Origin of the sequence: Bacteroides sp. AF20-13LB (assembly GCF_003603065.1) — a bacterium.
GTDB classification, from domain to species: domain Bacteria; phylum Bacteroidota; class Bacteroidia; order Bacteroidales; family Bacteroidaceae; genus Bacteroides; species Bacteroides uniformis.
The window spans coordinates 1-57,671 of sequence record NZ_QTMH01000004.1 but is presented as its reverse complement, the minus strand read 5'-3'; the positions used below and the strand labels follow the sequence as shown (position 1 = coordinate 57,671).

Sequence of the window (57,671 nt, the reverse complement as noted above, 5' to 3'; positions counted from 1 at the left end):
CATCGGGCTTTCGTATGGCTCTCCCTCAAGAATATCAGTGACATTGCTGATGGCATTGCCGTCGAAATCGGCAACGAATGGATGGGGAGCAGTAGTCACCCATTCGTCCCAATGCTTGTACATCAGGTCGGTAACGATGATGCCGGTGGCTTTAGGAAGGTCCGGATGTTTGTCTGCCGTACTCTTCACGGTCTTTACCTGGGCAATGAAAAGGAGTTTCTTGCCGTCGGGCGAGAAAGAGAACCCTTCGATGTCTCCCTCGTATTGGGTCAGCTGCTTGCGTCCGCTGCCGTCGGGATTCATTTCCCATACCTGGCTGCTGCCGCTTTCGTTGCAAAGGAAGGCAAGCTTCTTGCCGTCCTTGAACCATGTGGGCTGTCCTTCTTGCCAGGCGTCATGCGTTATCTGGGTATTGTCACTACCGTCGGCATTCATGACGAAGACTTCGCTGTTACTCTTGTTCTGGGGCACGCTGTAATAGGATACCGTGTAGGCAATTTGCTTTTCGTCGGGGGATACGGCCACACTGCCGATGCGTCCCATCGCCCAGAGTGCCTCGGGTGTCATACGCTTTCCTTCAATCTTGATGTCCGACCGCTGGATGAGCGTTGCTGCGTCCTGCTGCTGTCCGGCATCTTTTGTGCCTCCGCAAGAGGCCAATGTCATGGCTGCTGACATAAGTAGTAGATTTACTTGTTTCATATATGCTTTTTGTTTCAGTTATTTTAATGCAAAGATACTAAATTTTCCTTCCTTGCCAATTTCCACGTTTGATATATAGCCAGCAGAAAATGAGAATAAAGCTGGAATAAACCATTTCCGAGGTCCAGCAGATGGCCACGTCGAGTTGCAGAATCAGAATAATGTAGGTGATATAGGCTGTGTAGATGACCAGCGTAGCCATCTCCAACCCCCATGCCGTACGCGTGTTGCCGGTTCCGGAAACTGCCTGGAAATAGACATTGGCAGGAACCAGGAACAGATAGGTGGAGCACATCACCCAGAGCGAATGTACGGCAGCGTCCTGCAGGTCGGGTATGTCGGTATAAATTCCCAGAATCAGCTTGGGGAACACCGCGAAAAGCAATGCCAGCGGAAGTACGAAGACGTAGGCTATGCGTACGTGCTGCCGGATGGTGCCTGCCACGCAATCGGAGTGGCCTGCACCGATGAGATTGCTGACCAGTGACCCGCAGGTAGAGGCAAACGCCATGAGTACCATGAACAGTATGCCGGACACGTTGCGGACAATGTTGGTCACTGCCAGCGAGCGCTCTCCCAAATGCTCCACATAAAGGAAGAAAAGGAACCAGGTGGAGAGGGAGAAGAAATTCTGTATCATGGTCCAGAAAGAGACGTTCAGCATCCGTTTCAATACGTCCAGCCGGAACTTAGGAATACGATCCAGCCCGTACTTGCGGCAGTCGATGCGGCTGCGGGTATAGAGGATGAAGAATAACAGCGAAACCAGCTCGGCCAGTGAGGAGCCGATGGCGGCTCCGGCAATGCCGAGCGCTGGGAAACCGAATTTACCGAAAATCAGGATATAGTTGAATACGACATTGCTCAACACCATGACGATGGAGTTCAGTGTCAGTGTCTTGGTCTGGGTGGTTCCCAAGAAAAAGGCACGGAACATGACTGCGCTGAACGAGAAGAAGGCACCGAATACACGCCAATGCAGGTAGCTGGTGGCTGCTTCGTAGATATGTTCCGAAGCGACGATGCGTTTCAGGATAATCGGTGAGAAGCAATAGGATAGCAGGAACATGACTGCCGCCATTCCGACTTGGAAATAGATGCCCTGATAGAACAAGTCACCGATTTCCTTATACTGCCGTTCGCCGTTGCGCCGGGCAATGAGTATCTGTGCCCCGATGCTGAAACCGAAGGCAACCATGAAGATGACCATGTAGAAGACACCGGCGATGGCAGATGCTCCCAGTTCGACTTCGCCCACACGCCCGAGGAAGGCAGTGTCCGTCATACCTATCAGTTGCTCCATAAGGAGGCTGATTAGGATGGGGTAGGCTATAAGCCAGATCTGTTTGTAGGTGTATTTAGTCTGCATAATTTAGAGTCTGTGAATTTTTTCGTTGGTGTAAGGATAAGAAAGCCGGGCAAATGTCATTGTCCGGCTTTCTGCAAAAGAATATCTTGAACGGTAGTCTTACTACTTTTTGTTCTGTCTCTCTTTCATCATCTGTTCCTGCTGTTTCTGCATGGCTTCCAGACGGGCGGCGAAACCGGTTTTCTTCATCTTCTTCGGGTCTTTCTTGTTGGCTTCCAACTGAGCAAGAAGGGCTTCCTCATTGGTTGTCTTGCGCATGATGAGCGTTGTTACCACACTGATTAACGTAGAGATGAAGTAGTAATAGTTCAATCCCGAAGGATAGTCGTTCAATATGAAGAGGAACATGATAGGCATCAGGTATGACATCCACTTCATGGCAGCCATCTGCGGATTGGCACCCGTATCCTGTTGCTGCATCATGTACTTCGTGTTCAATATGTTGGTAACCGTCATCAGCAGGCAGAACAAGCTGAGGTGGCTTCCCAGGAACGGGATATGGAACGGGAAGTTGATGAACGCATCGTAAGTGGAAAGGTCGTCTGCCCACAAGAAGCTCTGCTGGCGGAGTTCAATGGCACTCGGCACGAACATGAACAAGGCCATCAAGATAGGGAACTGTATCAGCATCGGCAGACATCCGCCCATCGGACTGACTCCGTACTGGCTGTAGAGGCCCATCACTTCCTGCTGCTTCTTCATGGCATCTTCCTGCTTGGGGTACTTCTTGTTTATCTCGTCGATTTTCGGTTTCAGTACGCGCATCTTGGCGGATGACATGTAGGTTTTCCACGTTGCGGGGAATACTACAGCTTTTACGATTAACGTCATAAACAACAGTACGATACCCATGCTCAACCCCCAACTGGACAACCAGTCGAAGATGTTGATGGTGAACCATTTGTTTATCCAGCGGATGAGCGGCCAGCCCAGATAGACCAGACGGTTCAGCTCCCACTTCTCGTCACGCCCCTTGTCGAGTGCGGTCAGAGTCTTGTAGTGATTGGGGCCGAAGTAGAAGAACAGCTGGGTAGGTTCCTTGCCGGCAGGGTCGAACTTCGTGCTCATCTCCGCAGAATAGTCCTTAATGTAGCCGCTGCCTTGAGTCTCCATCTTGGAACTCAGTTTGGTCTTTTCAAAGTCGGCATCTGCCAAAAATACTGAAGAGAAGAATTGGTTCTTGAAAGCAATCCAGTCCAGGCGTTCCGGAACTTCCTTTTCGTCGTTCTTGTTGGCGGACAGATAATCGGTACCCTCTCCGGTGATTTTGTAAGTCAGTTCAGCCAGACGGTTCTCGTAGGTGTAACCCTTCTCTATCTGACGGGCACGTTGTGACCACTCGATGTCCACATAATTGTTGGTAGCCGCCAGCTTACCTTCCATATTGACTGCCTGGATAGTAAAGTCTATCAGGTATGTGTCATTGTGCATGCGATATGTAAAGTCGATATAGCTGTTGCTGTCTGCCGACAAACGCATGGTGACGGTACTGTCCGTACGGTTTACTGCGGTGAAATAATAGTCTTCCGTCTGGATAGTCTCTTTCTTGTTGTAAAAGAGGAAATTCATGGAAGCGTCGTTGCCGCTGAACAGTGTGACGGGAGTCGTCTTGTCTTGTCCCATGTATTCCTTCAGCGTGGCCGAAGCTATGCGTCCGCCTTTTGTATCTACGGTTATTTCTGCCAGGTTGTTCTGGATGGTTACCTGCGAGTTGGTTCCTTGACGGGCGTCGAAGAAGAGGGCAGTGGAGTCAACGCTTGCTTCCGCTCCGCTTTCGTTGGCCAGGGCTGCTTCCGCCTTGGCTTTCAAGTCGGCTTCGCGCTGTTGCACCTGGGCTATGGAGTCGTAGTAACGTTGCTGTGCTTCCAACTGCTCCTGGCTGGGACGGCTCAGAAAGCTGAAACCTACTAACAATATCGCTATCAGAACAAGACCTGTGATGGTATTTTTATCCATTCTTTGTTGATTACAAATTACTTATTACAAATTATTTCTTTTCGTTTTCATTTTCGATGGCGGCCTTCACGAATGCTACGAACAGCGGGTGCGGATGCAATACCGTACTGCTGTATTCGGGATGGAACTGGGTACCGACAAACCACTTCAATGCGGGTATTTCGACAATTTCTACCAGATCCGATTCGGGGTTTATACCCACACACTTCATACCTGCTGCTTCGTAGGCCTCCTTGAAGCTGTTGTTGAATTCATAGCGGTGGCGATGACGTTCCTGGATATGCTCGGTACCATATGCCTCGTATGCCTTGCTGCCTTTCTGCAGAACACATTCGTAGGCACCCAGACGCATGGTTCCACCCATATTGGTGATGGACTTCTGCTCTTCCATGATGTCGATGACATTGTGTGGTGTCTTTTCGTCCATCTCGCGTGAGTTGGCATCGGCATAACCCAGTACGTTACGGGCAAATTCGATGGCGATACACTGCATACCCAGACAGATACCGAAGGTGGGGATGTCGTGCGTACGCGCATATTTGATGGCTACGAACTTGCCGGCAACACCGCGTTCGCCGAAGCCTGGACCGATAAGTACGCCTGCCATGCCTTTCAGGGCTTCTGCCACATTCTCGTCAGTCAGCTTTTCACTGTTCACGAAGTCTACCGATACCTTGCGGTCATTGTAGGTTCCTGCTTGTGAAAGGGCCTCGCGGATGGACTTGTAGGCATCCTGCAAGTCATATTTGCCCACCAATGCGATGTGCAGCGGGGCAGTCTCTTCGGCTTTGTGACGGCGTTCGAGGAAAGCGCGCCACGGTCCCAGTCCCGGAGTGTCGCCGACGGGAAGTCCCATTTTCTTCAAAATGGTAACGTCCAGTCCCTGGCTCTGCATCAAGATGGGCACCTCGTAGATGGTAGGCGCGTCGATGCTCTGCACCACGGCATTTTCGTCCACATTGCAGAACAGAGCCACTTTCTTGCGCAGGGTGGTACTCAACTCATGTTCCGTACGCAGTACGAGGACATCGGGTTGGATACCGGCACTTTGCAGTTCCTTTACGGAGTGCTGGGTGGGCTTGGTCTTCAGCTCACCGGCAGCTGCCAGGTAGGGGACATAAGTAAGGTGTACGCACAAGGCGTCTTTTCCCAGTTCCCACTTCAGCTGACGGATGCTTTCCAGATAGGGCAGAGACTCGATGTCACCCACTGTACCGCCAATCTCGGTAATAACAAAGTCGAATTTGTATTTGTTTCCCAGCAGTTTTACATTACGCTTGATTTCGTCTGTAATATGGGGAATAACCTGAATTGTCTTTCCCAGATAGTCACCCCGGCGCTCTTTGTCGATGACGCTTTTGTAGATGCGTCCGGTCGTGATATTGTTGGCCTTGGTGGTCTGGATGCCCAGGAAGCGTTCGTAATGGCCCAAATCGAGGTCGGCTTCGTGGCCATCCACGGTAACGTAGCATTCGCCGTGTTCATAAGGGTTCAGTGTACCCGGGTCGATGTTGATGTACGGGTCAAACTTCTGGATGGTTACCTTGTAACCTCTTGCTTGCAGCAATTTACCGATGGAGGATGAGATGATACCTTTACCTAATGAAGAGGCAACACCACCGGTGACGAAAATATACTTTGTTTCTCCCACAACTATATTATTTTATTAATTGTTTAATCTAATGCCAAGAGCCTATACGGCTTGTCGTTCAGGGTGCGCACTGCTCCCGTCAGTACACGTAGAACTTAAAAAGCGCAAAATTATAAAAAAAAGAGGAAGTAGAGAAAGTTTCGATGAAACAATTATTAAAAAATACGATTTCATCGAAGAAAGTCCTTCTTGCCTTTTTCTTATGGCTTTTCTATGTTTTCTAAACATTTTAAGCTAAATTTGCGCTCGAAACATAGACTTTAGGGCATTATGAAGAATAGACACATTGCATTTTGGTTAATTGCTACGATGATTTCTTCGTCGGTGATGGCACAGAATACGCTGGATACCGCCTCGAAGAACAGTGGACAGGAAACAACTGCCAAAGCCGACACCTTGCCGGATATAATGAAAGAATACATGATTCTGAAATTGAAACCGGAAGGTATGGGGTACAGGCTGGATACTGTTTCCATATTATATGAAAGGTATATCGGAGTGCTGGATTATTTGAATGACCCCACGACTCCGGAGCGTTATATACCTTCCAATCCGAACTACTATAGGTTGTTCCTTCCCCTTACCTATTATTATGCCCCCATGAGACGCCTTTCCAAGGTGGACTGGCATTTCCAGGTGCCTGATACGGTGCCTGCCCTGACGCGCGAGATGTTGCCGTTCGACACACTGAGTTTCACCTCAAAGGACCGAGCCAACAAACTGGTGGACCGTACGCTGCTGAACACGTATGTGAATTGTCCCAATCTGGTTGTAATGACCGAGAAGGAGGTGATGAAAGGGAAGATATTCAAGGATAATATAGAGAAGGAGGTTTCTTCCAAGCCGTCCGTCGTGAAACTGTTTGCACAAGAGAATATGGTGGGAGTGAAGGAGGAAGCCGACGTGATTATCCACAAGCCCAACTGGTGGGTGACGGGTGGAAACGGTTCATTGCAGATTACCCAGAACTATATCTCCGACAACTGGTACAAGGGAGGTGAGAGCACTAACGCCGTGCTTGCCAACCTGCAATTGTTTGCCAACTATAATGACCGTGAAAAGGTGCAGTGGGAAAATCTGCTCGATGCCAAGCTGGGCTTCAGCTCAGCACCTTCCGACGAGTTTCATAACTATCTGGTAAGTACCGACCAACTCCGGCTGTACAGTAAACTGGGTATTCAGGCTGCGTCCAAGTGGTATTATACCATCACGACTGAGTTTAAGACCCAGTTCTGCAATGGCTACAAGGCCAACAGTGAAGAGCTGGTTTCGGCTTTCTTTGCTCCGGCGGACTGGTCAAGCAGTATCGGTATGGACTACAAGTTGAAGAAGCAGAAATTCAGCTTGTCCGTTTTCATGGCTCCGCTGACGTACATGCTGCGCTATGTGGGGAATAAGGGTGTGAATGAAGTGAGTTTCGGTCTTGAGGAGGGCAAGTGCGTGAAGCATAACTTCGGTTCGCAGATACAGCCTACACTTTCGTGGACCATCATTCCTTCCATTACGCTGGATTCCCGCCTGGACTTCCAGACCAGTTATGAGTGGACGCGTATCGAATGGGAAAACACGGTGAACTTTGTGCTGAACCGCTATCTTTCCACCAAGCTCTATGTGCACGCCCGCTATGACGACAGTGCCAAGCCGACGGAAGGGGACAGCTATTTTCAGGTAAAAGAATTGCTCAGTTTCGGTATCAATTATAAATGGTAAATAAACAAATGGTCTGTTCGGAGTGAACAGATTATCTGTTTTGGTTAGTCAGACGGTCTGTTTTTCCTTGACAGACCGTCTGTTTTTTGTCTTTTTGTAGTCTGTGGCAGGTGAAAAAACATAAAAACATAGAAAAAGCACGTTTACGAACACAGAAAATGCATAGGAAAGGTTTGCAGTTCACAAATAATGCGTAAATTTGCCGCGATTTGTAATGCACACTTTGCAAAATGGCGAATACTATAAAACATCAAGGTATTGTGGAAAACATAAACGGTTCTCATCTCCAAGTGAGAATCATCCAGACTTCAGCGTGCGCTTCGTGTAGTGTCAAGGGGCATTGTACCTCTGCGGATACGAAAGAGAAACTTGTCGATGTGGCCGATGCCAATGCCGCATCCTACCAGCCCGGTGACCGTGTATGGGTGACGGGCGAACTTTCAATGGGAGTGATGGCAGTTCTGTTTGCCTTTATATTTCCTTTCCTTATTCTGATAATCTCACTGTTTGTCTTTATGGCTATCTGGAATGACGAGCTGCGTTCTGCACTTTGTTCGCTGGCACTTCTTATACCTTATTATTATATATTGTGGCTGAACAAGTCGCGGATGGGTAAGAAGTTCTCATTCTCCGTACGACCGATGAACTAACTAATAATAAAACAAATAATTAATAAACAACTAATTTATGAATGTAATTCTGATTGCAGTGATTTCATTGGGAGTTATAGCGCTGGTATCGGCCGCTATTCTTTACGTGGCTTCCAAGAAATTCGCCGTGTATGAAGATCCGCGGATTGCCCAGGTAGCAGAGGTGCTTCCCCAGGCAAATTGCGGTGGATGTGGTTACCCCGGTTGTAGCGGATTTGCAGATGCTTGCGTAAAGGCAGGTTCGCTGGATGGTAAACTTTGTCCGGTGGGTGGACAGCCCGTCATGACAAAGATTGCCGAGATTCTGGGCTTGGATGCCGCTGCTGCCGAACCTATGGTTGCGGTGGTGAGATGTAATGGAACTTGTGCCAACCGTCCTCGTGTGAACCAATACGATGGCGCCAAGAGTTGTGCCATTGCGGCTTCTCTCTATGGTGGTGAAACGGGTTGTAGTTATGGCTGTCTGGGATGCGGCGACTGTGTGGCTGCCTGCCAGTTCGATGCTATCCACATGAATCCGGAGACCGGACTTCCCGAAGTGGATGAGGAAAAGTGTACGGCTTGTGGAGCTTGTGCCAAGGCTTGTCCGAAATCTATTATTGAAATCCGTCCTCAAGGCAAGAAATCACGTCGTATTTACGTACAGTGTGTAAACAAGGACAAGGGGGCCGTAGCACGCAAGGCTTGTACCGTGGCATGTATCGGTTGCGGCAAGTGTGTGAAGGTTTGTCCGTTCGAGGCTATCACGCTGGAAAACAATCTGGCTTACATTGACCCCAATAAGTGTAAATCCTGTCGCAAGTGCGAGGAAGCTTGTCCGCAAAACACAATCATTGCCCTCAACTTCCCGCCGCGCAAACCGAAGGCTGACGATACAGCTCCCCAAGTAAAGGTTGCAGTTCCTAAAGCTGAGGTTGAGACTCCTAAAGCAGAGGTTTAGACTTCCCAAGTTGAGGTATGAATTAATAAAGTAAATAAACGACTAAAAATACAGAATTGTATGTTGAAGACATTTTCAATTGGTGGAGTCCATCCACACGAAAATAAACTTTCAGCACATCAGCCTATCATCAAGGCAGAGATTCCGGCCAAGGCCGCTATCTTGCTGGGACAGCACATCGGTGCTCCTGCCAAGCCTATCGTTGCCAAAGGTGATGTTGTGAAAGTGGGTACAAAGATTGCCGAGCCCGGCGGTTTTGTATCAGCAGCCATTCATTCGTCTGTCAGCGGGAAAGTCGCTAAGATTGACACGATTGTCGATGCCAGCGGTTACGCCAAGCCTGCTATATTCATTGACGTAGAAGGGGATGAATGGGAAGAATCCATTGACCGTTCCGAAACGTTGGTGAAGGAATGCAGTCTGACCTCCGAGGAAATCGTGAAGAAAATCGCTGATGCCGGTATCGTAGGTCTGGGCGGTGCATGCTTCCCTACGCAGGTCAAGTTGTGTCCTCCTCCTGCATTCAAGGCAGAGTGTGTCATCATCAACGCCGTAGAGTGCGAACCGTATCTGACTGCCGACCATCAGCTGATGCTGGAACATGCGGAAGAAATTATGGTAGGTGTATCCATTCTGATGAAGGCGGTAAAGGTGAACAAGGCATTCATCGGCATTGAGAACAATAAGCCCGATGCCATCCAGCTGATGACGAAGGTTGCTTCCAGCTATGCAGGTATCGAGGTGGTACCCTTGAAGGTACAATATCCGCAGGGTGGTGAAAAGCAGTTGATTGATGCTGTCATCAGTCGCCAGGTTGCAGCCGGTGCGTTGCCTATCTCCACGGGAGCTGTGGTGCAGAATGTGGGTACCGCATTTGCCGTTTACCAGGCCGTACAGAAGAACAAACCTCTGTTTGAGCGTGTCATTACCGTGACCGGTAAGTCGTTGGCAAAGCCGTCCAATTTCCTGGCACGTATCGGTACGCCGATGAAGCAGCTGATTGAAGCTTGCGGCGGTTTGCCCGAAGATACGGGTAAGATTATCGGCGGTGGCCCGATGATGGGTAAAGCTCTGGTAAATACGGATGTACCGACAGCCAAAGGAAGCTCCGGTATTCTGATTATGAACGAGAAGGAAGCCAAGCGCGGCGAAGTACAGCCTTGTATCCGTTGTGCCAAGTGCGTGGGAGCCTGCCCGATGGGGTTGGAGCCGTATCTGCTGGCTACCGTTTCGGCCCACGGAGATTTTGAAAGAGTAGAGAAAGAAGACATTATGTCGTGTATAGAATGCGGTTCATGCCAGTTCACTTGTCCTTCCAACCGTCCGATGCTGGATTATATCCGCTTGGGTAAGGGTAAGGTAGGAGCGATGATCCGTGCACGTCAAGCTAAAAAATAACGAAGTATGAATAAATTAATCGTATCCCTTTCGCCCCACGTTCACGGCGGTGACAGCGTGAAGAAGAATATGTACGGTGTGCTTATCGCATTGATTCCGGCATTCCTCGTTTCGCTTTACTTTTTCGGACTGGGTGCGCTGATTGTTACGGCAACTTCCGTAGCAGCCTGCTTGTTCTTTGAATGGGCCATCGGCAAATTCCTCATGAAAAAAGAGACCACAACCATCACCGACGGCTCTGCCATCATTACCGGTGTGTTGCTGGCCTTTAACCTGCCTTCCAACCTGCCCATCTGGATTATCATCCTTGGTGCCTTGTTTGCCATCGGGGTAGGCAAGATGTCCTTCGGAGGTTTGGGTTGCAATCCCTTTAACCCTGCACTGGCAGGACGTGTATTCCTGTTGCTTTCATTCCCCGTGCAGATGACGACATGGCCGGCTGTAGGCCAGTTGACAGCCTATACGGATGCCACGACGGCTGCTACGCCGCTGGCTATTATGAAAGGTGTCATCAATGGTGCTCCGGGCATGTCCCTGAGCGACCTTCCGGGAGCTTTCGACCTTCTGATAGGTAATAATGGAGGATGTCTCGGTGAGGTGAGTGCTTTGGCGCTGCTGCTTGGTTTGTTCTACATGTTGTGGAAGAAAATCATCACCTGGCACATTCCGGTATCTATTCTGGTGACGGTATTCGTGTTCTCCGGTATCATGTATCTGGTCAATCCGGAACTTTATGTATCCCCGGTCGTACAGTTGTTGTCCGGTGGTCTGATGCTGGGTGCTGTCTTTATGGCTACGGACTACGTGACTTCTCCGATGAGCCACAAAGGTATGCTGATTTATGGTGTTTGCATCGGCCTACTGACTGTCATCATCCGTCTGTTCGGTGCATATCCGGAGGGTATGTCGTTTGCCATTCTGATTATGAATGCGTTCACTCCGCTCATCAACACCTATGTTAAACCTAAACGCTTTGGGGAGGTAGCGAAGAAGAAATGAAAAAGTTAGAATCATCCTTGAAGAATATGTTGCTGGTACTTACGGGCGTTACCGCAATCTCCGTAGCGTTGCTGGCTTATGTAAACGAATTGACGAAGGAGCCCATTGCGCAGGCCAATGCAAAGACCTTGAGCGATGCCGTAAGTGCGGTGGTTCCGGGCTTCGACAATGACCCCATTGCCGAGAAGAAGATGCAGGAAGTAAACGGAGTACAGTATTCTGTATATCCTGCCACCAAAGGTGGAGAATATATCGGAGCTGCTGTGGAAGCTGTTGCCATGGGTTTTGGCGGTGAGCTGAAAGTGTTGGTCGGTTTCGATGCTGAAGGCAAAATCATCGACTACTCCTTGTTGTCGCATGTGGAAACTCCGGGGTTGGGTTCCAAGGCTGCCGACTGGTTCAAGAAAGGCAATAAAGGTGACATCACCGGCATGAATCCGGGTGAAGCTGCATTGACAGTGAGCAAGGACGGTGGTAAAGTAGATGCCATTACAGCGTCTACCATCACCTCACGTGCTTTTTTGAATGCAGTGAATGCGGCTTATGCTGCCTATGCCGGTCAGGAAACTGCCGACGGCACTACCGGCGCTACTCAAAAGAATGTTGAACAACCTGCTGATTCCGCAGCTCCCGAAGCTGTGGATACACTCAGCGCTAAATAAGAAAGGAGTAGAAGATATGAATAATTTTAAAGTTATGATGAACGGGATTATCAAAGAGAATCCTACGTTTGTACTCCTGCTGGGTATGTGTCCTACACTGGGTACCACTTCCTCTGCCATTAACGGTATGGGTATGGGACTGGCTACAATGTTCGTGCTGATATGTTCCAATGTGGTGATTTCTGCCATCAAGAATCTGATTCCCGATATGGTGCGTATCCCTTCATTCATTGTAGTCATAGCATCATTTGTGACACTGTTGCAGATGATAATGCAAGCTTACGTTCCTGCATTGTACGCCACACTGGGCCTGTTCATTCCGCTGATTGTTGTAAACTGTATCGTATTGGGACGTGCCGAGGCATTTGCTGCCAAAAACAATCCGGTGGCTTCCTTGTTCGACGGTCTGGGCATGGGCTTGGGCTTTACCATTGCACTGACATTACTGGGTGCCGTGCGTGAGTTCCTGGGAACCGGCAAGATATTCAACTTGAGTATCCTTCCTGAAGAATACGGCATGTTGGTATTTGTCCTTGCTCCGGGTGCATTCATCGCATTGGGCTATCTCATTGCTTTAATCAACAGTATGAAGAAGAATTAATAATGAAAAATTAAAAATGAAAAAATTGAGAACGTATCGGCGGTAGGCTGCCGGGCTTTTAATTTTTAGTTTTTAATTCTTAATTTAATGATTATGGAATATATATTGATATTTATCTCGGCAATCTTTGTAAACAACATCGTATTGTCGCAATTCTTGGGAATTTGCCCGTTCTTGGGGGTTTCCAAGAAAGTGGAGACTGCATTGGGCATGTCGGCAGCGGTGGCATTCGTGCTCACCATCGCCACTATCGTGACATTCCTTATTCAGAAGTATGTGCTCGACGCTTTTGATTTGGGCTATTTGCAGACTATTACCTTTATCTTGGTGATTGCCGCATTGGTGCAGATGGTAGAGATTATCCTGAAGAAAGTTTCTCCTTCTCTGTATCAGGCCTTGGGCGTGTTCCTGCCGTTGATTACTACCAACTGCTGTATTCTCGGTGTGGCTATCCTTGTTATCCAAAAAGATTATGATTTGCTGACGGGAGTGGTTTATGCATTCTCCACGGCACTTGGTTTCGGCTTGGCACTGACACTGTTTGCAGGCCTGCGCGAGCAAATGAGCCTGGTTAGTGTACCGAAAGGTATGCAGGGTACTCCGATAGCTTTGATTACTGCCGGACTGCTGGCAATGGCATTCATGGGCTTTTCGGGGGTTGTGAAGATTTAAAGAAGAAAAAACGGAAATAAAGTGGAAGGGGGATAAACTAAAATTTATCCCCCTTTTTCTGTTTTTATTAATTTATTTCCTTACATTTGTGGCGTATTGATAACCTAAAAGCTAAATTATCTATATTTAATATGAAAGGGAAAATCTTAGTTACGGGTGGAACCGGTTATATTGGTTCTCACACGGTGGTGGAACTTCAAAACGCAGGTTATGAAGTTGTTATTATTGATAATTTGTCAAACTCCAGCGCAGATGTTGTAGATAACATAGAGAAGGTATCGGGCATCCGCCCTGCATTCGAGGAATTGGATTGCTTGGATTATGCCGGTCTTGACGCTGTGTTTACCAAATATAAAGGCATTAAAGCCATCATTCACTTTGCGGCCAGCAAGGCTGTGGGTGAATCTGTCCAGAAACCGTTGCTTTACTATCGTAATAACCTGGTTTCACTGATAAACCTGCTGGAATTGATGCCGAAGCATGGAGTGGAAGGTATCGTATTCTCTTCTTCCTGCACAGTTTACGGCCAGCCGGACGAACTTCCGGTAACGGAAAAGGCACCTATTAAGAAAGCTGAGTCTCCGTATGGAAACACGAAGCAAATCAATGAAGAGATTGTACGTGATACGGTTGCTTCCGGTGCTCCGATAAACGCCATCTTGTTGCGTTACTTCAACCCGATAGGTGCACACCCCACAGCATTGCTGGGAGAGTTGCCTAACGGTGTACCGCAGAACTTGATTCCTTATCTTACCCAGACCGCTATCGGCATCCGTGAGAAACTGAGCGTGTTTGGTGACGATTATGATACTCCCGACGGTTCTTGTATCCGCGACTTCATCAATGTAGTCGATTTGGCCAAAGCACACGTAGTGGCTATCCGCCGTATCTTGGAGAACAAGCAGAAGGAAAAAGTGGAAGTATTCAATATCGGTACAGGTCGTGGACTTTCCGTATTGGAACTGATTAATGCTTTCGAAAAGGCTACCGGTGTAAAACTGAACTATCAGATAGTAGGGCGGCGTGCCGGTGATATTGAGAAGGTATGGGCAAACCCGGAATTGGCAAACAATGAACTGGGTTGGAAGGCAGAAACAAGTATTGAAGATACTTTACTTTCTGCATGGAAATGGCAGTTGAAGCTTCGTGAAAGAGGTATTCAATGACAAACTTTGAATTTGTGTTTTTTAACAAATAGGCAATAAACAAATGCCTCCCCGCATTTGTTTATAATGTGCAAATCAGCCTGAAGCTGTTTATGTATATGTGAATATCCGTAACTAGTACGTATGCCTCCCCGGCATAGACAGGTAAGATTGCATAGTAGTTTTGTCGTGTTTTATTTTGTGTTTGTGTTGTGAATAAGCCTTGTCGAGAGACAAGGCTTATTTTTTGTATATTATATACAGAATCTCTGTTGTCAATTCAGTGTTTTTTCATAAGATGGGTAGGCAATTCCTTTTTCTTACTAATTGTTAACTGACGTTATCATGTCTGTAACAATTTGTTCCAATTGTAGTATTAATCGTTCAAAATAGTCTTTTTTGTTCAAAAAATGCTATACACGGTAACAACTACATGCAAATTGTTTATACATTTGCGTTGTTGTTTATGTAACTATTGGGATGAACAAACCATAGCTGACAAACGTTAATAGGTACGAGTACATAGCTGATGAAAGATGCGACTTGGCTGACTTGTTAATGAGGATACACGCGACTTACAACTTAGTATTGGGAAAAATAATTAAGGAAATATAGAATAAAAAGATTGCTTATGTCACAGATTGTCGGACATATCTCACAGGTAATCGGGCCTGTAGTAGACGTCTATTTCGAAGGAACGGAGGCAGAAATGATGTTGCCGAGTATTCACGACGCACTGGAAATAAAAAGGTCGAACGGCAAAAGACTGATTGTAGAGGTACAGCAGCACATTGGTGAAAACACGGTGCGTACTGTTGCTATGGACAGTACGGACGGCCTGCAGAGAGGAATGACAGTGCATCCGCTGGGAGGCCCCATCACCATGCCGATAGGTACACAAATCAAAGGCCGCCTGATGAACGTAGTGGGCGACTCTATCGACGGCATGAAGGAGTTGGACCGTACCGGTGCTTATCCCATCCATCGCGACCCCCCTAAGTTTGAAGATTTGACTACCGTACAAGAGGTGCTTTATACAGGCATCAAAGTTATTGACTTGCTGGAACCATATAGCAAGGGCGGTAAAATCGGTCTGTTTGGTGGCGCCGGTGTAGGCAAGACGGTGCTTATCCAAGAGCTCATTAATAATATTGCGAAGAAGCAGCACGGCTTCTCTGTGTTTGCCGGTGTAGGAGAACGTACACGTGAAGGCAACGACCTGCTGAGAGAAATGATTGAATCCGGCGTTATCCGTTACGGAGAAGAATTCAAGAAAGGTATGGAGGAAGGCCATTGGGATTTGTCCAAAGTAGATTATGACGAAGTGGCCAAATCACAAGTGTCTTTGATATTCGGTCAGATGAACGAACCTCCCGGTGCGCGTCAGTCCGTGGCATTGTCTGGGTTGACGGTGGCCGAGTCCTTCCGTGACATGGGAGCGGAGACGGACGGTCCGCGTGACATTCTGTTCTTCATTGATAATATCTTCCGTTTCACCCAAGCCGGTTCCGAGGTTTCGGCCTTGCTGGGCCGTATGCCTTCTGCCGTAGGCTATCAGCCGACACTGGCAACGGAAATGGGTGCCATGCAGGAGCGTATTACCTCTACAAGAAACGGCTCCATCACTTCCGTGCAGGCTGTATATGTGCCTGCCGATGACTTGACGGACCCGGCACCTGCCACAACGTTTACCCACCTCGATGCCACCACGGTGTTGAGTCGTAAGATTACTGAACTTGGTATTTATCCTGCTGTGGACCCGTTGGAATCTACTTCACGCATTCTCGACCCACACATCGTGGGGGTAGAACACTACGAAGTGGCACAACGTGTAAAACAAATATTGCAGCGCAACAAGGAATTGCAAGACATTATCTCCATCCTTGGTATGGAGGAACTCTCTGATGCCGACCGTACGTTGGTGAACCGTGCACGTCGTGTGCAGCGTTTCCTTTCACAGCCGTTTGCCGTTGCCGAGCAGTTTACGGGTGTCCCAGGTACAATGGTTTCCATTGAGGACACTATCAAAGGCTTCAAGATGATTCTTGACGGAGAGGTGGACTACCTGCCCGAACCTGCTTTCTTGAATGTGGGAACCATTGAAGAAGCCATTGAGAAGGGTAAGAAACTACTGGAGCAGGCAGGGGGAAAAACGATTAAAAATTAAAAGTCTGGGAGCTTTGATGATGAAAAAGTTGCATTTGAATATTGTTTCACCGGAGAAGGAACTCTTCAACGGGGAAGTGGAAAGTGTTACATTGCCGGGCACTATGGGCTCTTTTTCTATCCTGCCGCAGCATGCACCGATTGTATCATCGTTGGGAACGGGGAAATTGATTTACGCAACGGACGGTGAGGAACATGAGTTGGATATTCAAAGCGGATTCGTGGAGATGAGTAACGGAAGGGTTGCCGTCTGTATAGAACAGCAATAGGCTATTAAAAAATTAAAAATTAAAAAATAGAGGTTGTTAGCGTGACTATTACTAAGAGAAACTACTTATTGCATACAGCGCTCTTGACGGTATTGATAGGAATTGTAGGCGGTTGGGCGTATTTTTCGATAAATCCGCATCACTATTTCGGCGGTTATCCGCTGATTCCGCTTTTCTTCTTTGTTTTCGGAGTATTCATGATTAATATGACCGAAAGCTGCCGTCACCGGATGCCGGGACGAATGTTGCAGATTTATCTGCTGATGCGTGTGATGAGAATGCTGGTCTCCATGATTGTGATGCTGGTTTATTGCGTTGCAGTACGTGAGGAAGCCAGGGCGTTTCTGTTGACGTTTATAGCCAACTATCTGATATATTTGATTTATGATTCCTGGTTCTTCTTCACTTTTGAGGCGAACCGGAAACTGAAAAAGAAAAGTAACAATGAAAAGATTGCGTAACATACTGACTGTAGTTCTGCTGGCACTGGGCATGTTGCTACCTGCCACGGTGCGGGCCGAGAATACGGTGGACGTGAAGGAGATTGTCTTCGGGCATATCGGCGATTCTTACGAATGGCACATCACGACGTGGGGCGAAACTCACGTTACGATTCCCTTGCCGGTAATTGTGCATAGCTCTACCACCGGATGGCATGCCTTTCTATCCTCACGTCTAGAGGAGAACGGTGGAAGTTATGAAGGCTTTTCCATCGCTCCCGCAGGAAGCAAGTACGAAGGCAAGCTGGTGGAGTATGATGCCACCGGAAACGAAATACGCCCGTTGGACATCTCCATCACGAAGGTGACACTGGCTTTGCTCATCAACAGCGCATTGCTGCTTCTCATCATTTTGAGTGTGGCGCACTGGTATCGCAAGCACCCGCAGGGAAGTGCCGCTCCCGGTGGTTTCATCGGGTTTATGGAGATGTTTATCATGATGGTGAACGATGATATTATAAAGAGCTGTGTCGGTCCGAAGTACCGTAAATTCGCACCTTACTTGCTGACGGCCTTCTTCTTTATTTTCATCAACAACATTATGGGGCTGATTCCTTTCTTTCCCGGAGGGGCCAACGTGACGGGAAATATAGCCATTACGATGGTATTGGCCATCTGTACTTTCTTGGCCGTGAATATCTTTGGAACCAAGACTTATTGGAAAGATATCTTTTGGCCGGATGTGCCCTGGTGGCTGAAGGTACCGGTCCCCATGATGCCGTTTATCGAGTTCTTCGGTATTTTCACCAAACCGTTTGCTTTGATGATACGTCTTTTTGCCAATATGCTGGCAGGGCACATGGCAATGCTGGTGCTTACCTGCCTGATATTCATCTCGGCCAGTATGGGACCTGCTTTGAACGGAACGCTGACCGTGGCATCGGTGTTGTTCAATATCTTTATGAATGCACTTGAGTTGTTGGTTGCCTTTATCCAGGCATATGTGTTCACCATGCTGTCAGCCGTGTTCATCGGTCTGGCGCAGGAAGAGCATAAGGAGAAGGCGGTGAAGTGATACGATTATTGGGAATATAAATATTAATAAAAATAACCATTTAAAAACTGAAAGTTATGTTACTATCTGTATTATTGCAAGCTGCTGCGGCAGGTGTGGGAGTTAGTAAACTGGGTGCAGCCATTGGTGCTGGTTTGGCTGTTATTGGTGCTGGTGTAGGTATTGGTAAAATCGGCGGTTCTGCTATGGAGGCCATTGCCCGCCAGCCGGAAGCATCCGGAGATATCCGTATGAACATGATTATTGCCGCTGCCTTGATTGAAGGTGTTGCTTTGTTGGCAGTAGTTGTGTGTTTATTGGTATTCTTTTTATAATGTACAATCTACCATTTACCATTTACAATTTGTCCGTGCAGCATCACCGCGCAGCCAAATTGTAAATCGTAAATTGTCAAATAGTAAATAAAATTATGTCATTGTTATTACCCGATAGTGGTCTGCTGTTCTGGATGCTCCTTTCATTCGGTGTGGTGTTTGTGGTGCTTGCCAAGTACGGTTTTCCCGTTATCACCAAGATGGTGGAAGGTCGCAAGACCTACATCGACCAGTCTTTGGAAGTGGCACGCGAAGCAAATGCCCAGCTCTCCAAACTGAAAGAGGAGAGTGAAGCGTTGATTGCTGCTGCCAACAAAGAACAAGGACGTATTCTGCGGGAGGCGATGCATGAGCGTGACAAGATTATCGTCGAAGCACGCAAGCAGGCGGAAGCCGCCGCGCAGAAGGAGCTGGACGAAGTTAAAAAGCAGATACAGCAAGAGAAGGAAGAGGCCATCCGCGATATTCGCCGCCAGGTGGCAGTCTTGTCCGTAGATATAGCCGAGAAAATTATCCGCAAGAATCTGGACGAGAAACATGAGCAGATGGAGATGATAGACCGGATGCTGGATGAAGTGCTGGCCGCAAGTAAAAACAATTAATTCTCAAAGAAATGGATATAGGAATCGTTTCGATGCGTTATGCGAAAGCATTGATGGAATATGCCAAGAGCATGGGGGCAGAAGATACTCTGTACAAGGAGTTTTGTATGCTCGACCGTAGCTTCAGGAAACATCCGGATTTGCGCATGGCATTGGAAAACCCCATCCTGACGATACGTGAGAAGTTAACACTTATCTGTACCGCTGCTGTGGGGGATGCTCCTGCGGGCCGTGAGTTTGCGCGTTTCATGACCCTGGTGTTGAAGAACCGGCGGGAAAACTTTCTCCAGTACATCTGCCTGAGTTTTCTGGATTTGTACCGGAAAGACAAGCATATCGGTGTAGGAAAGCTGATAACAGCCGTTCCCGTCAGCCAGGAAGTGCGGGAGCGCATCCATGACAGTGCTTCCTCCCTGCTGCATGCCAGCATGGAGCTGCAGACTGAAGTGGATCCCTCCATTGAAGGTGGTTTTATCTTCGACATCAACGACTTCCGTCTGGATGCCAGTATTGCTACGCAGCTTAAGAAAGTGAAACAGCAGTTCATTGATAAGAATAGAAGAATCGTGTGATTTACGATTTGACAATTTACAATTTACTTATTTAATAGTCTTGTGATGCGTAAGTTGTAGAGGTCAAACAGTATATGATTCGGGTTCTTTCAAATAGTAAATAGTAAATTGTAAAATAGTAAATACTAAGATGTTGTCTGAAAATATAAAAGTAAGCGAAGTCTCCGATATTCTCCGCAAGCAACTGGAAGGGATTGACACCCGCGTACAGTTGGACGAGATTGGCACGGTACTGCAAGTCAGTGACGGTGTAGCCCGTATCTATGGGTTGCGCAATGCCGAAGCCAACGAGTTGTTGGAGTTCGACAACGGCATCAAGGCCATTGTGATGAACCTCGAAGAGGATAATGTGGGTGCTGTGTTGCTTGGCCCTACGGATAAAATCAAGGAAGGCTTCATTGTAAAGCGTACCAAGCGTATTGCTTCCATCATGGTGGGAGAGGGTATGCTGGGCCGTGTAATAGACCCTCTGGGTGCGCCGCTCGATGGCAAAGGACTGATAGGCGGAGAACTTTATGAAATGCCGCTGGAACGCAAGGCGCCGGGAGTTATCTTCCGTCAGCCGGTGAATCAGCCGCTACAGACCGGTCTGAAGGCTGTGGATGCCATGATACCTATCGGCCGTGGACAGCGTGAGCTGATTATCGGTGACCGCCAGACCGGTAAGACGGCCATTGCCATCGATACCATCATCAACCAGCGTGCCAATTTTGATGCTGGTGATCCGGTATATTGCATTTATGTAGCCATTGGCCAGAAAGGTTCTACCGTTGCCTCTATCGTGAATACCCTGCACCAGTACGGTGCGATGGACTATACCATTGTGGTGGCTGCTACGGCGGGAGACCCGGCTGCATTGCAGTATTACGCTCCCTTTGCAGGGGCTGCCATCGGAGAGTATTTCCGTGATACCGGCCGTCATGCGCTGGTGGTCTATGACGACTTGTCCAAGCAGGCGGTGGCCTATCGTGAAGTGTCTCTGATTCTGCGCCGTCCGTCAGGACGTGAGGCCTATCCGGGTGATATCTTCTATCTGCACTCCCGTTTGTTGGAACGTGCGGCGAAGATTATCAGCCAGGAGGAAGTGGCACGCGAGATGAACGACCTGCCGGACAGTCTGAAAGGCAAGGTGAAAGGTGGCGGTTCGCTGACTGCATTGCCCATTATCGAAACTCAGGCAGGAGACGTGTCTGCCTATATCCCAACGAATGTGATTTCAATCACTGACGGGCAGATATTCCTTGATACGAACCTCTTCAACCAGGGTAACCGTCCGGCCATTGACGTGGGTATCTCTGTGAGCCGTGTGGGTGGTAATGCCCAAGTCAAGGCTATGAAGAAGGTGGCAGGTACATTAAAGATTGACCAGGCACAGTACCGGGAGCTGGAAGCGTTTACCAAGTTCAGTGGCGATATGGACCCCGTGACGGCATTGACCATCGACAAGGGACAGAAGAATACACGCCTGCTGGTACAGCCCCAATACAGCCCGATGCCGGTAGAAAAGCAGATTGCCATTCTTTATTGCGGCACGCACGGCTTGTTGAGGAATGTTCCTTTGGACAAGGTCAGCGAGTTTGAACGCAACTTCCTTGAGTCTCTTGAGATGAACTATCGCATGGAGGTACTCGACGTTTTAAAGACGGGTGCCATCAATGACGATGTCTGCAAGAAGATTGAGGAGACGGCAGAGGCGGTTGCAAGGCAATTCATGTAAATAGTGATTAGCGTTTAGTGATAAGTGATTTTGTTGATATATCCGGCAATCCAACTACACCGTATATGCAATATAATCCCTAATCCCTAATCCTTAATCCTTAATCCTTAATTATCATGTCTTCACTGAAAGAGGTAAAAAATAGAATAAGCTCCGTCAAGAGTACACGCCAGATAACATCGGCTATGAAGATGGTGGCATCTGCCAAACTGCATAAGGCGCAGGGGCGGATTGAGAATATGCTGCCTTATCAACGGAAGCTGAATGAGATTCTGACGAACTTTCTGCGTACGGATGCTTCTTTCGAGTCGCCCTATACCGAGAAAAGACCCGTGACAAGGGTAGCGGTCGTGGCGTTTTCGTCCAATAGTTCCTTGTGCGGTGCATTCAACTCGAATGTGGCGAAGATGCTGGAACGGACTTTGGAAGATTACCAGTCGCTGGGCAAGGAGAATATTCTGATATATCCCGTTGGGAGAAAGGTGGAGGAAGCCGTCAAGAAAATGGGATATGTGCCGCAAGGCAGCTACCAGGTGATGGCAGACAAGCCTTCGTACGTTGAAGCGTATGAGCTGGCAGAGAAGTTGATGCATGAGTTTGTGGAAAAGCAGATTGACCATGTGGAGCTGATTTACCATCACTTCAAATCGATGGGTTCGCAGGTGCTGCTCCGCGAGAATTATCTGCCCATTGACCTGACGCAAGTAGCGCAGGAGGCGGCAGAAGATGTACCGGAGGATGCCCGCAGTTTTAATAATGATTACATTGTGGAACCTTCCGTCGGCGAACTGATAGCGGAACTTCTGCCAAAAGTGTTGAGTCAGAAGATATTTACCGTGCTTCTCGATTCCAATACTTCGGAACATGCTGCCCGTATGCTAGCCATGCAGACGGCGACAGATAATGCCAACGAGTTGATTCAAGATTTGACGAAACAGTATAACAAGAGCCGTCAGCAGGCCATTACGAATGAGCTGCTCGATATTATCGGCGGTAGCTTGAAATAGCCCGGATCGCCCCGTAAAGGGCTTGTTCAGGCTGGGTACAAATAAATGGAATAATAGGACAAGGATAACGAAATAAGCGTTATCTTTGTCCTATTATCATATATGGCTACTGATGAAATCCGTATCATTCTGAGAGAGAGCGGATTGGTTGAATAATAAACATATCAATGGAGAATAATCCCGAAATAGCGCTTGCATGGCAATTCATTGAAAACACAGGCACTCATCTTTTTTTGACCGGCAAGGCAGGTACCGGTAAGACAACTTTCCTGCGAAAACTGAGGGCGGAGAGTCCGAAACGGATGATTGTACTTGCACCGACGGGAATTGCCGCTATCAATGCAGGCGGTGTCACCATCCACTCCTTTTTCCAAGTACCTTTTGCTCCTTATGTGCCCGAAAGCTCATTCAGCGCAGATGGCAAGGCAACCTACCGTTTTCGTTACGGGAAAGAGAAAATTAACATTATACGCAGCATAGATTTATTGGTCATCGATGAAATCAGTATGGTCCGTGCCGACTTGCTCGATTCGGTGGATGCCGTCTTGAGGCGGTTCCGCGACCGGAACAAACCCTTTGGCGGCGTGCAACTGCTGATGATTGGCGACTTACAGCAGCTGTCTCCCGTAGTGAAAGACGATGAGTGGCAGATGCTGCGCAAATACTATGACACGCCTTATTTCTTCTCCAGCCAGGCCTTGAAGCAGACGGAATATTGCACCATAGAACTAAAGAAAGTCTATCGGCAGAACGATGGGACTTTTCTTGAATTACTGAACCGCATTCGCGAAAACCGTTGTGACGGGCAAGTGCTGGAAGCCTTGAACCGCCGGTATATTCCCAATTTCGTACCAGATAAAGAAGAAGGATACATCCGCCTGGTGACCCACAATTATCAGGCCCAACGGATTAATGACCATGAGCTGGAACAACTTCCGGGACGCTCGTATGCCTTTCGTGCCAAGATTGACGGAAAGTTTCCCGAATATTCCTATCCCACGGATGAAGTACTGGAACTGAAACGCGGTGCCCAGGTAATGTTTGTGAAGAACGACACCTCCGGTGAGCACCGTTACTACAATGGCATGATTGGAGAGGTGACAGCCGTGTCGGCAGATGGAATTGAAGTGCGCAGTAAGGGAAGCGACGCTACCTTCTTACTTCAAGAGGAAGAGTGGACGAATGCCAAATACGTGCTTGATGAGGAAACCAAGGAGATTACAGAAGATATTGAAGGAACATTCCGGCAATATCCGCTGAAGCTGGCGTGGGCGATTACCATTCACAAAAGCCAGGGACTGACGTTTGAACGTGCCGTGATTGATGCCAGTGCCTCCTTTGCGCATGGGCAGACCTATGTGGCTCTGAGCCGCTGCAAGACATTGGAGGGAGTGGTGCTCAGTGCCCCGCTTTCTGCAAAGGCCGTTATCAGTGACCATGCAGTAGATACCTTCACGATGGAGGCACGGAGAAACGAGCCGGACGAGAAACGCTTCCGTTCCTTGCAGCAGACCTATTTCCTGGAACTGCTGTCGGGCTTGTTCGATTTCCAGCCCATGGAGCAGGCTTTGCGGCGGTATGTGCGGCTGATAGACGAACACTTGTACAAGCTCTTTCCCAAGCAACTCGCAGCCTGTAAGGAGGAAATGGAACGTTTTCACGACAAAGTGACGAAAGTAGCCCAGAAGTTCAGTATCCAGTATACCCGCCTGATTGATACTGCGCAGGACTATGCAGCCGACCCGACTTTGCAGGGGCGCATACACTCTGCCGCCACTTATTTTCAAGAGCAGTTGCAACCGCTGGATGCGGTGATGGCGAGTACGGTAACTTCTGATAATAAAGAGTTGAAGAAGAAGCTCCGGGATGCCATGGAGGAGCTGGAGGAAGTGTTTGACTTGAAGACTGATTTGCTGGATTATGTGCTGGAGAATGGTTTTCATGTGGCAGGATACTTGAAGCAGAAAGCACTGCTTTCCATTGATGATTCGGCTTCGCAGAAGGGTAAAGGCAAAGGGAGAAGTGCTTCTGCCAAAGAAGGGCAGGGAAGCAGTAAGCAGGCTGATAAAGAGAAACGTCCGCGTGAGCGGAAACGCGATGCTGCGGCTGTTGAAGTACCCACGGATGTGCTGCATCCGGAACTTTACAACCGCTTGGTAGCATGGCGCAATGCAGAAGCTTCCGCATTAGGGCTGCCCGTATACACCGTCATTCAGCAGAAGGCAATTCTAGGCATCAGCAATCTGCTTCCTTCGGATAAGGCCATGCTTGTACGCATTCCGTATTTCGGAAAAAAAGGGGTGGAGAAATATGGAGATGTGATTCTGGAGATGGTACGTGTGTATCGCAAAGAGAAAGGACTGGCAGAGCCGGAGTTGCTGTAGTCGAATCTCCTGCCATCCGCACCTGCATTATTTACCATCCGAACATCAGCTTTATTCCTTCCTCCAGCGTATACGGTTGATACCCCAGTTCCCGGTGTGCCTTTTCTATACTCAGCCCGCTGAAACGGGGACGTGGTGTCTTTTCGTTCATCTCCTTCGTGGTGACGGGACGGATGAGCGAGCGATTCAGCCCCAATACGTCCGCTACCCGATAAGCGATGTCTGCAATGGTCAGGCACTCGCTGCCACAGAGATGATAGATACCGTTTTGCGGATGACTTATCAGCTTCTCCACTCCTTGCGACACGTCTCCCACGAAGGTGGGCGTACGCCATTGGTCGGATACGACGAACACTTCCTCATTGTTCCTTAATCTGTTTGCCACCAGTTGGAGCACATTTCCATGCTGTCCGGGCAGGGCGGCACCGTACACCACCACTACGCGCACGATGGCATAATCCCTGCAAACGGCAGCGATACGTTTCTCACCTTCCAGTTTGGTGTAGCCGTAATAATTAACGGGAGCGGGAATATCCTCCTCCGTATAGGGTCGGTCCGTATCACCACCGAAAACGAAGTCGGTGGAAAGATGGATAAAACGGCTGCCTCCCGCCTCACAGCATTCTGCCAGATGCTCCACGGCAGTAATGTTGACGGCATCCGCTTCTGCATGGTGCGTTTCGCAATAATCGGGGACGGAGAGGGCGGAGGTATTGATTACAACATCCGGCTGTACTTCCTGGAAAAGCTTTTCCACCGCCTGGCGGTTGCATATATCCGTGCGGATAAAGCGATAGTTGCCCGAATGGGGACAAATGTCGTCGTGCAGGGAACAGCCCGTTGTCTGGTAAGACAAGTTGCGGGACAAATCATCCAGGATGCGTCTGCCGGTAAAACCGTTGGCGCCTATCACCAGTATTTTCTTTCTTGTCATTGATTCTGTTGTTAAGTGATGGGCATCAATAGGGCACGTGTCTGCCCTGCTGTACCTCGATGCGTATGCCAAAGGCTCCGTTGGCTGATTTCAGCTCGAACGCCCCTTTGAAATTGTTCTTTTCCCAAGGCAGTGCGGAAGGGTTGGGCACTTTCCAGCCGTCCTTGTCATATTCGCCGTACGTATGGATGCGCATGCCGTTCTTCAAAGTGAAACTTCCCATTTGCAGGTTGTCGGTAGAGCCCCAGAAGCCCGTCAGTCCGAAGGGGTTTGAACTGAAATACCGGGAGTTGCTGAGTGAGAATATGTTCGAAAGGCCTTGTGAATAAGTCACGTTCGGGTTCAACCGGAAGATGCGGCTGTAGTCCTTGCTGGCATCCGGTATCTCCAAGGTGAATTTGGGAAGAGTGGGGGCAGACAGATTCATCAGCCCCATATCCAGCAGGAAGCCGTCGTAATTCTTCACGTCCGGCAGAAGCTCCTTTTCAGACGGAGACATGCCTTCGGGAGACGCTTCGCCACGTACAGCGGTACGTACCGTATCGGCAGGCATCCCACTCTGTGCGCTGACGGACGATATGCCTGCAAGTAAAATGATGATGCAGAAGAAGATTCGTTTCATAGTTCTTTGTTCACAATTTCAGTTGCTGTCTGCCGCATAGGGGCAGACTGAACAAAGATACTCGTTTCCCTCTATTTCCGGAAATATCTTTGTATTATTTCTATTTCTTTATACGAATGGTAGGGGCGAAGACGGGCGAAGTCACCCATTTCATTTTGGTGGGGTCGTAGCTCCGTTCCAGGCCTCCGTTGAGGTCGAGCCAGTCCGTCACTTTCAGTTCCAGTACCATGCCATAACCGCTTTGCGGATACATCGGGTTCATATATCCATGAAAGGAGTTACTTCTCCCGTAGCCCGAATACTGGCCGAAGGCATGCAGGCGCATGTAGGGATTGATGCGGTAGGATACGGAGGCATTGTAACCTACGTCCCATTGGGTACCCCGGGGGGCATCCCTTTTGGCATATCGGGCGCCGGCAATGGAGGAGGGGGTAGAGATGGAATAGTGGGCGGCATATACCCCTCCGCTCAATTCCCAATGTCCGTCGGGACTGTAATAAGTGACTCCTGCGCCAGCCTGCATGATGGAGCCCATTGCAGGATAGGTGTTATGGCTGCCGTACATCGTCAGTACGACTTCCGGCGAGAGCAGGAAATCGGCGAAACGCTGGAAGTCCCATTCAAAGATGTTCTTCTGAAAGTGTATCTTCTTCATGTCCGTCCAGGGCAGGGGCTCCACATAGTCGGAGGGAGGGAGATGGAGATTTATCTCTTCCTGCTGTTCGTCTTGCAGACTTTGTTGGGGCTGGCTTTCATCAAGGCCCGTACGCTTGTTCTTTTTTGGAGAAAAGGGAATCTGCTCTTTCTTTACGGGAGGCCGGTTCTTTATTGTGTCTTCCGGAATCTCGCTCTGTGCATAGGCGCAGAGTGAGGAACAGATAAAAGTAATGAATAATAACTTTCTCATAAATAGTAGTTTAGTTTTAGTTTAGTTCACTATTAGTTTATATCCTATTCCCCGCACATTGACGATACGGATGCGCTCGTCTCCGGCCAGTTTATGCCGCAGTTTGGTGATGAACACATGCAGGCTGCGGGAGTTGAAGAAGCTGTCGTCTCCCCAGAGGTCGAGCAATACGTTTTGGGTGTTGACCACCTGGTTGCGGTTCTCGCAAAGGCGTTTCAGTATTTCGGACTCGCGGTGGGAGAGTTCCACTTCCGTATCCGCGTTAGGTGAAGTCGGGGTGCCTGCAAAAGCAAGTCGTTGAGTGACGGAATTGAAACGGTAGTCACCGATTTCAAAAACGGTAGTTTCTTTGGGCTTTTCCTCTGTAAAGGAGAAAGCTTTGCCTACCAGGGCCTTTATGCGGATAATGAGTTCCTGCATTCCGAAAGGCTTTTTCAGGTAATCGTTGGCACCCAGCTCAAACCCTTCCACCACATCGTTGATGGCGGAGCGGGCGGTAAGGAACAGTACCGGGGTCTGTTTGTCGGTCTGCCGGATGCGGCGCACCATCTCAAAGCCGTCCATGCGGGGCATCATCACGTCTGCCACCAGCACGTCGGGACGGAGGTCGAAGAACTTGCGCAATCCCTCTTCACCGTCTGCTGCGGTGTGGATGATGAAGTTCTGCCCTTCCAATGTGTCCTTGATAATCATGGCGAGGGTCTGTTCGTCCTCAACCAGAAGTACGGTTATCTTTTCCATAATTGTCGCTTTTGTTACAAGTAATGTAAAGCTCCTTAACAAGTAATGTAAAGTACCCTAACAAATAATGTTATCATATCCTTATCGTAAAGGTACTTCCTTTTCCCAACTCACTCTTTACCGATACGCTGCCACCATGCTTCTCTATCATGGTCTTCACATAGAACAATCCCAGCCCATAGCCTTTCACATCGTGCAGATTACCCGTGGGTACGCGGTAGAATTTGTCGAAGATGTGCTTCTGCTTCTCGGGAGCAATACCGATACCGTGGTCGCTGACAGAGATTTCGGTCTGTTCATTCTGCCCTTCGACGGCCATCTTGCGGCAATGGATGGTCACTTCGGCTTCTCCGTGCGAATATTTGATGGCGTTGTCTATCAGGTTGCTGATGATGTTGCTGAAATGCGTACGGTCGGCAAGTACGCTCAAATCTTCCGGTTCGATGTCCACCGATATGTGGACGGAGCTTTCCGCTTTCAGCTTGTGTTGTTCGATGAGCGTTTCCAGAATATCACGTATTGCAAATTCCTCCGGGTGCAGGCGGAAAGTCCTGCGGCGTTCCATACTCATGGAAAGTATCTGTTCAACCAGTCCACTGAGGCGCTGAAGCTGTTCCTGGCAGATACGCAGGTATTTGTCGCGTTGGGCCTTTTCCTCCGCTTGGTTGAAGTTGAGCAGAGCGTCGTTGGCGGCATATGCTACGGCGATGGGGGTTTTCAGTTCGTGGGTGATGTTGTTGGTGAAATCGCTCTTCATCTCTTCCAGTGTCTTCTGTTTCAGGATGGTGCGTATCAGGAACCAGAAGGAGAAAGCGAGTACGATCAGAATAACGAATGATGTGGTGAGAATGCCCGACATCTGTCGCAAGACCAACGTGCCGGCCGGTTCCATGATGAGACGGTAGCTTTGACTTGTATTGATGTCGAAAGAATAATTATATTCCACGGCTTTTGAGGTAGGCACATAGCCGGGGGTACCGATGTTTACCAATGTATCTATATAGAGAATGGTAGAGTCCCATTTGCTGCCTTTGTGAAGATGTAGCAGCCTATGGGGAAGATTGATGTTACGGTCATGCAGGAATGAAGTCAGCAGGCTGTCATAAAGCAGTACGTCGGGGTCGGAAATGATGTCCAGTCCCGAATGCAGTCCGCGCTGGAAGTAGGTGGCGAGTTCCAGCATACTGTTTTGGTCGCGCAAAATCACATCCAGTCCCCCTTTGGCACTCAATGCGGATTGGGGAGAGCTGTCTGAGTCCCTGACACTGACTTCCACGCGGGTTGAATCGTTCGGGTGGGTCACGTAAACACTGTCTCCTTTGGGCATGAAGGTTTCGTGCAGGGTGGTGTTGTCCAAAGAATCTTCACGGGAGATGGTGGTACTGCTACGGACAAATGATTTTCCGTCATCGCTGTATCCGGCTGATACGCTGACTTCACCGTGGTTTATGTCGTCCTGCTTCATTTTATCCACGCGTATCATCATTTCGTTATAGTCGCTCATGCGCATGGCTTCGGTGATGTCCCTTTCCATTTCACTGTGCATGGTATGGTAGAGCCCCGTCAGCCAGTAGGCTTGGTAGGCGAAGATGCCGGCCAGGGAGACGATGACAAGTATGGCAATATATTTGAATGGCAGTTTCATGTTTGTTTCCGGTTACTTTTATACATACAAAGGTAAGATTAATATTGTGAACCCTATCATCCGATAAGACTAAATAACACTCCCGATAACACTGGATAACACTTGGTAAGCCGCTGATAACACAAGTTTCTGCTGATTCTGCCGTACTTTGCAGACGAAGATTTGCAGAAGAAGAATATAAACATAAATAAAAAGAAGAACATGAAACGATTCTATTTACTCCCTATTGTATGCTGTGCTTTGAGCATCAGCCTTTCGGCACAAGAGAACAACGGTACTGCAACCACCTCCGGTGCGGACGACAACCGCATCCTCAGCGCCGACAGCCTTATCACGACCGATGCCCGTCTGGACAGTCTTTATCAGACCTTGCCGGAAGTGATGATTACCGGTGAACGTCCCATCGTTAAGGCAGCGCAAGGCAAGCTGGTGTACGACCTGCCCCGCCTTATCCAGAACCTCCCCGTAGACAATGCCTACGATGCCGTGAAAGAGCTTCCTGGCGTCATCGAGATGAATGGAGGGCTGCAGTTGGCAGGTCAGGGAGTCACCGTTATCCTGGACGGCAAAGTAACCACCCTCAGCACAGAGCAGCTCTATTCCTTGCTGCGCAGCATCCCTGCCAGCCGCATAGAGAAGGCAGAAGTGATGTACAACGCCCCTGCACGCTACCAGGTGCGTGGCGCACTGATCAATATCACCCTGAAACAATCGGCAGGCGGCCCCGGCTCCTGGCAAGGCGAACTCTATGCCAAGTATCGCCAGAAGCATAACGAAGGCTTTGAGGAACGCGCCAGCCTGCTCTTCAGCAAAAATAAATTCTCAGCAGATTTTCTTTACTCGCACAGCCATGGCCGGGGCTACTCTACTACCGACAAAGAGGCTGTGCACACTCTGGCAGACGGCTCGGTTCACCCCATGACAACAGATGAGGTGGGCCGTGGCCGCAGCCATACCCATAGCTTCCGGGTAGGGGCGGACTATAATATCGCCAAGAACCATCAGCTGAGTTTCGTCTATAACGGTGGCTATTCCACCTCCCACAACTGGAAGGGCGTGACGGGCACGCAGGTGTCCACAACTCATGGCAATAGCACCGACTGGCTGCACAACGGCCGTCTGGACTATCGTACCCCTTTTGGCCTCAAAGCCGGTGCCGAACTGACCTACTACCGTTCCCCGTCCGACCAGTTGCTGCATAGCCGCATGCAGGACGAGGAACTTGACTTCTACACCGAAGATTGCCAACGCATCAACCGATGGAAATTCTTTCTGGCCCAGGAGCATAGTCTGGGAAAAGGTTGGGATTTGAATTACGGAGCCATCTATACTACCAGCATCGACAACAGCTACCAATATTATTACGACCCCGAAACCGGCGAACAACTGACCTCCTCAGATGCCTTAAGCAATATGAAGTCCCGCCGCCGCGAGCAAACTTGGAATATCTATGCAGGTTTCAGCAAGAGTTTCGGCGACAAACTTGCTTTGGACGCTTCCCTGGCTGTGGAGCATTACAAGACTCCCGTCTGGGACCAGTGGGACTGGTATCCCATCGTCAACTTGAACTATATGCCGGCACCGGGACATATCCTTCAGCTCTCTCTGAGCAGCGACAAGGACTATCCCGACTACTGGGCGGTGCAGGATGCCGTCTCTTACATCGGCGGTGGATACTCTGAGCTGCATGGTAATCCGTTGCTGAAACCGGCACAAGAGTATGAGCTGAAAATGACCTATATTTTGAAAAGCAAATACATCTTCAGCGCCTGGTTCAACCACACCAAGGACTACTCTGTACAGACACTCTACCAATCCTCCGAACGTCTGGTTGAAATCTACAAGACACTCAATTTTGATTATCAGCAACAAGCAGGAATACAAGCCTCTATCCCATTTAAGGTGAAGGATTGGTTGAATTCTCGCCTTACCCTCATCGGCTTGTGGCATCGCGAAAAGGATGGTGATTTCTGGGATATTCCTTTCGACAGAAAGCAATGCTATGGCATTGCCCAGATGAACAATACTTTTACCCTCTCCACCAAACCCGACTTGAAGCTGACGGTGACCGGATTTGTGCATAGTAAAGCCATTCAGGGCATCTACGACCTGCCTACGTCGGGCAATGTGAATATTGCCCTGCGCTACGGCTTCGCCAAGAACAAAGCCATTCTCAACCTCTATTGCAACGATATTTTTGAGACGGGACAGATTTCTCCCCGCATCCGTTTCAAGACGCAGAATGTGACGAATCATTACTCATGCTTCCGCGAATTCGGCGTATCGTTTACTTATAAATTCGGTGGATATAAGGAGAAGCAACGGGAGGCGGTGGATACGTCGCGGTTCAAATAGATAGAAGATGCAGGTGGTCAGGTGAAAATACGGTATTCTTTTGTACTTTGCCACATCTTTCGTACTTTTGCAACTTTCAAAACATTAAAGTTGTTATTTAAAGAAAAGACTCTGTATGAAATCGGACATTGAAATAGCCCGCAGCATAGAGCTGAAGAAGATAAAGCAGGTGGCTGAAAGTGTGGATATCCCGCGTGACGAAGTAGAGAACTATGGCCGTTACATAGCCAAGATTCCTACGCATCTGATTGATGAAGAGAAAGTGAAGAAGAGCAATCTGATACTGGTGACGGCTATCACGGCTACGAAAGCGGGTATCGGTAAAACAACCGTGTCCATCGGGCTGGCATTGGGGCTGAACAAGATTGGCAAGAAAGCGATTGTGGCTTTACGCGAACCCTCGTTAGGTCCTTGCTTCGGCATGAAAGGCGGTGCTGCCGGTGGAGGATATGCCCAGGTGCTGCCCATGGAGAAGATAAACCTGCACTTTACGGGCGACTTTCACGCCATTACCTCCGCACACAACATGATTTCCGCTTTGCTCGACAATTACTTGTACCAGCATCAGGCGGATGGCTTCGGACTGAAAGAAATCATCTGGCGGCGCGTACTTGATGTGAATGACCGTTCCTTGCGGAGCATTGTCACCGGATTGGGACCGAGCACCAACGGCATTACCGAGGAGTCGGGCTTCGATATTACCCCGGCTTCCGAAATTATGGCTATTCTCTGTCTGGCAACAGACCTCGACGACCTCCGTCGCCGTATTGAAAATATTATTCTGGGATTCCGTTTCGATGGTACTCCTTTCACAGTGAAGGAGTTAGGAGTAGCCGGTGCCATTACCGTACTGTTGAAAGATGCTATCAACCCCAACTTGGTACAGACTACCGAAGGCTCTGCTGCTTTTGTTCATGGAGGACCGTTCGCAAATATTGCCCATGGTTGCAACTCCATTCTTGCCACAAAAATGGCCATGACATTTGGCGATTATGTAGTGACGGAAGCCGGTTTCGGGGCTGACCTGGGTGCGGAGAAGTTCTACAACATCAAGTGCCGCAAGAGCGGCCTACAGCCCAAGCTGACGATAATCGTTGCTACCGCACAAGGACTGAAGATGCATGGCGGTGTCAGTCTGGACCGCATCAAGGAACCCAATATGGAAGGACTGAAAGAGGGCTTCGGCAATCTGGACAAGCATGTACGCAATTTGCGTTCATTCGGCCAGCAGGTCATCGTGGCATTCAACCGTTTTGCCAGTGATACGGACGAGGAGGTGGAAGCTATCCGCCGCCATTGCGAAGAAAAGCTTGAGGTAGGTTTTGCCGTGAACAACGCCTTTGCCAAAGGAGGAGAGGGAGCCGTTGACCTTGCCAATCTGGTAGTAGATACTATCGAGAACAAACCATCCGAACCGCTGACCTTCACCTACGAAGAGAGCGATTGCGTGGAACGTAAAATAGAAAAGGTAGCCTGCAACCTCTACGGGGCAAGCGTAGTGACTTACAGTCTCCACTCCCGCAAAGTTATCAAACTGATAGAGCAGATGGGTATCAGCCATTACCCCGTCTGTATTGCCAAGACGCAGTACTCCTTCTCTGCCGACCCGAAGATATACGGTGCAGTCAACAACTTTGAGTTCCACATCAAGGATATTGTGGTCAATAACGGTGCGGAAATGATTGTAGCCATCGCCGGTGAAATTCTCCGTATGCCGGGATTACCCAAGAAACCACAAGCCGAACACATTGATATTGTGGACGGAAATATAGAAGGGCTGAGCTAAACGCGCGGAGCGCGTTTAGAATTAAAAATTAAGAATTAAAAATTAAAGGCTGCGCAATGTTCGCTTTGAACTGCGCAGCCTTTAATTTTTAATTCTTAATTTTTAATTCTGTTTGCTTATTAATAAGCAAACAGCGGGTATTCTTTCATCTTCGCATTGACGTGTGCACGTACCTCTGCGATGACTTGTTCGTTGTCTACGTTGGACAGAACGGTTTCAATCATCTCGGCAATTTCGAGCATCAGGTCTTCCTTGGCACCACGGGTTGTGATGGCAGGAGTACCCAGACGGATGCCGGAAGTCTGGAAAGCCGAGCGGCTGTCAAACGGAACCATGTTCTTGTTTACGGTGATGTCGGCAGATACCAACGCCTTCTCGGCAACCTTACCGGTCAAATCGGGATATTTGCTGCGCAGGTCTACCAGCATGGAGTGGTTGTCCGTACCGCCGGAAACGATGGTGAAGCCACGGTCTATCAAGGCTTGTGCCAAGACAGCGGCGTTTTTCTTCACCTGCTTGGCATATTCTTTCCATTCCGGTTGCAGGATTTCGCCGAAGGCAACGGCTTTGGCTGCGATGACATGTTCCAGCGGACCACCTTGGATACCGGGGAATACGGCTGAATCCAGCAACTGGGACATCATCTTGATTTCTCCCTTCGGAGTTTTCTTGCCCCAGGGATTGGGGAAGTCCTTACCCATCATGATAACGCCACCGCGAGGACCACGCAGAGTCTTGTGGGTAGTGGAGGTCACGATGTGGGCATATTTCACGGGGTTATCCAGTTCACCGGCTGCAATCAGTCCGGCAGGATGAGCCATGTCAATCATTAGGATGGCACCTATCTTGTCCGCGATTTCGCGCATGCGCTTGTAGTCCCATTCGCGGGAATAAGCAGAACCGCCGCCGATAATCATTTTGGGTTTCTCGCGCAGGGCAACTTCTTCCATCTGGTCATAGTCCACACGTCCGGTTTCCTGGTTCAGATTGTATTCGCAGGGAGTATAGATAATACCGGAAGTGTTGACCAGTGAGCCATGGGAGAGGTGACCGCCGTGTGCAAGGTTCAGTCCCATGAATTTGTCGCCCGGATTGAGCACGGCGAGGAATACGGCTGCATTGGCTTGTGCACCGGAGTGCGGCTGTACGTTGGCCCATTCTGCGCCGAAAATCTGTTTCAAGCGGTCGATGGCAATCTGCTCACTCTGGTCCACTACCTCACAACCACCATAGTAACGCTTGCCGGGGTATCCTTCAGCATACTTGTTGGTGAGGCAGGAGCCCATTGCCTGCATAACCTGGTCACTTACAAAGTTCTCTGATGCAATCAGTTCAATGCCTTTGAGCTGACGTTGGTGTTCTTTTTCGATAAGTTCGAAAATTAAATCATCTCTTTTCATTCTGCTTATTAGATAAGTTTGATAAATCTGTGTTCTCTTATTAAGCGCACAAATTTACGGGAAATAAATGAATAAATTGAAAGAAAAGGAAGAAATTTACTGTCAAAAGAACACTCCGAAAGAAAAACTCAGCACATTGTCCCTGCGGTGAAAACGGATTTCGTTTTTCGTGTTTTCGTCAGCAGCGTTGTTGTCGGCCGGAATATCGTATGTCACGCTCTTGGAGATGTTGTGCAGCCCCATGTCGTAACGGAAGTCGAAAAAGACGCGTGAGATGGTGACGGATACGCCGACGGTGAAACTGAGATTGAGCGGACGCAGCCTTTCACGGATATTCACCTGGTCGAAATTCTCGAAGTCGATGTCACTTTTCCTGTCCCATATATAGCGCACTTTGGGTCCTCCAAAGACGGCAAGGCTGTACGGCCCCTCCTTGATGAAGTTGTATCCGTAGATGACGGGGATGTCTATACTGTGGATGGACGATGTAATGGAGGCTTCCTCTAGCCGGGCTCCTGATGCGGCGTCTTCGGGCAGAGGTTTCTCGAAGGTGATGTTGCACCGGTTGATGTTGTAGGATATTTCCGGTTGCAGGAAGTGGCGGTCGAAGTTTATCCGCATGAAAAGGGAACCGAAATATCCTATTTTGTAATTGTTCTGCACTTCGTCAATGGGCACTCCGTTGACGCTGAACTGGGATACAAGGAACAAGGAAGAGGTGAAACCGCCTTTGAAACCGAAATTGACCGGAGTTTCCTTGCGGTGCCCGGAATGCTCTTCGTCGGTAGTACCGGGCACAACCGGAGTCTGTCCCCACATCATGGCGGGGAAGGCCAACAGATATAAACCCATCAAGATTCGTCGCAGTTCCATCTCTTAAAATAAAACCTTTATCGCATTATTACTTCTTTTTCTCCACCGTCCATCCGAACTTGCCTATCTTTTCTCCCAGCTCATAATATCCGCCGTGCACATAGACCAAGGGATTCGTTTCCGCCAGTTCCAGTTTGCCGGTTTCAGGGTTCAGATTACGGGTATCGGCACGTACATTTACCACATCCGCTATAAACATGTCGTGCGAACCGAGAGCCATAATCTCCTTTACCCGGCATTCTATGCAAAGCGGTGATTCCTCGATGAGAGGCGCGCTGACTACGGTGCTTTTCCCCGGTGTCAGATGCATTTCCTCGAATTTGTTGTAGTCCTTTCCGGAGCGTACGCCACACCAGTCCGTGGCCCGTGCCATATCTTTCGTGGTGAGGTTGATGACGAATTCCATATTCCGCTTGATGATGTCGTAGGAGTGGCGTTCGGGGCGTACGGAGATGTAGCACATGGGCGGGTTCGTACAAATCGTCCCCGTCCATGCGATAGTCAGAATGTTATATTCCTCCGGAGTGCTTCCGCAGCTCACCAGTACGGCGGGCAGCGGATAAATCATTGTTCCGGGTTTCCAGTCTTCTTTCATAGAATCTCAATATCTTCTCTGGTCTGCTCCTTTTCGCAGTAGTGGCATTTGATGACGCAATTGTCCTTATCCACGACATGAAACAACGTAGGCATAGGCTCATTGTTCGTGATGCACTTCGGGTTGGCGCATTTCACGATTCCGCGCAGCTCTTCGGGCAGGCGGACTTCGCGTTTCTCCACCACTTCGTAGTCGCGGATAATGTTCAGTTTTACATTGGGAGCCACCACGGCGATACGGTTTATCTCTTCGTCGCAGAAGAACTTGTCGGCAATCTTGATGATACCTTTCGTGCCCAGCTTCTTGCTCTTGAGGTTGAAGCCGATAGTGATATTGTTGCTCATGTGTTCCAGTCCGAGCAGGGAGACTACGGTAAACAGTCTCTCGGAGGGTATATGGTCTATTACAGTGCCGTTTTCCAGAGCAGCAACCTGCAATTCTTGTTTCTTTTCGCTTAACATCTTAAAATATTTGTTATTAGACGATTCTACTGAATTACTCCTTTACTCTTTTTCACCTCATCCAGCGTGATGCCCAGTACATCGCACAGAATAGCTTCACGGGCATACAGTCCGTTTTGTGCCTGCTGGAAATAGTATGCCTTGGGATTGTCGTCCACATCATAGGCTATTTCGTTGACACGGGGCAACGGATGCAGGATGCGCAGGTTGGGACGGGTATGTTCCAGCATCTTGTTGCGCAGGATGTAGACATTCTTCACCCGCTCGTACTCCATAAGGTCGGTGAAGCGCTCGCGCTGCACACGGGTCATGTAGAGGATGTCGGCATCAGCAATGATTTCTTCCGTAAAGTCCGTATGTTCCACGTACTTGATGTTGTGCTCGCGGCAGTAAATTTTGTATTCTTCGGGCATCCGCAACTCGTCGGGAGCGATGAAGTGGAAAGTGGGGTTGAAGTGGCGCATGGCCATCAGCAGGGAGTGGACGGTACGGCCATACTTCAAGTCGCCGACCAGGAAGATATTCAGATTCTCCAGCGTGCCTTGCGTCTTGTAGATGGAGTAGAGGTCGAGCATGGTTTGTGAGGGATGCTGGTTGGCACCGTCTCCGGCATTCACAATAGGCACGGTGGTGACTTCACTGGCATAGCGTGCGGCCCCTTCGAGGTGGTGGCGCATCACGATGATGTCGGCATAGTTGCTCACCATCTTGATGGTGTCTTTCAGCGTCTCGCCCTTGGATGAGCTGGTGGCTTTGGGGTCACTGAACCCGATGACACGTGCTCCAAGCCGGTTGGCGGCAGTCTCGAAACTGAGGCGTGTACGGGTGGAAGGCTCGAAAAATAAGGTGGCAACTACTTTCCCGTCCAATATATGCCGGTTGGGATGGGCTTCAAACTCTTTCGCCATCTCGAGCATATAGAGGATTTTTTCCCGGCTATGCTCGGCAATGGTGACTAAACTTCTGTTTTCCATATCGTTGAATTCATTTATACTTTTCGAGAGTGTAAAGTTACGGAAAATATGCGGGCTACGGAAATATGCGGGGAAGTTTTTTGCGAAATATGGGCTGTTTTTTTAACCGTGTGGCTTGTTGTCCGGAATGCCACACTTCATCATCCGGAATGCCACACTTCGACAAAGTAAATGCCGCATTTCGCGAATGTTCAAGTGTGGCATTTGCCTTAGTCAAGTGCGGCGTTTGCCTTGTCGAAGTGTGGCATTCCGGACAGTGAAGTGTGGTATCTCTTTACGCCGTCGCCGTCGTTCTTTTTAACGACAACGTCGTTTTTTTCTCTTCTCTTATTATCTTATCTCCTCTTACGCGCGCGAGGGCAAGTTTTTATTGTTCCAATCTGTATTATAGTTCATTACGATGTATTTTTCCTTTCCGATTTTTTCTTCAAGTTTTCTAATTGTTTTGCAATCGTTTTGCATTTCACTGAGAGTTTCCATTAAAATAAACGGGCGTTTTTTTGTGGATGCCGGAAATCTTATCCTGAAAAAGATATAAAAAGCATAGGCACATCCAATATATTTCCGTACCTTTGCCCTATTATTGAACTTTGATTTTAGCAACTGAAACATGATAAGGAAAGTCGTCAAAATCCTATGGATTTTCATCGCACTGATTTCGCTGGTGTGTGTCTTTATATTCTTTTCCATAGCCAAGGGCTGGATAGGCTATATGCCTCCGGTGGAAGACCTGGAAAATCCGAATTACAAATTTGCCACAGAAGTCTTTTCCGAGGACGGAAAAGTATTGGGTACTTATTCCTATAGTAAGGAAAACCGCGTGTTTGTGGGATACAATGATTTGTCGCCCAATATCATTAACGCCTTGATAGCTACGGAAGATGTACGTTTTGCCGAACATTCGGGCATTGACGCCTACGCCCTGACGCGTGCCGTAGTGAAGCGCGGTATCCTGATGCAGAAGAATGCCGGCGGTGGCAGTACCATCACCCAGCAGCTTTCCAAACAGCTTTATTCTCCCAGTGCAGACAATGTGATGGAACGTCTGTTCCAGAAGCCTATCGAATGGGTGATTGCCGTAAAGCTGGAACGTTACTATACAAAAGAGGAAATCCTCACCATGTATCTCAACAAGTTCGATTTCCTGAACAATGCGGTAGGCATCAAGACTGCTGCCTTTACCTACTTCGGTTGCGAACCGAAAGATTTGAAGATTGAGGAAGCGGCTACGTTGGTGGGCATGTGCAAGAATCCGTCTCTCTATAATCCGGTGCGCTACAATGAACGTTCCCGCGGACGGCGCAATGTGGTGCTCGACCAGATGCGGAAAGCGGGATATATTACGGAAGCCGAGCGCGACTCCCTCCAGGCGTTGCCTCTGAAACTGAAGTACAACCGTGTGGACCACAAGGAAGGGCTGGCCACTTATTTCCGCGAATACCTGCGCGGCGTGCTCACCGCCAAGAAGCCCGACAAGGCCAACTACCGCGGTTGGCAGATGCAGAAATACTACGAGGATTCACTCGACTGGGAGAACAACCCGCTCTTTGGATGGTGCGAAAAGAACACCAAGAAAGACGGTACCAAATACAACCTCTACACCGACGGGCTGAAAATCTATACCACGCTCGACTCGCGTATGCAGCAGTATGCCGAGGATGCCGTGACAGAGCATCTGAAGGAACTGCAAGGTTACTTCTTCAAGGAAAAGAAAGGAGCCAAGAAAGCTCCCTACACCTTCCGTCTGACCCAGGAGCAGGTGGACGAGATTCTGGGACGTGCCATGAGATTGTCCGATCGCTACCGCCTCATGAAGAAAGCCGGAGCCACCGAAGCTGAAATAAAGAAAGCCTTCGACACCCCGGAGGAGATGTCCGTATTCAGTTGGGAAGGGGAGAAAGACACCATTATGACCCCGATGGATTCCATCCGTTACTACAAGTTCTTCCTTCGTGCCGGTTTCATGTCCATGGACCCGCGCAGCGGACATGTCAAGGCATACGTAGGCGGACCGAACTACCATTACTTCCAGTACGATATGGCCATGGTGGGACGCCGCCAGGTAGGTTCTACCATCAAGCCTTTCCTTTATACATTGGCTATGGAGAACGGTTTTTCTCCCTGCGACGAAGTGCGCCACGTGGAATACACGCTGATTGATGAAAACGGAAAACCGTGGACGCCGCGTAATGCCAACAAAAAGCTGATTGGTGACATGGTGACTGTGAAGTGGGGGCTGGCAAACTCGGACAACTGGATTACGGCCTATCTCATGAGCAAGCTGAATCCCTATAATCTGAAACGTCTTATACATACTTTCGGTGTCCGCAACCGTGATATAGTACCTTCCGTTTCACTCTGTCTGGGCCCGTGCGAGATTTCCGTCGGCGAGATGGTAAGTGCCTATACCGCATTCCCCAACAAGGGTATCCGGGTAGCTCCGCTGTTCGTGACCCGCATCGAGGACAATGATGGAAACGTGCTGGCAACCTTTGCTCCCGAAATGCAGGAAGTCATCAGTGTATCCAGCGCTTACAAGATGCTGGTCATGCTGCGTGCCGTTGTCAACGAAGGTACCGGAGGCCGTGTGCGCCGTCTAGGTGTGAAAGCCGACATGGGCGGCAAGACCGGAACGACGAACTACAATGCCGACGGCTGGTTTATGGGCTTCACGCCTTCGCTCGTGTCCGGTTGCTGGGTGGGCGGTGAGGACCGTGACATCCATTTCGATACGATGCTTCACGGACAAGGTGCTTCCATGGCATTGCCTATCTGGACCAAATACATGGTGAAAGTGCTCGGTGACAAATCTCTGGGATATGATGAAAATGAAACATTCCAGTTGCCCGAAGGCTATGACCCGTGCAAGGATGATGTGAATCTGGAAGGAGACACCCATATAGAAGAACCGATAGAGGGACTCGACGAACTGTTTAATTAGTTGAAAGGTGAAAATTGAAAGTGGAAAGGTAAACTTTCAATTTTCACCTTTTCCCCTTTCACCTTAAAAAAATGGATTATACGATTAGTATTGGGAGCAACGAACAGCGGAGGGAGAACATGGAACTGGCTCGCAGACGCTTGACGGAACTTTTTTCGGGAATACGTTTCTCGGAAGAGGAGGAGACGGCACCTTTGTTCTTTCACCGTCCGAATCTGTTCTCCAATCAGGTGGCATGCTTTGCTTCCGATAATCCGGCAGAGGAAGTCACCGCCTGCCTGAAAGCCATCGAACGGGAAGCCGGAAGGAAGCCCGAGGAGAAGGAGCAGGAAATTGTACGGCTGGATATAGACTTGTTGTCTTGTGACGGGACTGTCTATAAGCCAAAAGATTTGAAACGTGATTATATCCTGCGAGGATTGAAACAACTGTTATAATTAATTATAAGGAGATGTGTCGATAGTATATGAACACTTTCGGACACACCCTCATTTTAAAAAACGAAGATTGAAAATGAAATTTTTAGGAATCATACCTGCCCGTTACGCATCTACGCGTTTTCCAGCCAAACCATTGGCGGTGTTGGGCGGAAAAACCGTGATACAGCGAGTATACGAGCAAGTGGCAGGAATCTTGGACGATGCATACGTGGCTACGGACGATGAGCGTATTGAAGTCGCAGTAAAAGCATTCGGAGGAAAGGTGATAATGACTTCCACCGAACATAAAAGCGGCACCGACCGCTGTCAGGAAGCTTGTACAAAAATAGGAGGACAGTTTGATGTCGTGGTGAATATCCAGGGGGATGAGCCTTTCATCCAGCCTTCGCAGTTACAAGCCGTCAAAGCATGTTTCGACGATCCGGCCACCCAGATAGCCACTCTGGTGAAACCCTTTACGGTAGATAATGGTTTCGAGGCACTGGAAAATGTGAACTCTCCGAAGGTTGTGCTCAACAAAAACAGGAATGCCCTCTATTTTAGCCGTTCCATCATTCCCTACCAGCGCAATGCGGCGAAGGAAGACTGGCTGGAGAATCATACATATTATAAGCATATCGGCCTTTATGCCTATCGCGTAGAGGTACTGAAAGAGATAACCGCCCTTCCGCAGTCATCCCTCGAGATTGCCGAATCATTGGAACAGCTTCGTTGGCTGGAAAACGGATATACCATCAAGGTAGGTGTCACGGATGTGGAAACTATCGGCATAGATACTCCTCAGGATTTGGAACGGGCAGAAGAATTTCTTAAAAGCCACGGGTTGTAAACTAGAAAGCCCATGCTGAACCGAAGTGACCAACCCCGGATTCTTGAACCGGAACAACTGGCAGTGCAAAGACCGGAACGTATCAAGTTGCCTAATGGCGTACCATTGAGCGTGCTCAATGCCGGTGACAATGAAGTGACACGTATCGATCTCCTCATGGCAGGCGGCCGATGGCAACAGAAACAGCCCTTGCAGGCGTTGTTTACGAACCGCATGCTTCGCGAGGGCACCCGACGCTACGATGCCGCCCGGATAGCGGAAAAGCTGGACTATTATGGAGCCTGGCTGGAATTGTCCAGTGCATCCGAGTATGCCTATGTCACCCTTTATTCTCTGAATAAATACCTTCCCCAAACGCTTGATGTATTGGAATCTATCGTCAAAGAGCCGGTATTTCCCGAGAAAGAGCTGGGAGTGATTGTAGACAATAATATCCAGCAGTTTCTTGTCAACTCTTCCAAGGTGGACTTTCTGGCGCACCGCGGATTGGTGAAGGCTCTGTACGGCGGGCAGCATCCCGGCGGACGTCTGGTGCAGGAAGAGGATTATCGGCGTATCACCCCTGCTGTGCTACGCGAGTTTTATGACCGTTACTATCATTCCAATAATTGCAGCATCTATCTCTCGGGTAAGGTAACCGGTGATTGCATCCACAGGATAGAGTCCTTGTTTGGCTGCGAGGCTTTCGGTACGGATTTCCGCAAACCGGAGAAGACAGAATTCCATCCGGTTACCACCTCCGGAAAACGTATCTTCATCGAACGTCCGGACGCCCTGCAAAGTGCCGTCCGTATGGGCATGCTTTCCCTGGACCGTAATCATCCGGACTACTTGAAGGCCCGCGTACTGGTCACACTGTTCGGGGGTTATTTTGGCAGTCGCCTGATGTCCAATATCCGGGAAGATAAAGGATACACATACGGTATCTCCGCAGCCATCATGCCCTATCCGGGGCAGGGAGTGTTGGCGGTCAGTGCCGAAGCCGCCAACGAATTTGTGGAGCCTCTTATCGGTGAGGTTTATCATGAAATAGACCGCCTTCAGAACGAGCTGGCTTCCGATGGAGAGCTTTCCATGGTGAAGAACTATATGTTGGGAGACATGTGCCGTAGTTATGAATCTGCATTCTCGTTGGCAGATGCCTGGATTTTTGTGCAGGTATCGGGCTTGCAGGATACCTACTTTGCCGAAGCACTGGATGCTGTCAAGGAGGTTACTCCACAAGAAATCCGTGAACTTGCAGGGCGGCATTTATGCAAAGAGAAATTAAAAGAAATAGTGTGCGGCAAAAAAATGTCATAAAAAGCGGGAGTTATCGCATCATTTTACCGGATAAATCCTACCTTTGTCAATTATCAACTATCAATTATCAATTAATGAAATATCTATATACTGCACTCATTCTGGCTTTCTTATGCCAAGGTGGAGCCACTGCCCAGGAAAAAAAAAGCGGCTTTTTCGATAAAGTGAAAAGTACATTCTCTTCGGAGATAAAGATAGGTACCTATACGTTCAAAGATAACGGGGCCGTCTATACCGGTGAAATAAAAGGCCGCAAGCCCAATGGAAAGGGGAAGACCGTTTTCAAGAACGGCGACGTCTACGAGGGTGAGTATGTGAAGGGCAAGCGTGAAGGCTACGGTACATATATGTTTCCCGACGGTGAAAAGTATGAGGGGCAATGGTTTCAAGACCAGCAGCATGGCAGGGGTATCTACTATTTTATGAATAACAACCGTTATGACGGCATGTGGTTTCAGGATTACCAGCACGGTAAAGGAACCATGTACTATTACAATGGTGATATTTATGAGGGCGACTGGGTGAATGATAAACGCGAAGGCCAAGGAACGTATACCTGGAAGAACGGTTCCAAGTATGTAGGCTCGTGGAAGAATGACAAGAAAGACGGCAAAGGAACACTGACCTGGAATGACGGTTCCAAATATGACGGGGAGTGGAAAAATGATGTCCGGGACGGTAAAGGAACTTTTGAATATGCCAACGGCGACAAATATGTAGGTGACTGGAAGGACGACATGCAGCATGGCAAAGGTATTTACTTTTTCCATACCGGCGACCGTTACGAAGGTTCTTATGTTCAAGGTGAACGTACCGGAGAGGGCATTTATTACCATGCCAGCGGCAACAAGTATGTGGGCAGCTTCAAGGATGGAAAGCAGGAAGGCCACGGCACATTTACGTGGGCAAGCGGCGCCGTTTACGAAGGTAATTGGAAAGATAACCAACGTGACGGATACGGTACTTACAAATGGAATGTAGGTGACTCTTACGAAGGTGAATGGAAAGACAATAAGTTCAACGGCCAAGGTACCCTGATTCAGACCGATGGAACCAAATATAAAGGCGGTTTTGTGAACGGTATGGAAGAAGGTAGCGGTATCCAGGAGGACAAGAACGGAAACCGTTATGAAGGCTTCTTCAAACAAGGCAAGAAACACGGTCCGTTTGTAGAAACAGACAAGAACGGAAAGGTGATACGAAAAGGAACCTACAAGATGGGAAGGCTGGAGAATTAGAATTAAAAATTAGAAATTAAAAATTAAAGGCTGCGCAATGTTCACTTCAGAACCGCGCAGCCTTTAATTTTTAATTTCTAACCGCTCCGCGGTTAGATAATGTATTGTGAACTGATTGATTCATTGTTCATCACCCGCTTGATGGTTTCGGCGAACATATCGGCAATGCTCAACTGTTTAACCTTGTCACATTTTTTAGAGTAGGGGATACTATCAGTAAATACCATTTCCGTTAGTGCGGATTCTTGTACACGGAAAGAAGCAGGGTCGGACATTACGCAGTGGCTGGCAATGGCACGGACAGATTTGGCTCCTGCTTCCAGCATGATGTTGGCAGCCTTGGTAATGGTTCCTGCTGTATCTACAATATCGTCTACCAATACTACATTCTTGTCTTTTACATCACCGATGATTTGCATGGTGGCAACCACGTTTGCTTTTTCGCGTGTCTTGTTGCACAATACCAGGGGTACACCGAGGTATTTGGAGAATGTGCTGGCGCGTTTTGAACCGCCGACATCCGGGGTGGCGATTACCAAGTCTTCCAGTTTCAAGGATTCAATATAGGGGAGGAATACTGCTGATGCATACAAATGATCCACCGGAATATTGAAGAAACCTTGAATCTGGTCTGCATGAAGGTCCATCGTAATCAGACGGTCGATACCTGCAACAGAGAGCAGGTCGGCCACCAGCTTGGCGCCGATGGAAACACGGGGTTTGTCTTTTCTGTCCTGACGTGCCCAACCGAAGTAAGGGATAACGGCTACAACGCTTTTTGCCGATGCTCTTTTAGCAGCATCAACCATCAGCAGAAGTTCCATCAAGTTGTCAGAATTAGGGAAGGTTGATTGAACCAGGAATACATGCGAGCCACGGATAGATTCCTCATAAGAGACTGCAAACTCACCATCTGCAAAATGGGTGATGTTCATCTTTCCCAGAGGGCAATCAAGGCTAGCGCAGATTTTCTCTGCAAGGTATCTCGAATTTGTTCCGGAGAATACCATAAAGGGTGCTTTTTCGCTCATTTGTGTAATAGATGTTACCTATTTGTTAATTTGCATGCAAAGGTAGGAATTTCCCGTTACATAAAACAAGAGTTATTGTATAAAAATTATTTTTCTTTCCCGGATTTATTCGTAGCTTTGCTTTATGAAACGACTTTCTTTTATATGGTTTGCGGGGTTGTTGTGCCTTTGTACAACAATGGTTTCGTGTGTGGGAACGGCACCCATGAAGGAAGTACGCCTTATCGACTCTCTAAACCAGGTGGCTTATGCTTTTCGTTATAAAAACCTGGATTCATCCTGCCATGCGGCATCAAGGGCCTACCGTGAAGTCAGCCTCTATAAACAAGGAAAAGCGGAAGCATCCAATAATCTGGGCTTTTGTGCTTTTATGCGCATGGATTTTGAGCAGGCCGAAAAGTTTCATATGGATGTCTATAATCTGACCAAGAATGAACTGGAACTCCTTATTGCCGACATCGGTTTGATGAAGATTTATCAGCGGACGGCGTTGAACAAGGAGTTCTACGATTATCGCAATAGTGCCTTGCACCGTATGAAAAGAATAGCGGAGGATGACAATCTGTTTGTGGACCAACACGAGCAAATGCGTTTGAATTATGCCCGTTCGGAATTTTATATTGTATCTGCTGTGTATTATTATTATTTGCAACAGCGTCCGGAAGCTGTAGCCTCTATTAATGAAGTTACTAAAAAACAAGAGTTGCTGGCAGATACCAATCAGCTGTTGTATTATCACTACATCAAAGGTTCTGCTGCCTTATGCGAGGGTGAGACACCGGATGAGCGAAGACTGAGAGAATTTGATGAGCTCTATACCGCATGGCAGTTGGCTTCGCGCAAGGGCTATCTTTACTTTGAGGGCAATGGAGTGCAGGGACTTGCCAACTTGATGGCTTCACCGGATAATTACGCATTTTTTCAAGACCGCCGCTCCCATGCCTTGACACGTTTTGGAGTACCGGTAGATTCGCTGCTTCCCATGCGTCTGGGGCAGTTGGCATTGCAAAAATTCAGCCAATACAAGGATTTGTATCAGATAGCAGGTGCATATGTATCTATCGGCAAATACCTGAATGCCCACAGTCACTATACAGAAGCTCTTGACACGCTAAAACTTGCTCTGGAATGTGTAAATGACCATCACCGCCTTTTCTATGACTGCCACGATAGTTTGGACTGGCTGAAAGCATTTGACCGTCGAGATACGATTTGTGCGGAGAAGGCATGGATGGAGCAGAAACTGAAAACCGTGCCCGAGTGGATTTCACGTATTCGTGAACAGTTGAGCGTTTCGTATGCAGGACTCGGGATGAAAGAAAAATCAGACTATAACCGCAATATTTACCTGGATATCCTTGAAGATACACGCCAGGATAAAGAGCTGGAAAGCCGCTATCAAGCATTGGAAAAGGAGGCGGGGCAGCTCAACGTCGTGTTGTCACTGGTCATTGTGGGCTTCGTGCTTGTATCCCTCTTTTTCTGGTTTTTCAACAAGCGTTCCAAAGACCGGAACAGAGTGCATCTCCGCCGTCTGCAGCTGATGCTGGATATCTGTCAGAAGATAACGGCATCCATTCCGGCAGATGCACAGACTGAGGAGGAAATCATCGACTCTATCCGGACGGCTGTCTGCCCGGAATTGGAAAAGCTGTTTGGAGTGAAGGACATCCGCATAGACAACGGGCAATTAGTGTTCCCGCGTCGGATGAGCAAGGATGAGCAGGCGATGGTACGGGTGATAACCCCCTATATCCAATGGGCAATCGACAACGGCATGACGTCCATCTCCCTTGGGGATGAGCGCCGCAGACTGGAAAAGCAACGCTACATTTACGAGCAGCACATCGCGGGGAACAAACGGCAAAATCTGATAAAGAAAGCATGTATGGCTATTGTCAACGGGATTCATCCGTACATAGACCGTATCATCAACGAAGTGCAGAAACTGACTCAAAAAGGATTCATCAAAGAGGAACGGATAAAGGAGGAGAAATACCAGTATATCGACGAGTTGGTTACTACCATCAACGAATACAATGATATTCTTGCCCTTTGGATAAAGATGAAGCAAGGAAGCCTTAGCCTGAACATAGAGACGTTCGAATTGAATGAACTTTTCGAGCTGCTCAGGAAAGGAAGCCGTACATTCGAGATGAAGAGACAGTCGTTGGAGGTGCAGCCTACGGATATCCGGGTGAAGGCAGACAAAGCCCTTACATTGTTTATGATAAATACACTGGCAGAGAATGCCCGTAAATATACCCCTCAGGGCGGTATGGTGAAAGTATATGCACGGCAGGAGGAGGATTACGTGGAAATCTCGGTAGAGGATAATGGTTGTGGATTGTCACCGGAAGATGTAGCTCGCATCGTGGGAGAAAAAGTATATGACTCAAAAGCCATCGGTATGAGTGACGCTCCCGACAAGGAGGAATTGAGGAAGAACAAAGGAAGTGGCTTTGGACTGATGAACTGTAAGGGCATCATTGAAAAATATCGCAAGACGAATGATTTGTTCAAGGTCTGTCTGTTCAATGTGGAGAGCGGGCTGGGAAAAGGCAGCCGTTTTTATTTCCGTCTGCCTGCCGGTATCCGTAAGTCTGTGTCGGTGTTGCTCGTCGTGTTGTTTTTGTGCATGTCATCCTGCCGGCATGCTGTGGAACAGACTGCTTCCGGAGAGGTGTTGCCGGATTCTTTGGCACTGCTTGCACAGAATGAATACGAAGCTTTGCTGGACGAAGCCTCCGATTATGCCAATGAAGCTTATTACTGCAATGTGGACGGAGAATACGAACTGGCTTTACAATACATAGATTCGGCAATGTATTGCCTGAACGAACATTACAAGCAATACGCCCATCCTATACATCGCTATATGACGCTGACCGGAGACGGGACGCCTGCGGAACTGGATTGGTGGAACCAGATGTTCAATTCGGATTTCCATGTAATTCTGGATATCAGGAATGAAGCGGCAGTCTCATTTCTTGCATTGAAGCAATGGGATGACTATAGTTATAATAATGCTGCCTACACCACCTTGTACAAACTGTTGGGAGAAGACCAATCCTTGGAAGAATATTGCCGGCAGCTGGAGCGTTCCACCAACAACAAGATGGTGGGCATTTTGCTGGCGGTGATTTTGCTGTTCGTATTGCTGTTGGGATATTACATACTCTACTTCCGTAAACGTCTGGTGAACCGCTGGAATCTGGAGCAAGTACTGGAAATTAATGGAAAGGTGTTCAATGCCTCCTTGTTGCCGGTTTCGGATACGGAGGAAATGTTGCAGCGTGAGGAGGATACATTGAAGGAAATCCCGCGGCAGATTGTAGGTTCCGCTTTTGATGCAGTGAACGAACTTTTGAGTATCGACCGGTTAAGCATAGCTGTATACAACGAGACTACACATAAGCTGGAATACACTTCCAATCCAGTGGAAGATACCGCCGTGGACGAGTTGCCTATCTGGAGGAAATATATGGAGAATTGCTTTGAGCAGCAAGAGTACATATCGGAAAAGGGTATACAAACATTGCCGCTTGTTGTGGATGCGGGAAATATGTGTCGTTGCATAGGTGTGCTGTGTCTGGAACGCAGGGAAGGTACGGAGCAGGAGACCGACCATTTGCTTTTGGAACTGATAGCCCGTTATGTCTCCATTGTAATCTTCAATGCAGTGGTTAAGTTGGCTACGAAATACCGGGACATCGAAGTGGCTCAAGATGAAGCCCGGCGAGCTTCCTGGGAAGACAGTTTGCTGCATGTACAGAACATGGTGCTGGATAATTGTCTCTCGACCATCAAGCATGAAACGATTTATTATCCGAACAAGATAAAGCAGCTGATAGGGAAACTGCGGTCCGGCAAACAGACAGAAGCGGAGGAGCGGGAAACGGTGGTTGCCATCAGCGAATTGATAGAGTATTACAAAGGTATCTTTACGACACTCAGTTCATGCGCTTCCCGCCAGTTGGAAGAGGTGACTTTCAGGCGTGCGACAATATCTGTGCCGGAACTTATGGCTACTGCCGGGAAATATTTCCGCAAAGTGTATAAGGGAAACAAGGCGCATATTGATTTTAAGATACAACTGTTGGAAGGACGGATTACCGGTGACTGGAACCAGTTGCGTTTCCTGCTTGAAAACCTGATAGACGAGGCTTGCTCCGTAACTCTGGATGGAGCTGTCTGTCTGTCGGCCCGGGAAGATGGGGAATTTATACGTTTTCTGTTTACAGATATGCGCAGGGAAAAGACCCGTGAAGAATTGAACCAATTGTTCTATCCCGACTTGTCCCGCATGACGGCCGGTGAGAAAGGAGAACTGTATGGTACGGAATATCTGGTGTGCAAGCAGATTATCCGCGACCATGACGAGTTTGCCGGACGCCGGGGATGCCGTATCAATGCCGAACCGGGAAAGGAAGGAGGTTTTACAATATATTTTACGCTACCGAAAAAATGAAATATGGAAGACAAAAAATTTAAAGTAATCATCGTTGAAGATGTCAAGTTGGAGCTGAAAGGGACGGAAGAGATTTTCCGCCATGAAATTCCCAATGCGGAGGTAATAGGTACTGCTATGACTGAGCAGGAGTTCTGGACATTGATTGAAGCCGGCGTGCCGGATCTTGTTCTGCTGGACTTGGGACTGGGAGGTTCGACCACAATCGGGGTGGACATCTGCCGGAATATCTTCAAGCGTTATCCGGGAGTACATGTGCTGATATTCACGGGAGAAATATTGAATGAGAAGTTATGGGTGGACGTACTTGAAGCCGGTGCCGACGGCATTATCCTGAAAACCGGAGAGTTGCTGACCAAAACCGATGTGCAGGCAGTGATGGACGGCAAGAAGCTGGTCTTTAACTATCCGATACTGGAGAAGATAGTGGAACGCTTCAAGAAATCTGTCCTAAATGATGCAAAACGTCAGGAAGCAATCATAAGCTATGATATTGATGAGTATGACGAGCGTTTCCTCCGTCATTTGGCACTGGGCTATACCAAAGAAATGATTGCCAATCTTAGGGGAATGCCTTTTGGAGTCAAGTCGCTGGAGAAACGGCAGAATGACTTGGTCGGCCGTCTTTTCCCGCCTAGTGAACGGGTGGGGGTGAATGCCACTCGTCTGGTGGTGCGTGCATTGGAACTTCGAATCCTGAATATAGACAATCTGGAAGCCGACGATGAGTAAACTCCGAATGCCACATCCCGCTACGATGTTCTTCCTGCTGACGCTGGCAGTCATCCTCCTTTCATGGATATTCGATGTCTATGGCCTGAGCGTGCTGCAACCGCAGACTGGAGAAGTAATACGGGTGCAGAGCCTGCTGAGTCCGGAGGGCATACGCTGGCTGCTGCGCCATGTCATAACCAATTTTACGGGATTCGCTCCGTTAGGGCTGGTGATTGTGGCTATGTTCGGAATAGGGGTGGCACAGCATTCGGGTTTCATCGATGCATGTATTCGCAGGGGGGTACGACGTCCACGTGATCCTTGGCGCATTATTCTGCTGGTTATTGTCTTAGGACTGTTGTCCAATATAGTGGGAGATGCAGGATATATCATTCTGTTGCCGATAGCTGCAACTTTGTTCCAGTCCGTCGGTCTGCACCCCATTGGAGGTATAATTACAGCTTATGTTTCAGTCTCTTGTGGCTATAGCGCTAATGTGTTTTTGAGTACATTAGACCCCATGATTGCCTCTGTAACGCAAGAAGCGGCTGATAGGATGAATATTGCTCCGGGGCAGACTGGACCGCTGTGCAATTATTATTTTCTCTTTGTTTCCACGTTCCTGCTTGCATTCATCATTAATCATATTACCCGCAGGAGCTTGTTGCCGCACTTGGGAATGTATGCAGGGGATATTCATTTTAATGGCTACAAACAACTGTCCCGCAAGGAACGGAGAGCTATGTTGGGAGCTGTATTTGCAGGCTTGCTGTATATTGCCATTATTCTGTGGGCTACATTCTCTTCATGGGGGATATTGCGGAGTGTCAATGGTGGGTTGATTCGTTCTCCGTTTATAGTTGGTATTCTGTTTTTGCTTTCGTTTGGAATAGGTTTGATGGGGATGGTCTATGGTTTTGCCTCCGGCCGATACCGTACGGACGGTGATGTGATAGAAGGACTTACGCAGCCGATGAAACTGCTGGGCGTTTATTTTGTGATAGCTTTCTTTGCCTCACAGATGTTTGCTTGTTTTGAATATTCCCACTTGGACAAGTGCATTGCCATTTTAGGCGCTAATCTGCTGTCCTCCGCCTCTTTGAGTAGTTTATGGATATTGATTCTCTTCATTCTTTTTACGGCACTGGTCAATCTCTTTATGGTATCTGCCACAGCTAAATGGGCTTTTATGTCTTTCATTTTTGTTCCGGTATTGGCAAGTATGGGCATTTCGCCGGATATGACCCAATGTGCGTTCCGTATAGGTGACAGTGCAACAAATGCCATAACACCTTTTATGTTCTACATGCCACTTGTCTTGACCTATATGCAGCAATATGATAGGCAATCCACTTATGGTTCACTACTGAAGTATACTTGGAGATATTCTTTAGTCATTCTATTGGCATGGACTGCCTTATTTGTACTTTGGTACATCAGCGGTTTGCCATTAGGACTGTAATGTCATAACCAATGAACAGCCCGCTTTCGATAACCCCGGTAATGGCTTTCAGTTTCTGTTCCAAATCAGGAACAATGTTGCTGAGATGAATGTCAAGAATGAAATTACCGCTTTCGGTAAATACCGGACCGTCTTTTCCTTCTGCAAGACGTAGGCTGATTTTTGAAGCTCCCAATAAGCGTATCTCGTTTTCCACATGGGAGAGAGCATGTGGAAACACTTCCACCGGTATGGGGTATTTGCTCCCCAGTTTGCTGACAAGCTTGCTCTCATCGACAATGATGTAAGTCTTACCACTGCTTTTAATGAGAAGTTTCTCCTTAAACATGGCTCCACCACGTCCTTTGATGAGGTTATTATGCGGATCCACTTCGTCTGCACCGTCGAATGTCCAATCCGGACGCTTATTCCACAGAGTAGTTTGCGGCAGGCCAAGCTGTATACATGTCATCGAAATTTCGGCAGATGCCGGAATGATTTCTATATGCAAAGATTCTTGTTTAACTCGTTGAGCTAATGCAAACAAAGTGAGATAAACGGTAGAGCCGGAGCCTGCTCCTATGACATCACCGTCTTTGGCCAGTCCGGCAATCTCCTGGGCTACCAATTCCTTACTCGCCTTATTGCTGATTTTATTTGACCATTGCAATTCTTGTATCAACTGATTTTCCCATTCCATCTCTTTAAAATTTAGTTGTTATTACTCTTTCATTCTTTTTCGGGTCAATGTTACTTTTCCTACTTGAATATTCCTCCATATTTTTACTTTTTATAATTAGTAACATTGATAATTTGCAAAATGTTTTAATACATCTGTATATAAATACCGTGTATCTTATTTGTAAAGGTAACTAATCATTACTTTTTATGTAGCAAATGAGCCTTTTATACATAGGTAACGAAAAAAGGTGATACAAAAATTTGCAATATTCGTAAAAAAGCGTACCTTTGCACCGCAATTAAGGCTGGTTCCGTAGCTCAGCTGGATAGAGCAACGCCCTTCTAAGGCGTGGGTCTTGCGTTCGAATCGCAACGGAATCACAACGATAAGGCAAGTAGTCGATAAAAAGGCTGCTTGCCTTTCGTCGTTTAGCTGGGTATCAACGATTTACTACCTTGCCAATTTCGACAGAATTTGTGCAAAAAGTAGGTAACATAGCAGAAACACAGCTTTCCGTAGTTCCACTTTTCCGGTGGGTAGAAATAATTTAGAAAACAAAAATGAGTACGGTAAGAGTCATCCAGAACAAGCAGAGATTGACCAAAGAGGGCAATGCTCCGCTATATATAACCTTTTATCTCGGTAAGGAAAAGTTAATGCTTCCTTGCAAAGTGTCTGTGCCTGCTGCTAAATTTGACGAGAAAAGCGGACTTCTCAAAGGAAACAGTAAGGAAGCAAAGGATATAAATCTTATTGTGAGTAACCTGAAAGCACGTGTCAACGATATATTGGTGAAGTTCCGGCTGAGGAACCAGGCTTTGACAAAAGATATTTTCATGCGGGAGTATAACAATCCAAGTGATTATAAGACTTTCCATGACTTCGTGAAGGAGCATATGAAAACCTACAGCCGGCGAATAGAGATGGGAACGTTCAAGCATCATCTGAGCTGTATGAAAAAGTTCAAGGCATATAATGAACTGTTACAGTTCCAGGACCTTACTCCGGATTATCTGACTGACTACCTGATTTACATGAAAAAGGAGCTTGGAAATACGGAGATAACCGCACAACGTAATATGTCCACCATCAAGATATATGTCACCGCAGCCTACAGAAAGGGCTATATAGAAGAAAATCCTTTCCAGGAATTCCATATCAAAAGAATAAAAAGCGATGTGGACTATCTGACAGAGGAGGAGCTGATGCAGTTTGTGCAATTATACTATCAAAGAACATTGCCGGAAAAGCTTCAGCTGACCTTGGCCTTCTTCCTTTTCATGTGTTTCACGAGCATGCACATTACGGATGCACGTATGTTCTGTATCGAGCAGGTAAACAATGATGTGCTGACTTACTACCGTGTGAAGAACCGGAACTGTAAACCGGAACCGATAAAGATTCCGATGCCGGTACCTGCGGAAAAACTTCTGGAAGAATGGGCAGAGGGTAGGGAAGAAGGACGTCTGTTCAGGAACGTTCAATGTGACCAGGTCGTTAACCGACAGTTGAAGGCCATTGCCAAGGAACTGGGGATTAACAAAAAAATATCGGCCAAGACAGGAAGACATACGTTTGCAACTATTTATCTCCGGAAAACAAAAGACTTATCCAGCCTGCAAAAATTGCTTGGACATAGCAATATCCGGGAAACGATGATTTATGCGCACGTCATGGATGAGAGCAAGCGGGAAGGCATGCAATGTTTCAATAGCTTCACCCTATAATAGGGGCCAAAAGCCGTACAATCGTGCGGATGATTCATAATGTTTTATTTATCAAATAAATGCGGCTGCACCGATTTGTACAAGTTCGTACAAAATGAGGTGCAGCCGCACGAATTTATGCTCTCTCGTACATCACCCAGTAGGGTTGTCCTGCCAAATATTCTACATGGTACCCGGCATCAGCCAGTTGTTTGGCCAGCGCCATCGGAGCGACATCGACAATGTTCGACAGCTCATATACCAGTTCAGCGGTGGTCTTGTAACATTTCTGTGAAGTGGTACCGATGGGTGAATAGTTCTGGCCGATGAAGTTTGCTATGGCTTTCTGCCGCTCGGCTTGTTGCTTCTCTAATTCGTCTTGTTTGTCCGGTTCTTCGTCGTTTTGATAAGAACGGAATCCTATAGGCTTTTTCATTGGGCACCTCCTTTCTGATTAGGAATAAGGCCTAAAAATTCGGTACGGGCATTATGTAATGTTGCTAAAATATCCAAAAATGTTTTTGAATTGTCATAGAAATAACCACTGTATTCAAGGAGAAAGCCGATACTGTCATCCAACAATTCTGCAAGAGATGCCGCTCGATTATTTTGCAATTTCAATAAGCAATTAGATATGGAATCGTCAAGTACAATTCCATTAACGGTAGTATTATCCATTCTCACCTCCTTTCTGTTCCAGCATATTCGCCTTCTCACTAAATTGAAAAATGGAACGTACCTTGCAAATATCGAGAAAGAATACCGTGTCCGGGCATCCGCCACTTATGACATGGGCCTCGATACGTATGGTACAATCACGTCCCAAAGGGGTAGCAGTACATTTCATGCGCTTCAAGTTCGGGTGTTCAGCATTAATGCGGTTGACCGTATCGCCTATTTCATGCTTGAGTGCATCCAGGGAAAGTTCATCCTTGATAAGAACGTTTTTATACTTCTCTACATAATCAATAACCTTTTTCCATGCCCGGTTCTTGGGGGAATAGGTCTGCAGATGGTAAACAAAGAACATCATGCTTTGCCTCCTTTCTCATTAAAGGTGATGTTGACTGTCCCACCATTGACATAGATGGAAATGGATTTGTCGCTACGTGCTGCACGGATACGTTTACGTCCTGCGCACAGTTCAACACCCAGCTGGGCAAACAGTTCTTGAACCTTCTCTGCGGATACATAGCGTCCGCGAGCGCTTTGAGATTGTTTTGTCATAATGAAGAGCATTTAAAATAAAACAATATGTTATTAAAGACGGGAAAGGGAACTTTCTCCAAAAAACTGGAAAACTTATAAACAAAGAAAGTTCCGCTTTCCCGTTGCTCTTCACCTTGACAAGGCAGTGGGTGCATTAACACTCCACACGGGGGTCGGAACTATAGAATACCATTGGGCATAAAAAATGCCAACGGCAAAAGTTGGCGAACAGTCTCGCCTTGTCAAAATGAAGAGCACTGCAAAGATGCAGGTTTATTTTGAAATGGCAAAAGAAAAACGGAGATTTTTTTGTTTGCTGTATAATCGAAAACTTTTTATTAATACTTCTACAATCATTTGCTTTAATGAAGTAGATAATGAAGATACTCCAGCTTGTGAATAGAGTAAGTTTTAGATTGTTATTACCTTGTTGAAATTTATGGAACTTTTTTCTGGAACAATACAATTATCAGAGAATATCATATACTCTTGCCCTTTTCCAACTGTAGCCGCACTATAATTTAGAGAATATTCGTACATTCGGAATTTTAAATAAAGGTCAAGAATAAAATCTTCTTTATCATAAGTTACCACCCACTTTATATTTTCTAATCCTGCGATTGCATTATAAATATCTCTATGGTCTTGGTCATCATAATAATTCATATAGAGACCCTTACCTTTTTTGTAGTAAGGTGGATCAAAGTAAAACAAGGAATTATTTGGTAGATTACTCTGTAGATTATGAATTAACTCTACTGCATCTAAATTATGCAATTCAATTTTGTCTTTATATAAAGCTATTAATTTAATACGTTTTTTCAAATCATCAGAATTATAACGAGCATCAATTAAATAATTCCCAGTTTGATTAAGCCCACCGATAACTCCCCCTTTTATAATACCGGAACGATTTGTCCTATTTAAAAAGAAAGTCGAAAATCCTAAAGATAATAGTTCGGCATTAGTTTTGTTTTTTTGAATTTCTCTTTGTTCATACCAAGTATCAATCGTGATAGGAGTATTTTCTATTAGCTGGCAGAATTCATCTGTATAATTTAAAATAGAATACCAAAAAGCAAATAATGAGCGATCTTTATCATTTATAATAATTTGATTGGCAACCCCGTTAATTAACAAAGAAAGAGCTATGGAACCTCCGCCAACATAGGGTTCTATATAGGTTCCCCCTATTAAATTATTTGCAACAAATAATTCAGAAAAGAAAGAAGATATCTTTCCTTTTCCTCCAGGGTATCTAAGTGGCGAGTAACGCATCATATAATTATTCTGATTCTATTTGAGACCACAAAGTTAAATAAAATCTCTGGAATAACCTCGAAAAATGGGAGAAATGACGCTAAACGACTTAA

Annotated in this window: 51 protein-coding genes and 1 tRNA gene (1 of these 52 running past the window's edge); 31 read left to right on the top strand and 21 right to left on the bottom strand. The window is 47.7% G+C overall.

Going from position 1 to position 57,671, the window contains the following annotated elements; translation table 11 throughout:
- The 4 genes from DWX62_RS05230 to DWX62_RS05215 form a co-directional block, all read right to left on the bottom strand.
- On the bottom strand, positions 1-702 hold the 5' end (the start) of the coding sequence (locus tag DWX62_RS05230) for a S9 family peptidase (RefSeq protein WP_120172628.1). It extends 1,422 nt beyond the left edge of the window; 702 of the gene's 2,124 nt are visible here — the first part of the coding sequence; the start codon lies at positions 700-702; its stop codon lies beyond the left edge, outside the window.
- A gap of 37 nt (positions 703-739) precedes the next feature.
- On the bottom strand, positions 740-2,071 hold the full coding sequence (locus DWX62_RS05225; RefSeq protein ID WP_008663540.1) for an MATE family efflux transporter: 1,332 nt from the start codon (positions 2,069-2,071) through the stop codon (positions 740-742).
- A 102-nt stretch (positions 2,072-2,173) separates the two neighbouring features.
- Positions 2,174-4,027 (bottom strand): membrane protein insertase YidC, encoded by a 1,854-nt coding sequence (yidC, locus tag DWX62_RS05220; protein WP_008663542.1) that lies wholly within the window; start codon positions 4,025-4,027, stop codon positions 2,174-2,176.
- Positions 4,028-4,058: 31 nt separating this feature from the next.
- The gene (locus DWX62_RS05215) at positions 4,059-5,678 is read right to left on the bottom strand and encodes a CTP synthase (RefSeq protein WP_005829157.1); all 1,620 of its coding nucleotides are present in this window, start codon (positions 5,676-5,678) and stop codon (positions 4,059-4,061) included.
- 270 nt (positions 5,679-5,948) lie between these two features.
- Between DWX62_RS05215 and DWX62_RS05205 the strand changes: the two genes are divergently transcribed.
- From DWX62_RS05205 to DWX62_RS05115, 19 genes are all read left to right on the top strand, one after another.
- The gene (locus DWX62_RS05205) at positions 5,949-7,388 is read left to right on the top strand and encodes a DUF3078 domain-containing protein (protein WP_008663544.1); all 1,440 of its coding nucleotides are present in this window, start codon (positions 5,949-5,951) and stop codon (positions 7,386-7,388) included.
- A gap of 230 nt (positions 7,389-7,618) precedes the next feature.
- Positions 7,619-8,038: a SoxR reducing system RseC family protein gene (locus tag DWX62_RS05200; protein WP_005836985.1), complete on the top strand. Its 420-nt coding sequence runs from the start codon at positions 7,619-7,621 to the stop codon at positions 8,036-8,038.
- Positions 8,039-8,075: 37 nt separating this feature from the next.
- Complete coding sequence (locus DWX62_RS05195) at positions 8,076-8,978, top strand: Fe-S cluster domain-containing protein (protein ID WP_005836987.1); 903 nt, start codon at positions 8,076-8,078, stop codon at positions 8,976-8,978.
- Positions 8,979-9,038: 60 nt separating this feature from the next.
- Positions 9,039-10,376 carry an electron transport complex subunit RsxC gene (gene rsxC, locus DWX62_RS05190; RefSeq protein ID WP_005829145.1) on the top strand — a complete coding sequence of 446 codons (1,338 nt, stop codon included), beginning with the start codon at positions 9,039-9,041 and terminating at the stop codon, positions 10,374-10,376.
- A gap of 6 nt (positions 10,377-10,382) precedes the next feature.
- Positions 10,383-11,375 (top strand): RnfABCDGE type electron transport complex subunit D, encoded by a 993-nt coding sequence (locus DWX62_RS05185; protein WP_005829143.1) that lies wholly within the window; start codon positions 10,383-10,385, stop codon positions 11,373-11,375.
- Positions 11,372-12,037, top strand: coding sequence for an RnfABCDGE type electron transport complex subunit G (locus DWX62_RS05180; RefSeq protein WP_005829140.1), 666 nt, complete (start codon positions 11,372-11,374; stop codon positions 12,035-12,037). The genes DWX62_RS05185 and DWX62_RS05180 overlap by 4 nt, the downstream gene beginning before the upstream one ends.
- A 16-nt stretch (positions 12,038-12,053) precedes the next feature.
- Positions 12,054-12,638, top strand: a complete 585-nt coding sequence (locus DWX62_RS05175; RefSeq protein ID WP_005829138.1) for an electron transport complex subunit E — start codon at positions 12,054-12,056, stop codon at positions 12,636-12,638.
- A gap of 93 nt (positions 12,639-12,731) precedes the next feature.
- Complete coding sequence (rsxA, locus tag DWX62_RS05170; protein ID WP_008663551.1) at positions 12,732-13,310, top strand: electron transport complex subunit RsxA; 579 nt, start codon at positions 12,732-12,734, stop codon at positions 13,308-13,310.
- 131 nt (positions 13,311-13,441) lie between these two features.
- Positions 13,442-14,476 carry a UDP-glucose 4-epimerase GalE gene (gene galE, locus DWX62_RS05165; protein ID WP_005836990.1) on the top strand — a complete coding sequence of 345 codons (1,035 nt, stop codon included), beginning with the start codon at positions 13,442-13,444 and terminating at the stop codon, positions 14,474-14,476.
- A 610-nt stretch (positions 14,477-15,086) separates the two neighbouring features.
- Positions 15,087-16,622 (top strand): F0F1 ATP synthase subunit beta, encoded by a 1,536-nt coding sequence (gene atpD / locus DWX62_RS05160; protein ID WP_005829130.1) that lies wholly within the window; start codon positions 15,087-15,089, stop codon positions 16,620-16,622.
- Between the two features lie 19 nt (positions 16,623-16,641).
- On the top strand, positions 16,642-16,890 hold the full coding sequence (gene atpC / locus DWX62_RS05155; RefSeq protein WP_034523421.1) for an ATP synthase F1 subunit epsilon: 249 nt from the start codon (positions 16,642-16,644) through the stop codon (positions 16,888-16,890).
- A gap of 41 nt (positions 16,891-16,931) precedes the next feature.
- A complete protein-coding gene (locus DWX62_RS05150; RefSeq protein ID WP_005829126.1) occupies positions 16,932-17,351 on the top strand; it encodes a hypothetical protein in 420 nt (139 codons plus the stop codon).
- Positions 17,335-18,405, top strand: a complete 1,071-nt coding sequence (gene atpB / locus DWX62_RS05145) for a F0F1 ATP synthase subunit A (RefSeq protein ID WP_008663554.1) — start codon at positions 17,335-17,337, stop codon at positions 18,403-18,405. Before DWX62_RS05150 ends, atpB begins: the two co-directional genes overlap by 17 nt.
- Positions 18,406-18,461: 56 nt before the next feature.
- Positions 18,462-18,719 carry an ATP synthase F0 subunit C gene (gene atpE / locus DWX62_RS05140; protein ID WP_005829122.1) on the top strand — a complete coding sequence of 86 codons (258 nt, stop codon included), beginning with the start codon at positions 18,462-18,464 and terminating at the stop codon, positions 18,717-18,719.
- Between the two features lie 95 nt (positions 18,720-18,814).
- Entirely contained in the window at positions 18,815-19,321 is a 507-nt protein-coding gene (gene atpF, locus DWX62_RS05135; RefSeq protein WP_005836994.1) for a F0F1 ATP synthase subunit B, read from the top strand.
- A gap of 11 nt (positions 19,322-19,332) precedes the next feature.
- Entirely contained in the window at positions 19,333-19,893 is a 561-nt protein-coding gene (locus DWX62_RS05130; protein WP_005829118.1) for a F0F1 ATP synthase subunit delta, read from the top strand.
- A gap of 133 nt (positions 19,894-20,026) precedes the next feature.
- Positions 20,027-21,610: a F0F1 ATP synthase subunit alpha gene (atpA, locus tag DWX62_RS05125; RefSeq protein WP_085929908.1), complete on the top strand. Its 1,584-nt coding sequence runs from the start codon at positions 20,027-20,029 to the stop codon at positions 21,608-21,610.
- A gap of 116 nt (positions 21,611-21,726) precedes the next feature.
- Positions 21,727-22,617 (top strand): F0F1 ATP synthase subunit gamma, encoded by an 891-nt coding sequence (locus DWX62_RS05120; RefSeq protein WP_008663556.1) that lies wholly within the window; start codon positions 21,727-21,729, stop codon positions 22,615-22,617.
- A gap of 167 nt (positions 22,618-22,784) precedes the next feature.
- Positions 22,785-25,001, top strand: coding sequence for an AAA family ATPase (locus DWX62_RS05115; RefSeq protein ID WP_035448473.1), 2,217 nt, complete (start codon positions 22,785-22,787; stop codon positions 24,999-25,001).
- 31 nt (positions 25,002-25,032) lie between these two features.
- Here the strand turns inward: DWX62_RS05115 and DWX62_RS05110 are convergent, their stop codons facing one another.
- The 5 genes from DWX62_RS05110 to DWX62_RS05090 form a co-directional block, all read right to left on the bottom strand.
- The gene (locus DWX62_RS05110; protein ID WP_120172627.1) at positions 25,033-25,935 is read right to left on the bottom strand and encodes an SDR family oxidoreductase; all 903 of its coding nucleotides are present in this window, start codon (positions 25,933-25,935) and stop codon (positions 25,033-25,035) included.
- Between the two features lie 25 nt (positions 25,936-25,960).
- Positions 25,961-26,557: an occludin gene (locus DWX62_RS05105; protein WP_120172626.1), complete on the bottom strand. Its 597-nt coding sequence runs from the start codon at positions 26,555-26,557 to the stop codon at positions 25,961-25,963.
- A 100-nt stretch (positions 26,558-26,657) separates the two neighbouring features.
- Positions 26,658-27,464 (bottom strand): hypothetical protein, encoded by an 807-nt coding sequence (locus DWX62_RS05100; protein ID WP_120172625.1) that lies wholly within the window; start codon positions 27,462-27,464, stop codon positions 26,658-26,660.
- 21 nt (positions 27,465-27,485) lie between these two features.
- Positions 27,486-28,205: a response regulator transcription factor gene (locus DWX62_RS05095; protein ID WP_035448477.1), complete on the bottom strand. Its 720-nt coding sequence runs from the start codon at positions 28,203-28,205 to the stop codon at positions 27,486-27,488.
- A 73-nt stretch (positions 28,206-28,278) separates the two neighbouring features.
- Positions 28,279-29,850 carry a HAMP domain-containing sensor histidine kinase gene (locus tag DWX62_RS05090; protein ID WP_120141423.1) on the bottom strand — a complete coding sequence of 524 codons (1,572 nt, stop codon included), beginning with the start codon at positions 29,848-29,850 and terminating at the stop codon, positions 28,279-28,281.
- A 201-nt stretch (positions 29,851-30,051) separates the two neighbouring features.
- Here DWX62_RS05090 and DWX62_RS05085 point away from each other — a divergent pair, with 201 nt between their 5' ends.
- Entirely contained in the window at positions 30,052-32,205 is a 2,154-nt protein-coding gene (locus DWX62_RS05085; protein ID WP_120172659.1) for an outer membrane beta-barrel family protein, read from the top strand.
- A 115-nt stretch (positions 32,206-32,320) separates the two neighbouring features.
- Positions 32,321-33,991, top strand: a complete 1,671-nt coding sequence (locus DWX62_RS05080) for a formate--tetrahydrofolate ligase (RefSeq protein WP_005829089.1) — start codon at positions 32,321-32,323, stop codon at positions 33,989-33,991.
- 119 nt (positions 33,992-34,110) lie between these two features.
- Here the strand turns inward: DWX62_RS05080 and glyA are convergent, their stop codons facing one another.
- From glyA to pyrB, 5 genes are all read right to left on the bottom strand, one after another.
- Positions 34,111-35,391 (bottom strand): serine hydroxymethyltransferase, encoded by a 1,281-nt coding sequence (gene glyA, locus DWX62_RS05075; protein ID WP_009038485.1) that lies wholly within the window; start codon positions 35,389-35,391, stop codon positions 34,111-34,113.
- A 102-nt stretch (positions 35,392-35,493) separates the two neighbouring features.
- Positions 35,494-36,264 carry a porin family protein gene (locus DWX62_RS05070; RefSeq protein ID WP_120172624.1) on the bottom strand — a complete coding sequence of 257 codons (771 nt, stop codon included), beginning with the start codon at positions 36,262-36,264 and terminating at the stop codon, positions 35,494-35,496.
- Between the two features lie 28 nt (positions 36,265-36,292).
- Positions 36,293-36,859 (bottom strand): flavin reductase family protein, encoded by a 567-nt coding sequence (locus DWX62_RS05065; protein WP_117599593.1) that lies wholly within the window; start codon positions 36,857-36,859, stop codon positions 36,293-36,295.
- The gene (gene pyrI, locus DWX62_RS05060) at positions 36,856-37,320 is read right to left on the bottom strand and encodes an aspartate carbamoyltransferase regulatory subunit (RefSeq protein ID WP_118274910.1); all 465 of its coding nucleotides are present in this window, start codon (positions 37,318-37,320) and stop codon (positions 36,856-36,858) included. Before pyrI ends, DWX62_RS05065 begins: the two co-directional genes overlap by 4 nt.
- A 26-nt stretch (positions 37,321-37,346) precedes the next feature.
- On the bottom strand, positions 37,347-38,294 hold the full coding sequence (gene pyrB / locus DWX62_RS05055) for an aspartate carbamoyltransferase (protein WP_005829081.1): 948 nt from the start codon (positions 38,292-38,294) through the stop codon (positions 37,347-37,349).
- A 610-nt stretch (positions 38,295-38,904) separates the two neighbouring features.
- Between pyrB and DWX62_RS05050 the strand changes: the two genes are divergently transcribed.
- The 5 genes from DWX62_RS05050 to DWX62_RS05030 all read left to right on the top strand — a co-directional run bounded on the left by DWX62_RS05050 (position 38,905) and on the right by DWX62_RS05030 (position 45,044).
- Positions 38,905-41,235 carry a transglycosylase domain-containing protein gene (locus tag DWX62_RS05050; protein ID WP_044467769.1) on the top strand — a complete coding sequence of 777 codons (2,331 nt, stop codon included), beginning with the start codon at positions 38,905-38,907 and terminating at the stop codon, positions 41,233-41,235.
- A gap of 71 nt (positions 41,236-41,306) precedes the next feature.
- Positions 41,307-41,672, top strand: a complete 366-nt coding sequence (locus DWX62_RS05045) for a 2-amino-4-hydroxy-6-hydroxymethyldihydropteridine diphosphokinase (protein ID WP_120172623.1) — start codon at positions 41,307-41,309, stop codon at positions 41,670-41,672.
- Between the two features lie 76 nt (positions 41,673-41,748).
- The gene (kdsB, locus tag DWX62_RS05040) at positions 41,749-42,504 is read left to right on the top strand and encodes a 3-deoxy-manno-octulosonate cytidylyltransferase (protein WP_120172622.1); all 756 of its coding nucleotides are present in this window, start codon (positions 41,749-41,751) and stop codon (positions 42,502-42,504) included.
- A gap of 12 nt (positions 42,505-42,516) precedes the next feature.
- Positions 42,517-43,806, top strand: a complete 1,290-nt coding sequence (locus DWX62_RS05035; RefSeq protein ID WP_118274914.1) for a pitrilysin family protein — start codon at positions 42,517-42,519, stop codon at positions 43,804-43,806.
- A 74-nt stretch (positions 43,807-43,880) separates the two neighbouring features.
- Positions 43,881-45,044 carry a phosphatidylinositol-4-phosphate 5-kinase gene (locus DWX62_RS05030; RefSeq protein ID WP_005829069.1) on the top strand — a complete coding sequence of 388 codons (1,164 nt, stop codon included), beginning with the start codon at positions 43,881-43,883 and terminating at the stop codon, positions 45,042-45,044.
- Between the two features lie 92 nt (positions 45,045-45,136).
- Here the strand turns inward: DWX62_RS05030 and DWX62_RS05025 are convergent, their stop codons facing one another.
- Entirely contained in the window at positions 45,137-46,075 is a 939-nt protein-coding gene (locus tag DWX62_RS05025) for a ribose-phosphate pyrophosphokinase (protein WP_005829068.1), read from the bottom strand.
- A gap of 124 nt (positions 46,076-46,199) precedes the next feature.
- On the opposite strand from DWX62_RS05025, the gene DWX62_RS05020 reads away from it, so the two are divergent.
- From DWX62_RS05020 to DWX62_RS05010, 3 genes are read left to right on the top strand one after another with little or no spacing between them, the layout of a single operon-like run.
- Entirely contained in the window at positions 46,200-50,546 is a 4,347-nt protein-coding gene (locus tag DWX62_RS05020; protein ID WP_008663579.1) for a DUF5113 domain-containing protein, read from the top strand.
- 3 nt (positions 50,547-50,549) lie between these two features.
- Positions 50,550-51,278 carry a DUF5932 domain-containing protein gene (locus tag DWX62_RS05015; protein WP_005829066.1) on the top strand — a complete coding sequence of 243 codons (729 nt, stop codon included), beginning with the start codon at positions 50,550-50,552 and terminating at the stop codon, positions 51,276-51,278.
- On the top strand, positions 51,271-52,722 hold the full coding sequence (locus tag DWX62_RS05010; protein WP_005829063.1) for an AbgT family transporter: 1,452 nt from the start codon (positions 51,271-51,273) through the stop codon (positions 52,720-52,722). The genes DWX62_RS05015 and DWX62_RS05010 overlap by 8 nt, the downstream gene beginning before the upstream one ends.
- Here DWX62_RS05010 and rpiA read toward each other — a convergent pair.
- Positions 52,697-53,401, bottom strand: coding sequence for a ribose 5-phosphate isomerase A (gene rpiA / locus DWX62_RS05005; protein WP_005829061.1), 705 nt, complete (start codon positions 53,399-53,401; stop codon positions 52,697-52,699). The genes DWX62_RS05010 and rpiA overlap by 26 nt on opposite strands.
- A gap of 288 nt (positions 53,402-53,689) precedes the next feature.
- Here rpiA and DWX62_RS05000 point away from each other — a divergent pair.
- Positions 53,690-53,763 (top strand) — tRNA-Arg (locus DWX62_RS05000).
- Between the two features lie 180 nt (positions 53,764-53,943).
- On the top strand, positions 53,944-55,110 hold the full coding sequence (locus DWX62_RS04995; protein ID WP_005829057.1) for a site-specific integrase: 1,167 nt from the start codon (positions 53,944-53,946) through the stop codon (positions 55,108-55,110).
- 115 nt (positions 55,111-55,225) lie between these two features.
- Here the strand turns inward: DWX62_RS04995 and DWX62_RS04990 are convergent, their stop codons facing one another.
- The 5 genes from DWX62_RS04990 to DWX62_RS04965 form a co-directional block, all read right to left on the bottom strand.
- Positions 55,226-55,525 (bottom strand): hypothetical protein, encoded by a 300-nt coding sequence (locus tag DWX62_RS04990; protein ID WP_005829055.1) that lies wholly within the window; start codon positions 55,523-55,525, stop codon positions 55,226-55,228.
- A complete protein-coding gene (locus DWX62_RS04985; RefSeq protein WP_005829052.1) occupies positions 55,522-55,767 on the bottom strand; it encodes a hypothetical protein in 246 nt (81 codons plus the stop codon). Before DWX62_RS04985 ends, DWX62_RS04990 begins: the two co-directional genes overlap by 4 nt.
- Positions 55,760-56,122 carry a hypothetical protein gene (locus tag DWX62_RS04980; protein WP_005829050.1) on the bottom strand — a complete coding sequence of 121 codons (363 nt, stop codon included), beginning with the start codon at positions 56,120-56,122 and terminating at the stop codon, positions 55,760-55,762. Before DWX62_RS04980 ends, DWX62_RS04985 begins: the two co-directional genes overlap by 8 nt.
- Positions 56,119-56,316, bottom strand: a complete 198-nt coding sequence (locus tag DWX62_RS04975) for a hypothetical protein (RefSeq protein ID WP_227239044.1) — start codon at positions 56,314-56,316, stop codon at positions 56,119-56,121. Before DWX62_RS04975 ends, DWX62_RS04980 begins: the two co-directional genes overlap by 4 nt.
- Positions 56,317-56,709: 393 nt before the next feature.
- A complete protein-coding gene (locus DWX62_RS04965; RefSeq protein WP_005829044.1) occupies positions 56,710-57,579 on the bottom strand; it encodes a DNA adenine methylase in 870 nt (289 codons plus the stop codon).
- Positions 57,580-57,671 lie beyond the last annotated feature (92 nt).

Bases quoted from the DNA above. Each gene is read 5' to 3' on its own strand.
- glyA (WP_009038485.1), bottom strand. From the start codon at position 35,391: ATGAAAAGAGATGATTTAATTTTCGAACTTATCGAAAAAGAACACCAA.
- DWX62_RS05045 (WP_120172623.1), top strand. From the start codon at position 41,307: ATGGATTATACGATTAGTATTGGGAGCAACGAACAGCGGAGGGAGAAC.
- DWX62_RS05110 (WP_120172627.1), bottom strand. From the start codon at position 25,935: ATGACAAGAAAGAAAATACTGGTGATAGGCGCCAACGGTTTTACCGGC.
- pyrI (WP_118274910.1), bottom strand. From the start codon at position 37,320: ATGTTAAGCGAAAAGAAACAAGAATTGCAGGTTGCTGCTCTGGAAAAC.
- DWX62_RS04980 (WP_005829050.1), bottom strand. From the start codon at position 56,122: ATGATGTTCTTTGTTTACCATCTGCAGACCTATTCCCCCAAGAACCGG.
- DWX62_RS05010 (WP_005829063.1), top strand. From the start codon at position 51,271: ATGAGTAAACTCCGAATGCCACATCCCGCTACGATGTTCTTCCTGCTG.
- DWX62_RS05130 (WP_005829118.1), top strand. From the start codon at position 19,333: ATGGATATAGGAATCGTTTCGATGCGTTATGCGAAAGCATTGATGGAA.
- atpF (WP_005836994.1), top strand. From the start codon at position 18,815: ATGTCATTGTTATTACCCGATAGTGGTCTGCTGTTCTGGATGCTCCTT.
- DWX62_RS05090 (WP_120141423.1), bottom strand. From the start codon at position 29,850: ATGAAACTGCCATTCAAATATATTGCCATACTTGTCATCGTCTCCCTG.
- DWX62_RS05035 (WP_118274914.1), top strand. From the start codon at position 42,517: ATGCTGAACCGAAGTGACCAACCCCGGATTCTTGAACCGGAACAACTG.
- DWX62_RS05080 (WP_005829089.1), top strand. From the start codon at position 32,321: ATGAAATCGGACATTGAAATAGCCCGCAGCATAGAGCTGAAGAAGATA.
- DWX62_RS04985 (WP_005829052.1), bottom strand. From the start codon at position 55,767: ATGGATAATACTACCGTTAATGGAATTGTACTTGACGATTCCATATCT.
- DWX62_RS05115 (WP_035448473.1), top strand. From the start codon at position 22,785: ATGGAGAATAATCCCGAAATAGCGCTTGCATGGCAATTCATTGAAAAC.
- DWX62_RS05105 (WP_120172626.1), bottom strand. From the start codon at position 26,557: ATGAAACGAATCTTCTTCTGCATCATCATTTTACTTGCAGGCATATCG.
- galE (WP_005836990.1), top strand. From the start codon at position 13,442: ATGAAAGGGAAAATCTTAGTTACGGGTGGAACCGGTTATATTGGTTCT.
- DWX62_RS05120 (WP_008663556.1), top strand. From the start codon at position 21,727: ATGTCTTCACTGAAAGAGGTAAAAAATAGAATAAGCTCCGTCAAGAGT.
- atpE (WP_005829122.1), top strand. From the start codon at position 18,462: ATGTTACTATCTGTATTATTGCAAGCTGCTGCGGCAGGTGTGGGAGTT.
- DWX62_RS05195 (WP_005836987.1), top strand. From the start codon at position 8,076: ATGAATGTAATTCTGATTGCAGTGATTTCATTGGGAGTTATAGCGCTG.
- yidC (WP_008663542.1), bottom strand. From the start codon at position 4,027: ATGGATAAAAATACCATCACAGGTCTTGTTCTGATAGCGATATTGTTA.
- DWX62_RS04975 (WP_227239044.1), bottom strand. From the start codon at position 56,316: ATGACAAAACAATCTCAAAGCGCTCGCGGACGCTATGTATCCGCAGAG.
- DWX62_RS05100 (WP_120172625.1), bottom strand. From the start codon at position 27,464: ATGAGAAAGTTATTATTCATTACTTTTATCTGTTCCTCACTCTGCGCC.
- DWX62_RS05015 (WP_005829066.1), top strand. From the start codon at position 50,550: ATGGAAGACAAAAAATTTAAAGTAATCATCGTTGAAGATGTCAAGTTG.
- DWX62_RS05020 (WP_008663579.1), top strand. From the start codon at position 46,200: ATGAAACGACTTTCTTTTATATGGTTTGCGGGGTTGTTGTGCCTTTGT.
- DWX62_RS05070 (WP_120172624.1), bottom strand. From the start codon at position 36,264: ATGGAACTGCGACGAATCTTGATGGGTTTATATCTGTTGGCCTTCCCC.
- DWX62_RS05050 (WP_044467769.1), top strand. From the start codon at position 38,905: ATGATAAGGAAAGTCGTCAAAATCCTATGGATTTTCATCGCACTGATT.
- DWX62_RS05225 (WP_008663540.1), bottom strand. From the start codon at position 2,071: ATGCAGACTAAATACACCTACAAACAGATCTGGCTTATAGCCTACCCC.
- atpC (WP_034523421.1), top strand. From the start codon at position 16,642: ATGAAAAAGTTGCATTTGAATATTGTTTCACCGGAGAAGGAACTCTTC.
- DWX62_RS05200 (WP_005836985.1), top strand. From the start codon at position 7,619: ATGGCGAATACTATAAAACATCAAGGTATTGTGGAAAACATAAACGGT.
- DWX62_RS05025 (WP_005829068.1), bottom strand. From the start codon at position 46,075: ATGAGCGAAAAAGCACCCTTTATGGTATTCTCCGGAACAAATTCGAGA.
- kdsB (WP_120172622.1), top strand. From the start codon at position 41,749: ATGAAATTTTTAGGAATCATACCTGCCCGTTACGCATCTACGCGTTTT.
- rpiA (WP_005829061.1), bottom strand. From the start codon at position 53,401: ATGGAATGGGAAAATCAGTTGATACAAGAATTGCAATGGTCAAATAAA.
- atpD (WP_005829130.1), top strand. From the start codon at position 15,087: ATGTCACAGATTGTCGGACATATCTCACAGGTAATCGGGCCTGTAGTA.
- rsxC (WP_005829145.1), top strand. From the start codon at position 9,039: ATGTTGAAGACATTTTCAATTGGTGGAGTCCATCCACACGAAAATAAA.
- DWX62_RS05175 (WP_005829138.1), top strand. From the start codon at position 12,054: ATGAATAATTTTAAAGTTATGATGAACGGGATTATCAAAGAGAATCCT.
- DWX62_RS05065 (WP_117599593.1), bottom strand. From the start codon at position 36,859: ATGAAAGAAGACTGGAAACCCGGAACAATGATTTATCCGCTGCCCGCC.
- DWX62_RS05085 (WP_120172659.1), top strand. From the start codon at position 30,052: ATGAAACGATTCTATTTACTCCCTATTGTATGCTGTGCTTTGAGCATC.
- rsxA (WP_008663551.1), top strand. From the start codon at position 12,732: ATGGAATATATATTGATATTTATCTCGGCAATCTTTGTAAACAACATC.
- DWX62_RS05205 (WP_008663544.1), top strand. From the start codon at position 5,949: ATGAAGAATAGACACATTGCATTTTGGTTAATTGCTACGATGATTTCT.
- pyrB (WP_005829081.1), bottom strand. From the start codon at position 38,294: ATGGAAAACAGAAGTTTAGTCACCATTGCCGAGCATAGCCGGGAAAAA.
- DWX62_RS05185 (WP_005829143.1), top strand. From the start codon at position 10,383: ATGAATAAATTAATCGTATCCCTTTCGCCCCACGTTCACGGCGGTGAC.
- DWX62_RS04965 (WP_005829044.1), bottom strand. From the start codon at position 57,579: ATGATGCGTTACTCGCCACTTAGATACCCTGGAGGAAAAGGAAAGATA.
- DWX62_RS05180 (WP_005829140.1), top strand. From the start codon at position 11,372: ATGAAAAAGTTAGAATCATCCTTGAAGAATATGTTGCTGGTACTTACG.
- atpB (WP_008663554.1), top strand. From the start codon at position 17,335: ATGAAAAGATTGCGTAACATACTGACTGTAGTTCTGCTGGCACTGGGC.
- DWX62_RS04995 (WP_005829057.1), top strand. From the start codon at position 53,944: ATGAGTACGGTAAGAGTCATCCAGAACAAGCAGAGATTGACCAAAGAG.
- DWX62_RS05030 (WP_005829069.1), top strand. From the start codon at position 43,881: ATGAAATATCTATATACTGCACTCATTCTGGCTTTCTTATGCCAAGGT.
- DWX62_RS05095 (WP_035448477.1), bottom strand. From the start codon at position 28,205: ATGGAAAAGATAACCGTACTTCTGGTTGAGGACGAACAGACCCTCGCC.
- DWX62_RS04990 (WP_005829055.1), bottom strand. From the start codon at position 55,525: ATGAAAAAGCCTATAGGATTCCGTTCTTATCAAAACGACGAAGAACCG.